Origin of the sequence: Gracilibacillus suaedae, assembly GCF_017599345.1 — a bacterium.
GTDB lineage: Bacteria > Bacillota > Bacilli > Bacillales > Amphibacillaceae > Gracilibacillus > Gracilibacillus suaedae.
Window position 1 is genome coordinate 1 of sequence record NZ_JAGFVL010000040.1, and the last position, 57,671, is coordinate 57,671.

Sequence of the window (57,671 nt, forward strand, 5' to 3'; positions counted from 1 at the left end):
TTACTCGTTATATGTGTCAGGTAAATCATTCTCCAATAAAATAATCGCATCTTGCCGGTTTAATGCTTGTATTTGTGATATCGCATGATTTAAGTCTTTTGCGATAAACAATTGCTCTTCCGGGTAACCTTTTTCACGAAGACCATCCTGAATAGGTTTTGTCTGTTTTTCACCTACTAAAATCACATAGTCACACGCATCACTCGCATATTCACCAAATGCTTTATTATATGAATATTCCTTATCACCTAATTCTACCATACCTGGTGTCACCAATACTTTAAATCCTTCCATTGAGGAGAGTACTTCTAAAGCCATTCGGGAACCGGTCGGATTTGAATTAAAACTGTCATCAATTACTGTTAAATTACCGAAGCCTTTCTTTATTTCCATTCTGTGTTTCACTGCCTGAATCTTCTTCACACCCATTTGCAGTTTGGCGAGAGGTACTCCCATTTCCCACGCCACACTAATCGCAGCCAAAATATTATATACATTATGCTTACCTAATATCTTTGTTTCAAAATCTGCATCTAATGTTCCTGCTTTATTCGTCACTCTAAAAGTCGTTCCTTTTTTGTGAAAACGAATAGCAGAAGCTAAGTAGTCTGCTTCTTGATCATCGATTCCAAAATAAACTTTACGGCACTGATTTTTCGGGGTATAAGACATAATGTTTGGATCATCACGATTGAGGAAAGCAATGCCGTCAGCAGGCAATGTTTCAACAATCTCATATTTGGTTTTTTTAATGTTGTCTAATGATTTAAACGTTTCTAAGTGCTGTTCCCCAATTGCTGTTAGAATCGCATATTTATGCCCTACTAACTCACAGATTTCTTGAATATTGCCAGGCTCTTTCGCCCCCATTTCAGCAATAAATACATCATGATATGGCTTTAAAGAGTTCCGAATAGTGATCGTTACACCGATTTTCGTGTTAAAACTGTTCGGTGTTTTTAACGTGTTAAAGTGTGATGACAATATCGTATCTAAAATAAACTTTGTACTTGTTTTACCGAAGCTCCCTGTAATACCAATTGTTTCGGTATTTTTCGCACTGTTGATAATACGTTTTGCATCTTGGTAATAATATGCTTTAATTCTATTTTCAATCGGTTTATTCATGAGATTCGCCAATAACACTACTCCGTATGTGAGAATAGAACCTAGTACAATCACTAACCCAGCATAGCTTAACGGGTAATCATTCCAAATAAAATGTAAGCTAGTTGCTAGGAAGAAAAGATAGATAATTGCAATAGTCGTAATCAGACGTTTGACACGTGCGGTCACAGCTAATTTTTTCTTTTCTTGTTTATTTCTAGGCACAAATAGACCTAGCAATACGATCACGAATATGAGCCAATTCCACGCCAAAAATAATAATAGTAGTGCGAAAAGAAGTGCTAACCACTCATGAACCGGTACAACTTTTGACCAATGCTCTGTCATCCAGCGCCATAATCGATTGTTAAAATAACTGTTTAATTGCAGCATGTGGATTGATTGTTTCACTCGGAAGAATACATATACCATCCATAATACACTGACAATTGAATATATAATCTGCATCATTTAACTGCCCCTTTATCCCCTTCTAAAAAGGTATCTACAATCACCGCAACAGGATGTTTTTGTTCTAATAACACGCTAATATAGTTTATCTACAATATGCTTCTTCCGAACTGTATATATATTTTATTGGTAACTCTTTTTTAATACTGGATTCCGCTTTTAGTTCGAAATATTTATACATCTCTTTACCTTAAATGTTTTTTTCAAAATCATTGAATAATTTAAATATCATCACTCGTTCACCAGTGCGAGAGCTTATATCAGTATGAAAACTTTTCACTTTCTCTCCAGTTATAGTCAGTATAATATCTTTAAGATCTTCTATACCTGATTCAACTAACTCTGAACGAGTTTTCTTTATCGTTAACATTCCTTCTTTGGTTTCACAAACGTTATATTCTGCTCGGGTTAAAATACCTTGTAGATTTACAATTACCATATCCCGTAATATATCTGTCTTTACCGATACAGATCCACGCCCAAGATAGTCCTTTTCCCATTGAGTAATTGCCTTACTTATCTCAGATTCATAAGAGCCTTTAGAAACTTTCACAAACTCATCTCCTAACGATCAAAAAAATTATCTATTCCATTTATATTTCTAATTTCTAAGACAACATTCATTCTTAGAAAATTGAATGTCCGTCTAAATTTAAAGAAGTTTCCAAATATATATTAATTGAAACGAATCTGCTTCTTCTAATTTAACAATGAATAACCTCTAATAACATCTCCTTCATTTATACCAACTGTTTTTGTTAGCTCTATTATTTTTGAATAAGGTGAGACTTCGGATTAGCCAGTTTTTACTAAAATCACTGTGAAGTTAACTCACCTCATCCCCCATTCAGCCTTTTTAGTGCTTAAAGCTTGGATTAGTCCTTGATAAAAGGACCCTAGCTTTGTATATAGTCAGTATTTTCTTTTAGGTGATTTTTTGTAAATTATTGTAAAGAAGCGCAATCTATTTTTTCTTGTCCATATCAAATAATACTTTCGTTGATTAAGCAAAGCAAATAATTTAAACCACTACCAATTTTTCCAACGTCCTTCTGGATCAATACTAGCAAGGCGAACCCATCCATTTTGAACTTTTTCGCGAAATACTGAATCATTTTTCAATAATCGTTCTACATATTCGCTAGGCGCTTGGATGACAATCAGCAAACGAAGAGGGGAATGATATGCTTCGTGATCTGATTGCATGACGGATTGCCAAGGTAGTCCAGTTAACAAGTCACTAGCATTTCCCTGCATAACACCAAGACCTGCTGTAACGGTTTGCGTTGCTTTATTTCCACTTCCATAATAATGTGGTGCTACCGTTGAAGCGTAATATTGAAGATTAATCCACTGGGACACTGTTCCTGGTCCAGCAATGATGTTTACTAGGAGGTCACCACTTTCATCTTGTTTCCAATCATAGTTATGAAGAAAGGCTCTACCTTCCAAATCACAATCCTGAGTTAATTCACGTTGACCAATTATAAAAGCAGCATTACGAGCTAATCCCCATTCAGGACGTATCTCACTCCAATCGTCTGCAAATCGGTGTGCCTCAGCCTTTGGATTTTTTAGTTTTGATTGGAAACTCGGTAATTGAGCTAAACGTTCTGCGTTTGCATTACGACTCACGGTCGGCATAATAGCTTCGATACGATCTAATGCTTCTTGTGCTGCTTTAGAGAGGTTAGGAACATAAATCCAGTGTAATTCATCCACCGTTGTTTTATGCTCTGCAGCTACAAAAACAGTGTCCTCAGGAATTTCAATTCCTCTAGAAGAAAGCCCTCTCCTTACCTCTGGAAGATTACATAAAGTAGCTAAAGCTCTTGCATTGAATCCACCTGCCGCACCACCACAGGCACCGCATTCGAGAGCAGCGGCATAAGGATTGTTTATACTTTGACTACCATGCCCACATATTACGACTAAAGGTGCGAACTTCTTCTCTGTTAGACCCATTAATTTTAGAGCCTGGTGAGCATAATTCAATTTCTCTTCTTCAGAGAAGCCAACAGGTAGATTCGCTTCTGTGTCATCTTCATGATCAAGCGAGAGCTTTGTATTAGGTTTACGTATCCAAGTCTCACGTAGATTACGTATGAATTGATTTGCTTTTCTTGGCACAAAGCTACGTGCTACCATTTGTAGACTAAGCCAAGGTCCACTTAATTCTGGTAAAAGTAAACTCGCTAGTACATTCTGTTTCATAGTTTTAAACGTATTGCTTAAGGAATTAACTGCTTGCTTACGTTGTTGGTATTTATCGAGTTCCCCTTCATCTACGTACTCTTTTATCTTATGCTGTGGGTTTAGTATAATTGGCAAGGATGCATGACTATGTTTACTACCTAATTCACTAGTTGCAATCGGTAACCCGAAAAAACCAGCAATTCCAATCGTTTCAAACGGACCTTCTTTTTCTAGTTGACGACGAAAAGGTTCTGAACGAACATCTATACAGAATGCTAATTGAGCTAATGTTGAATTATTCCGCTTAGTCTCACGTTGTTTATAGATTAACTTCTGACTTAATTGATCTGTGTGTGTTTGCTCCCAAGCTTCTAACCATATTTTTCGGCGCAGTTTCTCATCAAAGCTGTAAGCAAATAATAAATACTCATGCTGTTCAGCGGCTGACATCTGTAACCATTCCTCTATCGTAAGGCCGCCCCAATGAATCCAAGATGCTAACAAAGTAGTAAGCGAAACTTCACTCTCCGTTCGCTGATTACTCATAGGCAAATAGGGCTTTATAAGTGCCGACTCTAGGGAAATTCGAACTGCTAGATAGTCTGTTAAGAGAGCTTGTTCATGGCTCGATTGTTGGGAGCGCCAAAGCATCATGCCTGCCCACCCAGGTAACGAAAGTAAATGACCTTCAAGATAATTCTGTATCTCTGACTTAGGAATTTCCATTAGGGACAATGCTTCTTTTAATGCCAAAGGTGCCTCATGTGGCCAATCTTTTAGGTTTTTACGCTGATGTTTACTAAGTGCCGGATCGTGTTGAATGAGACGTCGCCACGCACGATAGAAACCTTCCTCCCGATGTGGCATTGTCCAACCCGCTTGAAATTCATCAAGATATACTTTGCACCACTTGATAACATGATTATCAAGCATTTTAATTAACTTCTCACCATCTTGATTTTTTATATATGAACACATTGGTTGTATGGAGAAATTCTTAATACTATCCAAATTCAGTCCACTAAATTCCTCTACCACTTTCTCCAATTTATGTGATGTTAAAAGGCTTGAAGGTAATCGATCTAATTTGAGTGCAGCCTGACAAAATCGCTCTGCTACATCCCTTGGGATATTAAAGGGATGGGTATCAAGCCAACGCTGTAGCCCCATTTTCACAAACGCTTCATCAATCTCACCTTTACTCTTTGCCGAAAGAATCATGGAAGCACTAGGATAGATATCAACATCTCGAGTATCTTTTAACCAATCTGCAACCTCTTCAAAAGATTGCTTTTCTAGTCCCATCCATGGATTACGTGCTGCAAACGTAGAAATAGGCCATAGTGGCGCAATCACCCGACTAGCTGATTCAATTATTGTACTGATGTCCATTTCTTTAAAATTATTATTTGTGTCTTTATTATTTTCATTTTCTTTTGTTAAAACGGATGATACGTCCATCACTTATTACCTCCTTGAGATAAAAATAGCTGCTTAAGGTAGTTTGGATGACTTTCTACTGATTTAGTTTTTGCTTCACCTAGTCGTATTAACCAAAGATAGAGTACTGAGTAGGTAATAGAAGAACGATTACGGGAAGCCCGTGCACCTATAGTACTACCAATTAATAAGAGGCCTACGACAATGATGACAACAAACATTGGAGGTTGAACACCTTGAAAAACGGTTGTATGCAACCACTCATAAAAGAGATTATGAATGATAAAATAAATGATGGCGGAGCCTCCTAAAAATGATAAGCCAGCAATACGACCAATTCTCCCCTCTCCAAAAGCCACGAGTTGTGTCCAAGAAACGGACAATGACCACGCTAGGATTAGCGCACTGATCAATTGATACCCATCTCCAGGAGCCATAAGCCAAAATGCAACACCTACTAATAAGGCTAATGTTCGACCAGCCAAGACCCATAAATAGGATGAACGTTCATTAATGCGAGATGATACTTCATAACGGCGTACTGCAGAACCAGCCAGTAAGAACAGTGTTGCTTTGAACAAACCATGTAAAACGAGATGAATAATAGCTGCTATATACGCACCTAGTGCACACTGAATGAGCATAAATCCCATTTGACCAATCGTGGATCCCACTAACTGACGTTTATAGTCAACCTGGACTAAACTAATTCCAGATCCAATCAAAACAGAGATACTTGCAAGAATAAGTAATACAATCGAAGCTATATCACCGTTAAATAGTGGTGAAAATCGAGTTAGCATAATCCCACCTGCATTTACTAAACCAGCGTGCATAATCGCAGAAACAGGAGTCGGAGCAATAACAGACTCAATTAACCACCTTTGGAAAGGCCATTGGGCTGCAGGAATTATTACTGCTAATACAATCAATAAATTAATCCCAGTTCTCTCCCATTGTCCAAGTTGTACTAAATTTTCATTGGTTAGAGCTAATGAAAACTGCCATTGACCTGTGGCTTCAAAAAGCCAAATCATCGCAAACAATAATGAAAACCAACTTAATGTAAATAAGCGAGCAGAAACCTTGGCAGCTTCATCAGCTACTTTCCAACTACGGTTTAACCTTATAAGGAAGGTTAAACCGACGAGAGTTGCTCCCCAAGATACAACCATTAAGCGAAGATCACCACTTAACCATGTAATAGAAGCAACACCTGTCGTGAATGTAAAAAGCATAAAATACTTACGATAAGAGCGATCTCCCATTAAGTAACGTACAGAAAAACGCTGAATGATTAAACCAATTGCAAGGACAAAGAAAACCATTAACCAAGCTAAGGAATCCACGTACCAAGGACCAACATTTCCATGCACACTAGTATTTGCAAGAGCAAATAAGGCAACTAAAGGAGGCAAAGACACGATACCAATGTGAATACGAACAAAACTCAATGGTACTCGTGGGTGTAAAAACAAGAGTCCGCTAAGCCCAGAGGCAATAAGCATAATAAAAAATAATGTTAAAAATGATGACATACTCAACGAATCTAACACAAAACATTCTCCCCTCAAAACAATATTAACGTATAAGAAATTTTTTTAAAAAGGACATTTCATATATCTTTCTAATAAGTCCTACATTTTATCTTGCTCCATTATGAATTTTTAAATAATTTGTGTTTATTCAAAAACAAAAGTGGAGAGACCCCGCATAAAACAAGAGCAACTTCAGAATAACCTAAGATAAAGAAATAATGGTCATTTTGCTGATGGTGACCTACCGTAAGAGAAGTCGTCTACTTTTTTGCACTAGGGGCTGATCGTTGCGATATTTATTCCGATATGGTAACCACGGCACAACATTTTAATTTCCTAGGAAATTAAAAAACCGACAATTTCAAAACTACAATGATAATCTAAAATCATTGAATCTTGAAAATTGTCGGTTTCACTTCAACTAACTTCACCGAAGTTTTTTGAAGAACTACCTTATTAAGGTGGAAATTAAGTTTAGTTATATTCCCACTTCTAATTAGAAAATCTGTTTAATCTAATACTTAAGCTATTATATATACCGATTTACTTTACCTTTACATTCTTATATTTAAAAGCTTTTTCATTCAATCAATATGGAAATATTAAAAGAATGCTAAAGCCCCAATTAATTAAGAAGTTAAAAATAAGCATCTGTCGATTATTAAGTTAAGTATAAATATATACTAAATTATAACATGTGTCAACAACAAGTCCTTCATCCTAGAAGTGTTTTCATGCTAAATTCCGTAATCAAACTCATCAGGATGAGCGCCAATTCGGTTATTGGCATCCATGCTTTTCATTTTCTCGATATCTTCATCTAATAATTCAAAATCAAAGATATCGACGTTTTCCTGTTGACGCTCCTTATTAACAGACTTTGGAATTGTAATAATTCCACTTTGATATTGCCAACGGACAATAATTTGGGAAGACTTTTTGTTATGCTTTGCAGCTAATTCCTGTAATATAGGATGATCAAAATAGCGAGCTTTACCTAATGGAGCCCATGCTTCTACTTTAATATCGTGTTTTTTACAAAAATCTCTGACTGCTTGTTGTTGTAGCTGGGGATGTAACTCAACTTGATTCACTACCGGAGTAACTTTTGCCTCTTTTAATAACTCCTCTAAGTGGTGTGGTTCAAAATTACTTACCCCAATTGCTTTCGCCTTACCATCATGATAAATTTCTTCCAGCGCTTTGTATGTCTCCGTAAATTTACCTGGTACCGGCCAGTGTACTAAGTATAAATCAACATAATCCATTTGCAGACGTTCTAAACTACGCTTAAATGCTGCTTTTGTTTCTTCATATCCTTGCTCATCATTCCAAACTTTTGTCGTCACAAAAATTTCTTCACGAGGAATACCACTATCTTTAATTGCCTGACCTACCCCTTCTTCATTTGCATAAAGAGAAGCAGTATCAATATGCCGATAGCCTAACTCTAATGCTGATTTTACAGCATGGTAAACCTCATCCCCTGGCTCCGCTTTGTAAACACCAAGTCCTACTGCAGGTATCTCTGTTCCATTGTTCAGCTTTAATGTAGTAGTTAAACTCATTCCTAGAAACGCCTCCTTTTTTTAATAAACCATTCGCTTCCTATTTTAATATGTTGTCGGCATTTCCTAAAGTAAACTGCTTAATTAGCCTGATTTTTAATAATGTCGATAACCTTTTCTTTCGCTTCACTGGACCGGTATTGATTCATTTTGTCTTTTATTTCAAATTTATCTTTTTTCAATTCTAAAAGTGAAGTAACCAATATATTAGTTGATAAATCTTCTTCCTCTAACACCTTCGCATAGCCTTGTTTTTCAAAAGATTGGGCATTGACGATCTGGTCTCCACGACTTGCTTGACGTGATAGCGGAATCAACAGCATTGGTTTATTTAGTGCCAAAAATTCAAAAATCGCATTAGCACCCGCACGCGAACAAACCATATCTGTAATCGCGAGTAAATCCTTCAATTCATCTTGGACATATTCATATTGAACATATCCTTCTTGCTCATACGTCTCATCGATATTGTCCTTACCACAAATATGGACAACTTGAAATTGCTTTAACAATTCTTCTAAGCCTTCACGTACTGCCTGATTAATCTTTTTCGATCCTGCACTACCTCCCATAATTAATAAAACATTTTTCTTGTTAGAAAAGCCGGTCATTTCAAAACCTTTTTCCCTGCTGCCAGTAAAAAGCTCTTCCCGAACAACAGCACCAATCCATTCTGCCTTTTGCTCTGGTAGATATTGTACGGTCTCCGGAAAAGTTGCCAACACTTTTTTTGCGAAAGGGATTGCTAATTTATTAGCAAGACCCGGGGTATAATCTGATTCATGAATCACTGCAGGTACACCTCTCATCCGTGCTGCTACTAAGACAGGAACAGAGACAAATCCACCTTTGGAAAAAATAACGGCAGGCTTCTTTTTGCCGATAATTCGATGTGCTTGCCATGTACCTTTTAGTACTTTAAATGGGTCCTTAAAATTCTCCTTGGAAAAATAACGACGCAGTTTCCCTGTGGAAATCGGGTGGTATGTCACCCCTTCTAACGGTTCAATTAAATCCTTCTCAATACCATTTTTCGAGCCAATATAATCTATTGTCCAACCTTCTTTTAAAAAGGCAGGGATAATCGCCAAATTCACCATAACATGCCCAGCAGTACCACCACCGGTAAAAATAATTTGTTTAGTGGTCATAAATAAAAACCGTCCTCTCTTTTAACAAAATATGTTATAATCCTTCTACGACTGTAAAAAGGAAGAATAGATATGTATCAAACAAAAACACTAAAAGAAAAAATAAGACTCTTTATGATTATACTGATACCGATTCTAATCACGCAAGTAAGTATGTATGCTATGAATTTTTTTGACACGATTATGTCCGGTAGAGCAGGGGCTGCAGATCTTGCTGGAGTAGCAATCGGCTCTAGTTTATGGGTGCCAGTACAAATGATGGTTGTAGGTATTTTAATGGCTATGTCTCCGATTGTTGCTCAGTTAACAGGTTCTAATGAAGAAGACAAAATACCTTTTACTGTACAACAGGGTATTTATTTATCAATTGGATTAGGTGTAGTTGTAACCTTGATCGGTGCCTTCTTGATCGATCCTATTTTATTATTGATGGATTTAGAAGATCGAGTACAGCATGTTGCGAAGTACTATATTATTTCGATCGGATTAGGGATGATTCCACTTTTTGTTTATAATTTATTACGCTCTTATATTGATGGACTGGGTCACACCAGGATTTCAATGGCAATCATTTTAATTTCCTTGCCTTTAAACATTTTATTTAATTATATATTTATCTTTGGTAAATTAGGTTTACCTGCTTTTGGTGGTATTGGTGCCGGGATCGCATCGGCATTAACATTTGGAGTCAATTTAATTTTATCAATTTTGATTGTCCATTATGTGCGACCTTTTCGCGGTCACAAAATTTTTCATCGTTTGATAAAACCATCTGTTAAAGAATGGTTCAGCCAATTAAGGCTTGGGATCCCGATTGGATTTTCTATCTTTTTTGAAGTCAGTATTTTCTCTGCGGTAACCTTTATGCTAAGTGTATATAATACCAATACGATCGCCGCACACCAAGCAGCGATTAATTTTGCATCATTTTTATACATGATTCCATTAAGTATAGCGATGTCCCTAACAATTGCCGTTGGTTTCGAAGTTGGTGCTAAACGAATTCAAGATGCAAAAACCTACTCTTATATGGGAATTATTTCTGGAGTAGTGATCGCTTTTCTAGCTGGTGGTATTATTTATCTAATGGACGATCAAGTTGCTCGTTTATATAGTGATCATCCCGAAGTAATTGAGCTTACTAAACATTTCTTGTATTATGCGATTTTCTTCCAATTTGCTGATGCCGTTGGTGCACCGGTGCAAGGAATTTTACGTGGGTATAAGGATGTCAACATTACCTTCTGGATGTCTCTCGTTTCTTATTGGTTAATTGGCTTACCTAGTGGTTGGATTTTCGCTAATTATACGAACCTGGATGCCTATGGATATTGGTTAGGACTAATCGTTGGACTTTCAGCAGGTGCGATAACGTTATTTGGCCGAATGTATTACCTGCAAAACAAGCTAGCAAAACAGGTGTAATTTTATCTGGACACTTTTCCCCATTATCTGGACACTCGTCAAAAAAGGTGTAGCTTGAGACAAGCTACACCTTCAAATTCATCACAATTAATCTCTCTTCGGTCATTTCTTCTATCGAATATTTCGGTCCTTCTTTACCATTGCCACTATCCTTTACACCACCATATGGCATGAGATCGACGCGATATTGCGAACCATCATTGATCATCAACCCGCCTACTTCCACATGTTTCGCTGCATAATAAGCTGTATCGATATTTTGTGTGAAAATGCCACCTTGTAAGCCATAATCGGATTGATTGATTTCCTGAATACACTGCTTAATGTCTGAAAAAGGTATGACACTTGCAATAGGTGCAAAAACCTCTTCACAAACTACGCGCATTTTTGGTTTGACATCAGTCAGAATAGTGGGTTGCAATAGTGCTCCTTCTCTTTCGCCACCAATAAAGATAGTAGCGCCTTTTTCCACTGCTTCCTGAATCCATTTTTCCGCCCGCTCAGCCTCATCTTCTGCAATCATTGGACCGACATCTGTTTCTGGATCAGTTGGATCTCCTATTTTCAAATCATACATATACCCTTTTAGTTTTTCTAAAAATAACTCCTGCACCTCTTCATGAACATAAATTCGTTGTACAGAAATACATACCTGTCCTGCAAAAGCAAAGGATTGTGCTGCTATTGTTTTTGCTGCTAACTCCACATCTGCTTCTTTATCAACAATCACTGGAGAGTTATTGCCCAATTCTAATATTAAACGATTCAAACCTGTTTCCTGTTTTAACTTCATGCCTACCTTAGCACTCCCAGTAAACGTGTAAAGAGCGATACGCTCATCTTTCATCATTTGACTGCCTACTGTTGAACCGGAACCAACGACTACTTGCAATAATCCTTTCGGTAAACCTGCTTTATCAAGGATTTCTGCTAATTTCAACGCTGAAATCGGGGTTTTACTCGCCGGCTTTAACACGACTGCATTACCGGCAGCAAGGGCAGGGGCTACTTTATGTGCAACAAGATTGAGTGGAAAGTTAAAAGGACTAATCGCTCCAACTACCCCTACCGGTACTTTGATCGTAAAAGCCATTCGATTTTCCGATCCGGGCGCTGCTTCAACTGGTACACCTTCCCCGTAAATTCGTTTTGCCTCTTCTGCTGCCACTAAAAAAGTTTGTGCAGAACGGTCAATTTCAGCTTTTGCCTGTTTTAACGGTTTCCCTGCTTCTTTCGTAATGATCATCGCCAACTCTTCTTTTTGGTCAACAATAAGTTGAGAAGCTTTATGTAAGATTTGATAGCGTTCGTATGGAGAAAGCTTCTCTTGTTCAAACGCTTTCGATGCACTCGTAATCGCTTTGTCTACTGCCTCTTCATCCGCTTTCGAAACACTTGCATATACTTCTTGAGAGTATTTATCTAATACATCTAATGTTTCGTTTGTACCTATCCATTTTCCATCAATAAAGAGTTGAAACTGTTGCATCTGTTTAACACCTCTGTTTTCAGATTTATGAATGTTATTCCACTTTCTTACTATTTTAAACGTTTGATGATAAAAAAAGAAGCCTCACTCATTATGAGACTTCTTTTAAATATTTATTCTACTGGATCATAGATAAAATAATCAAAATCAGCATGTTTGTTTTGACCTGATGTATCTTGACACTGCATACCTACAAACGCACCTGTAAAGAATCCACCGCCTTGGATATAATCATCTGATAGCTTGTAGGCTTCAAATTCAACCGGTACTGTATGCCAAGTTTCTCCGTCAAAGGAATAAGAATATGTGTAGATAGCTGTTTTTACATCCACGCGCAAATAAACATATTCAGCATCCTCAGGAATCTCCATTTCGTTTCCTTTGATCGGTTGTCCAAATGTAAAATTATCGCAAGTCATTAACTCTAAGATACGACCTTTTTCTTCATCCCATGAAATTTGGAACGATGTCCAATTCTCTGTATTATAGTAATTCACCAAACCAGCTGACTGTTGGAAATCCTCCGGCTGGAACGCAACTTTCGTTTCCGCTCTAAAATTAAAATGTTGCCAACGTCTTGCAATAAATGATTGAGTAAATAAAGAAGTAAGTGATTCTCTACCATATAAACGTAAATGGCCAGGATTATCTTTTAATGAAACGATATCTTCACCCAAAGGGATGCGTAAACTTTGGAAATGAAGGTTTAATTCTTCAGAATTGAAATCATCTTTTGTAGGATAATCAGGATCCCATTTTACTTCTTCGATATCTGGACCTTCAATTTCTAACGAAGGCTGGTTGCCACCGACAACATATGGCCAGTCATCTTTCCACTCTAGACGCTGAATTGCCGTTTCACGACCTAATGGACAATAGCCTCGAGGATCTAATAAAGGTTGTCCTTCTCTTGGTAAAACACGCCCCGTTAAATGGACAAGGATCCATTCATCTGTATGTGTTTGTACAATAGACGCATGTCCAGCTTTTTGCAACGGATTTCTTGGATACGGCCATGATGTAATAAGTGGATTTTCTGGATGTACTTCATATGGTCCAGTAAGCTCTTTAGAACGTGCTAACGTGGCACAATGGTCAAATTTTGTACCACCTTCAGCTGTTAATAAATAGTAGTAGCCATTCCACTTATATAAATGCGGTGCTTCAGTTAATTTAATATCAGTTCCTTTGAAAATAACTTGCGATTTACCAACAAGTTTCTGCTGCCTATGATCATATTCCTGTAAAACAATTCCGTAGAAATTATGATGTCCTACACGGTGGTCCCATTTCATGTTTACTAAGTATTTTTTACCATCATCATCATGGAAAAGAGACGGATCAAAACCTGAGCTGTTTAGGTAAATTGGATCTGACCATTCACCATCAATCGTGTTACAAGTTGCCAAATAGTTATGAGAATCTTTCCAGTTACCGTTTACAACTTTCACATCTGTGTAGATTAAATAGAATTGATCATCATGATACGATAACTGTGGTGCCCAAATACCACCTGAGTTAGGGTTACCTTTCATGTTTAATTGACTAAGTCTATTAAGTGGTCTTGACGCTAAACGCCAGTTTTTTAAATCTTTCGAATGAAAGATACCCACTCCCGGAAACCATTCAAATGTGGATACAGCGATATAATAATCTTCCCCTACTCTGCAAATACTTGGATCTGGATTAAAGCCTGTTAAAATTGGATTTTGAATTGTAGCCATTATTTCACCCCTACTTTGTTTTGTAAACGTTTAATTTTACAATCCATAGTATAGCATAAAATCAACACAAAGTATAATGGATAAACTAAGTTTTTGTGATTTTTTGTACAAGACTTATATACCCTGACGAAAACGAACATTTTTTCCTCATTGGGTCCATCTAATAAAGCACCCTTTTCTTTTGATAGATCAAGTGAAAAGAGGTCTAATTCAATATAATAATAAAAGAGTGGCATCTATCACCAGTCTTTGTGATGGATCCACTCTTTTTTATTTTATAATCTAATTTTTTCCAGACTTCATTATCCATCATAACAAATTATAAAAAAACAGTCTATATTTTTCGTTAGATATTTAATATAGTTTAGTTGCCGGCAAAAACTATGACAAGGAGTGTAATCCATTGAAATTCATTTGTCACCTCGATCAATCTGATTTGCAGGACTATGTAGAAGAAGTCTTCGGTACTAGTTATTTGGTTTCAAGTGTAACGAAAATGCATGGTGGTACACAAAAGGTAGTCTATAAAATCGAATGCAGTAATGGATTTTCTTGTGTTCTATATGTGTGGGATCTTACGATGAATTATTTCTCAGAAGAAAAAGCAGACGAAGATACAACGGAGCAATCCTATGGCAGTGATTTATTTGAATTAAACAATAAGTATTTAACACAACAAGGAATACGCACACCCACTCTTTATAATCTGAATAATGAAAAAAGCCGTTACTCTTTTGATTATGCCCTTGTTGAATATGTAGATGGACAAAAAGCAGAAGCTTATTTCCATCATCCTGATTCAGTGATTCAAGATAAATTGTTTCAGCGACTTGGGGATTTAGTGACTAGTATGCATGCCAACGAAAGATACACGTACGGTAAACTAAATCATAGTGGGGCCAACACGAAAAATTGTCATCTTTTAAAAATGGAAAATGCTAAAAGGCAGCTATCCTATGCCTCCCAATACATGGAGAGCATTCGAACCAATCACAGCAGGCTACTCAATACTTTACATCAGCTTGAATCAAGAATTGAACCTAGAAGTCGTTATGGATTTATACATGGGGAACTGGGGCCTGACCATGTATTAGTTAATGACCATTTAGAGCCATATTTGATCGATATAGAAGGGGCTTCATTCTTTGATATTGAGCATGAACATAGTTTTTTACAATTACGTTTTGGGGATTATTACCGTTATTTGAAGAATGATAACCTCGATCCTAACCGGATGTTATTCTATCAATTCCATCATCATATATCGTTAATTTCAGGTGGTTTAAAGCTGCTTCACAGGGGCTTTCCTGACCAAGAATTTGCGAAAGGGCTCACCAATCACCATTTCCGATGTGCATTGAAATTTATTGAAGGTTAAGAAAAACCGGCAAACTTCGCCGGTCCTTTATTAAATGCTAATTGGATTTCGATTACTTTGGTAGTAATGATGAAATATTGGAACAGCTTGACCACCACTTCTGCTGCCCACTTCCCTTTCCGTGAGGTTTGCCCTTCAGCTAACTTTTTCGAGCCAAAACCGCTCGGAAAAGTGGATCTTCAGGTCAAACAATTCCCACAGGAGTGAAAGTGGACGGCCTACGCTAAGTACTGCTCTACAACATATGTCAGAACTAACAACTTGGATTATTATTCCATAAAACGCTAAAATATAGTATTGAAATCTTTAAAAAAGTTATGATACCAATGTTTATATACTTTCCTTACAAGTAAAAAAGGGAATACATATTAGACATGTCTAATATGTATTCCCCCTCATTTTTATAATGGAACCGATCTTGATCCTCTTATAAGAATAGACCTGCAATTGTTGCAGATAGGATAGAACCTAATGTTGCACCAATTAATAATTTCATACCAAATTTAGAAACAGATGCACCTTTTTCACTATCAATTCCTTGTACTGTACCTGCAATGATACCGATAGAAGAGAAGTTAGCGAAACTAGTTAGGAATACCGTAACAATTCCAACCGTTTTTTCTGATAATTGACCAACTAATGGTTCTAATTCTAACATGGCTACAAATTCATTTGTAATAATCTTCGTACCCATAATACCACCAGCTTGGACCAGTTCTCCAGGAGCAATACCCATTAGGAAACCAATTGGATATAGTACATAACCTAAAATTTCCTGTAAGGTTATGCCAGCGAACACCGCTGCAATGACCCAGTTTACTAATTCTAAAGCCGCAATAAAGGCTATTAACATGGCTGCTACGATTAAAGCAATTTTACCTCCATCTAATGCACCATTCCCCATTGCTTCGAAAAAGCTTTTGGCTTCAGAAACATTTTTAACATCAACTTCATCATTTTCATCATCCACTTTCACTGGTGCAATAAGGGATGCAATAATAAGGGAACTGAACATATTCAAGGGAATAGCTACTAATACATACTGTGCCGGTAGCATTTGAATATAAGCACCGATAATGGAAGCTGAAACAGACCCCATCGCAGAGGCACTCACAATATATAAACGATTATTATTTAAATGATGGAACTGTGATTTAATTGCAATAAGTGCTTCAGATTGACCAAAGAACATACTGTTTACTGCATTGAAAGATTCTACTTTTGGTAATCCGGTAATTTTGGATATGAGCCAACCAAAATATTTAATAATTAATGGCAGGATTCTTAAATAAGTAAGTACGGATAATAAGGTTGAAAAGAAGATAATGATCAATAACACATTGAAGAAGAATACTGATGCGCCTTCTTCAATGGCAACTCCTCCAAGTACGAAGGCTACACCTTCACTTGCAAATTCGATTAGCTTATTAAATAAAGCAGAAATGCGATTGATGATAGCCTCACCAATTGTTGTCATAAACATAAACCATGTAGTTAGAATTTGTGCTAGTAGCATGAGTCCGATTCCAACAAAATTAACATTTTTACGGTCATTAGACATCGCGTATGCAATAGCTAGTACTATAATGACTGCTAAAATTCCTAATAAAATTCCCACAAAATTTCCTCCTTTAAAATAGACACTATTATTCCTACCTTACCCAATCACCTGTAGAATTACACCTTATTTTAGCATGAAAATGTTTTCTTGTGGGAGGGTAAATAAAAGTCTAAAAATTATGAAGATTGAAAAGATTTAGCTACTTGCACTAGTTCTTCTTCTGAAAGTGATTCTTCAGATGGTCGATAAATCAATTGATATGTAATACCATCTTTTTCCCAATATAATATTTGGGAATATGGTTGATCCTGATAATAGCCTTCCAAAGAATCACTTATGGAAATGGTTTTAAAATCACTTTCATCTTGATAGTTTTCTCCATTAATGAACTGTATGGTAAAAATATCGTTAGCTTCCGTAAACATGGTAATATCAAACGCTTCATTATCAAGCTCTTCCAAATAGAAACGATCCGTGACAAGTATCTCAGCAGCAATTGGAACATACGATGGTAATTCTGCGGTAAATTCGAGGTTTTCCATGGCTTTTTCTACTTCATCTTTCTCATATGAATAAAAGCCTTCAGGTATAGCAGATTGTGCATTACATCCTGCCAAAAATAAAATAGTTATGCTTGCTGTCACCACTTGCTGAAAAAACTTCATACTTGCCTGCCTCCATAAATTCATTAGTATACTATTAGACGATTAGTAAAAGCAATAAGTTTCACTGGAAGTAAACATCCAAATAATTTGTTAACTTTTAGCACTTATTATAGCATGTTTAGAAAATATTAATCATATCTGTCTAAAAACGTAAAAACGTCGACACTATTTAGCATCGACGTTACTTTTATGGAAGAAGTGCTTCATCGCGTAGAAAACATCTTCTCTATTTTTCAACACATATTGTTTGAACCGAGGATGATCAACATCTTTGAACGCTTGCATTAATGTGGAATACCGGTTATATTGATTAACTTCACCATAGCAAAACATACTCGCACTTTCTAATAACCGATAAACAGCTTCTAATGACCTTCGATTATCGGAAGTTAAGTTATCACCATCCGAAAAATGAAATGGATAAATGTTATAACGACTAGCAGGATACTTTTCATTGACGAGTTCTAATGCTTTTCGATAAGCAGAAGAACAAATCGTTCCACCACTTTCTCCTTTAGTAAAAAAGGATTCCTCATCTACCACCTTTGCTTCTGTATGATGGGCAATAAATTCCACATCTACTGTTTCGTATTTTTTCCGTAAAAAGCGAACCATCCAAAAGTAGAAACTGCGTGCCACATATTTTTCAAATTGCCCCATCGAGCCACTTGTATCCATCATGGCTAACACAACTGCTTTTGATTCTGGTTTTTCAATATTATCCCATGTTTTATAACGTAAATCATCTGGATAAATTGGAGCAAAAGATGGATTCCCTTCTAGAGCATTTCTTCGATAAGATGCTAACATTGTTCTTTTCTTATCAATGTTTCCTGTTAAACCTTTTTTACGTATATCACGAAACTCCACATCAGTTATCGTAATGTTATCTTGTTCTTTCTCCATTAAATTGGGCAATTCAAGTTGTGAAAAAAACGCTTCCTCTACTTCCTCAAAATCTACTTCTGCCTCATAATAGTCTACTCCAGGTTGATTTCCAGCTTTCTCACCTTTTTGTCCCTTTTTCGCTTTTTGTGGGTCTTGAGCAACGACATCTCCTACCTCGCTGTCTCCATCTCCTTGACCTACATGTTTGTTTTTAGATTGACTGTAGCGTATTTTATATTCGTCCAAGGAGCGAATTGGAATACGAATAATTTCTTTTCCTCGAGACATAATAATATTTTCTTCGCTAACAATATCTGGTAGCTTCTTTTTTAATACTTCCTTAATTTTGTCTTGATGTCGTTTTTGGTCATCAAACCCTTTTCGATGGAGGGACCAATCTTCCTCTGCAATCACAAAGTTACCATCAGCCATCGAATTCCCTCCTTCGCTTGTATTATTTTATTGTATGCAACGAAAAAGAGAATGATTAAGCATTTTTAACAGAAATTAAATGGATTATAATGTCATGATTTTAACAATGGTCCATAAAGAACTTAGTCTAGTATATACATACTGAGAACTAGTGAACGTTTGTAGAGCGGACATAGAGTGCGTTATTTGACGGAATAACTCCCGTTTTTCGGGTTCGGCGGACATTGAATCCCTTATTTGGTTCATTTCGACTTCCATTAGCTTTATTTTCAATGAATAGCGGAATAGATGTCCGCGACCACCCTAAAAACGGCACTTTTGTCACAAATAGCGGAACAAGTGTCCGCGATCAGCCCAGATTTACTTGAAAATCCACGTTACCTCGGAGTATATGTATTATGTGCTCTATCTTAAAAAGCACTCACCATTTAAAAATGATGAGTGCTGTTGATCTTAGCCTTCTAATAATAGATCATATGGATCTTCTAATAATTGTTTGACGCGTACAAGGAATTGTACTGCTTCTTTTCCATCTACGATACGGTGGTCGTACGATAATGCGATATACATCATTGGACGAACTTCAATGGAATCATCAGGCATTACAACTGGACGTTTTTGAATCGTATGCATTCCTAAAATACCAACTTGTGGCGAGTTTAGAATTGGTGTTGATAATAGCGATCCAAAAATTCCACCGTTTGTAATTGTGAAAGAACCGCCCTGTAAGTCACTAATTTGCAGTTCTTTATTTTTCGCTTTGGTACCTAAATCAGCGATTTGCGATTCTATACCTGCAAAATCTAAACGATCTGCATCACGTACTACTGGAACAACTAAACCATCGTCTGTTGATACAGCAATTCCGATATCATAGAATTTCTTCTTCACAATCTCGTTTTCTTGAATCTCTGCATTTAAGTATGGGAAATCTTTCAATGCACTAACTACCGCTTTAGTAAAGAACGACATAAAGCCTAGTTTAATACCATGCTTTTCTTGAAACTTATCTTTACGTTGGCTACGTAGTTTCATCACTGCAGTCATGTCTACTTCATTAAATGTTGTAAGCATTGCTGCTGTGTGTTGAGCTTCAACAAGACGATTAGCAATGGTTTGACGACGGCGAGTCATTTTCTCGCGCTCTACTGGTTTATCAAACTCTTCTTTGGAACTAGAAGCTTTTGCTTGATTATCTGCTTTAGACTTCTTATCTGCTTTTTTAGATTTCGCTGCGTTCTCGACATCTTCTGAACGAATACGTCCTAGTGGATCTGCCGGAGTAATATCATTCAGATCAATGCCTAACTCACGAGCACGTTTTCTCGTAGCTGGTGATGCGACAACTTTTTGTTGATCGCCTGCTTTTTTCGGTTCAGTTGCTTCCTTACTAGCTGGCTCTTCTTTCTTCGGTTCTGCTTTTTTCTCTTCCTCTTTTGCTTTTGGTTCTTCTTTTTCGTCAGAGCTTTCCGTTGAACCTCCGCTAGCTTCACCACTTTCATTTATCTTCGCAATGACTTCTCCTACTTCTACATCTTCACCTTCGTCTTTTACAAATTCAGCAATTACACCTGAATAATCAGCATTAACCTCTACATTAACTTTATCTGTTTCCAGCTCACAGATCGGATCACCTTTCTCGACGGAATCCCCCTCACTAACTAGCCACTCTGCTATCGTACCTTCCGTAATAGATTCTGCTAATTCTGGGACTTTAATTTCCTTCATTGGTTTCTCCTCCTTCAGACAGCTCTAATGCTTTTTGTACTATGCGTCTTTGTTCTGTTTTGTGTATGTGTGGATCACCTACGGATGGTGACGAACGTTCAGTACGTCCAACATAGTGTAATTCTAATTTTGTATCCTCAAGCATTCTGTAAAGCAATTCTTTTACAAAGTTCCATGCACCCATGTTACGTGGTTCTTCTTGTACCCAAACCACTTCTTTCAATTTAGGGCATCCATCAATAACCTCTTGAATCCTCTTGTCAGGGAATGGATAGATTTGTTCTAACCGAACGACATGAATATCTTCATATTTCTCCGGGCTTTCACTCATTTTGTCTTGAATATCTACCATAACTTTCCCTGTACCAATTAATAATCGCTTCGCTTTTTTGGATGTTAACTCTAAGCCGGGCTGAGGTATTAATGATTGGAACTTACCATTCGTAAACTCATCTATTGTTGACACTACTCGCGGACTGCGTAACAAGCTCTTGGGTGTTAGAACAACTAATGGACGAGCCGCTTCACTATCAACTAATGCCGCTTGGCGTCTTAACAGATGAAAGAATTGTGCACTGGTTGTTACATTAGCAACAATCCAGTTATTTTCAGCTGCCATCGTTAAGAACCTCTCTGCTCTTGCACTGGAGTGCTCTGGCCCTTGCCCTTCATAACCATGTGGTAATAACATCACCATATTAGAACGTTCATCCCACTTCGCACGACCAGACGAGATAAATTGATCAAAAATCACTTGGCCTGCATTGGCAAAGTCGCCGAATTGTGCTTCCCAAATAACTAATGTTTTTGGTGCTTTTACACTATAACCGTATTCAAAGCCTAGTACTGCAGCTTCAGATAATGGACTGTTGTGAATGTCGAATGTCGCTTTTGCTTCATCCAGTCCATGCATCGGGCAATACGTATCACTTGAATCCACATCATGTAACATTAAGTGACGGTGTGCAAATGTTCCACGTTCTGAATCCTGTCCTGTAATCCGAATTGGAATACCGTCTTGTAAAATCGAAGCATAGGCTAATGCTTCTGCTACTGCCCAGTCGGCTTTTTCATCTTTTTCAAATGTATGATGACGCTTAGATAATATTTTTTCGAGCTTCTTAAAGGATTGGAAACCTTCTGGTCTTTTTAATAGACCCTTATTAAGTGAAAGTAGTAAATCCTTTGGCACCGATGTTTCAATGTCACTCAATCCATTACGCAACGCCTGTGGTACTGGCAATGCTTCGGGATTTTCATTAACACTTTCCGTCATATCATCATAAATGCCTTGTAATTTATTAAAAACAGCTTCTTTCATTTCTTCAAAAGTATTTTCTGCTAAAATTCCTTCTTCTTGTAGTCGTTTAGCATAAACATTGGCACAAGTTGGATGTTGATCAATTGATTGATACAATTTCGGTTGTGTAGCACGTGGTTCGTCCATTTCATTGTGACCATAGCGTCTGTAACCGACTAAATCAATTAACACATCTTTTTGAAATTTTTTACGGTAATCATATGCTAATGTTGCTGCTGAAATACAAGCTTCCGGGTCATCTGCATTAACATGGATAATAGGTACTTCAAAGCCTTTCGCTAAGTCACTTGCATACCTAGTGGAACGGCCCTGGCGCTGACCAGTTGTAAAACCTACTAAGTTATTCGCAATGATATGCAATGTTCCACCTGTTCGATAGCCGTCTAACGCACTAAGGTTAAAGGTTTCTGCTACTACACCTTCGCCAATAAATGCCGCATCACCATGAATCAAAATACTAAATGCTTTATTGACATTTTGCTCTGGACTACCTTTTTGGAAACGAAAATCTTGTGCTGCTCTTGTAAAACCTTCTACAACTGGGTTAACAAACTCCAAATGTGAAGGGTTATGTGCTAATGTAATTTTCGTTGGAGATGGTTTCTCTTCCCCGACATCGCGTTTTGCACCAAAATGATATTTCACATCACCAGTCCATCCGTACGTAATCGCTCTCGAACCTGGTGAAGAAGGCACTAATTCCTTATCTGCTGACGGATGAAACTCAGAAAATAATTTATCAAATGGCTTACCTAAAATGTGTGTCAGTACACTTAATCTTCCACGGTGCGCCATTCCCATCAGTATTTCTTCTGTTTCATCATAGAAGGAATTTTGAACAATGCGGTCTAAAATAGGAACCATCATTTCCAAACCTTCAATAGAAAAACGTTTCTGCGCTACAAAAGTTTTTGCTAGAAAATTTTCAAAACCTTCTACATCTACGATCTTTCCAAGAAGTTCTTTTTTCTCCTTTTCTGAGAAAGGAAAACGATACTTACCAGACTCAATATTCTCTTGGAACCACAAGCGCTCTTCGTCATTGTTTACATGATCGTACTCAAATGAAATCGTTCCTGCATATTGAGCTAACAAATAATCAACAACGTCCTGCGCATTGTTCACCCCTTGAACAGTGGCATCCCAAACCCATTCAGACGGAATCGCTTCCAAAATGTCTTTACTAAGATTGTAATAGCTTGGATCAACAAGTGTAGTATCACTCATAATACCTGATCCTACAGAGTAAATATCAGCTTTCAAATGACCATAACGACGAATAGCCTCAACAAGCTTAATTGCTGAGGTTAATTGTTTCGCACTTATATCAGATGATAAGCCTTTACTGCTTGCTACCTCTGCTTGCTGTCCTTCCATTAATTCTTTTGGAGCTCCGTACTGATCAAACATTTCTTTCAGGGATGAATCGACAGAGTCTTTGTTTTCCAAATAAAGTTCATACTGCTCTTGTACATAGCCCATATTAGGACCGTAAAATTTTTTCCAGAATCTCTCACTGGATTCCTGCTGTGTCACGTCTTATACCCCCATTAGAAGTCACTTTCTCCTGCTAAACTAAACTCCCATCCAAATGTTGTAATGAGTAAAACATTACATCAATAAATATAACCTATTTTACCTAGGGAAACAACATATAAGTTACGATTTTTTGGAAAAGTTTATTAAGTATAAAAAAAGCTTAAAAAAGCTCGATTTTATGCGTTAAAAGGTACATTATGATCGTTCATGAGAATGCTTACAAAAAAGGGATATTACTTCACACTTTTTTACCATTCTAAACTTAATAATGTGCTATTGTTTATAGTTATTTTAGTGAATCTAAATCATTAATACGAGCCATGCATTTGTCACCGACTCTCTGATATGATTTACTTTTAAGATAGGACTATGGTAAGGAGGAAAATGTAAAATGAAAGAACAAGATAAAAATCCTATTAAAATAGCCAATCGTGAAGCACTCATTGGCGTCATTTTAGTAGTATTTCACTTTATCTGGTGGTTTGCTTTTGCTTATGGCTTAGGAAAAAAAGAACCTGCTGAGTATCAATATATTTTAGGATTTCCTGCTTGGTTTTTCTATAGCTGTATTGCTGGTATTATCATTATGTCCATTCTTGTATTTATTATCGTAAAATTCTTTTTCACTGATTTACCTTTTGATGATGAGGAGTTCGAACAATCATGAATTTAGTAGCATCTATCACATTATTCAGTTCCGTTGCCATTATTTTTTTTATTGGTTTATTGGCGAGCAGAACGACTAATACAAGTGCTTCCTTTATGGAAGATTATTATTTAGGCGGACGCAGCTTAGGCGGATTTGTCTTAGCGATGACAATGACTGCAACATACGGAAGTGCCAGTAGTTTTATCGGTGGGCCCGGGGTAGCCTACAATGAAGGGTTAGGTTGGGTATTATTATCTGTTATCCAGGTCTCCACAGGCTATTTCACCTTAATGATTCTCGGAAAAAGATTTGCAATCACCGCAAAAAAATATAAAGCGATCACGATGGTAGACTTTCTAAAAGAAAGATACCAATCCAAATGGGTTGTATTATTGTCTTCATTCAGTATTATAGTCTTTTTATTTTCAGCCATGGCCGCTCAATGGATTGGCGGAGGCCGATTAATCGAATCTATTACTGGCTTATCCTATCATTCTGCTTTGCTTATTTTTGTTTTAACTGTACTCATTTATGTTACATTCGGTGGGTTTCGCGCAGTAACTTTGACGGATTCCATTCAAGGAACGATTATGATTATCGGAACTGTCATCCTACTGGCATCGATCATTATAGCAGGGGGCGGTATTTCTTCGATCATGGCTAACCTTCGTGCTGAGAATCCTAATCTAATTACACCATACGGGGCAGATGGAAGCTTATCACCACAATACGTATCCTCTTTTTGGATATTGGTTGGTGTTGGTGTAGTGGCTTTACCGCAAATTGTGGTTCGGGCTATGTCCTATAAAAACACGAAATCATTTCATCGTGCTCTAATCATTGGTACTATTGTCGTCGGTGTTATTATGTTAAACATGCATTTAATCGGGGTATTTGCTCGTCCGATTTTGCCAGGTGTTGAAGTACCTGATACAGTAATCCCGTTAATTGCTTTAGAAGTATTACCAGCTTGGTTGGCAGGAATTGTGCTGGCAGCACCACTCGCAGCCATCATGTCGACAGTTGATTCCTTGCTATTATTAGTCAGCTCAACCATTGTTAAAGACGTCTATCTTAATTACATACAGCCAACAGCCTCTAAGAAAAAAGTTCGTACATTAAGCATGACCATAACCGCTATTTTAGGTTTGATTGTATACTTAATTGCAATTAATCCACCTGATTTAATCATTTGGCTGAATCTATATACTATTGGCGGGTTGGAAGCTGCATTTATTTGGCCGGTTGTAATGGGTATCTATTGGAAAAAAGGAAATAAATATGGAGCAATCGCGGCGATTATCACAGGCTTCAGCTCGTATATTTTATTTCAAGCCGTTTATCCAGAACCATTCGGCATGCATTCAGTTGTCTCTTCGATAGCGATTTCACTGATTGCCTATGTAGGGGCTAGTTTGAGCTTGAGAAACAAAGTGCTGTAAATTTATTGGACACTTTACAAAGAAGCTGGGACAAAAGGGTAATTAGATAGGAAAAATCCGAACATGAAAGTCTGAGTACACATACCGCTTCGGCAAAATACTTCGCTTTCCGTGGGCGATCTTGAGCTAACTGTGTGAAGAAAAACACTTCACACAGTGGATCTTCGGCTCGCGTGAATTCCCACAGGAGTCTGCGTATTTTGCCTACGCTTAGTTCAGATTGTTCGGATTCTTATTCTACCTATTTAGTTACGTCCTAGCCTCTTTCTTATTATCGATTCAACAAGCTACCAACATAACGCAACAGATCATTAGCAGATTGTGTATTATAGCCATACTCTTCTACTAAAGTTGCTACTACTTCATTCATTTTTTTCAACTGCTGCTCATCTGGTGTTTTCGTGGAAGTGGTAATTTTTACTACGTCCTTCAAGTCAGCAAATAATTTCTTTTGAATTGCTTCGCGTAGGCGTTCATGTGATTGATAATCAAACTTTTTGCCTTTGCGTGCATAAGCTGAAATTCGGATAAGAATCTCTTCGCGGAATGCTTTCTTGGCATTTTCAGAAATTCCTATCTGTTCCTCGATCGAACGCATTAATTTCTCATCAGGGTGCATTTCTTCACCTGTTAGTGGATCCTGTAATTTTGCTTTATTACAAAATGCTTCCACATTATCTAAATAATTGTCCATCAGCGTTTTGGCAGATTCTTCATAGGAATATACAAATGCTTTCTGTACTTCTTTTTTCGCCAGTTCATCATATTCTTTACGGGCAATCGAAATGAAGTCCAAATAATCTTCTTTTTGTTCTTTCGTAATCGAAGGATGATCATCCAAGCCATCTTTCAATGATCGCAATACATCAAGCGCATTGATTGCCTGCATTTCTTTACGGATAATCGTCGACGAGATACGATTGATGACATAACGAGGATCAATACCTGTCATCCCTTCATCTGAATATTCCTTTTTCATCGTATTTACATCTTGATCACTAAACCCTTCGACATCTTGATCGTTGTATAAATAAAGCTTTTTCAACAAAGTAACATTACTTTGTTTAGATTCTTTCAAACGCGTCAGGACTGTAAACATCGCTGCAATCTTCAATGTATGTGGTGCGATGTGAACGTCCTGGATATCACTTTCTTCAATCATTTTTTGATATATTCGCTCTTCCTGATCTAATTTTAAGTTATATGGAATCGGCATCACAATCATTCTCGAGTGTAATGCCTCGTTCTTTTTATTAGAAATAAAAGAACGATACTCAGATTCATTCGTGTGAGCTACTATCATTTCATCTGCTGAGATCAAGGCAAATCGACCTGCTTTAAAGTTACCTTCCTGTGTTAATGAAAGTAAATGCCAGAGAAATTTCTCATCACATTTGAGCATTTCCTGGAATTCCATCAGCCCGCGGTTGGCTTTATTCAACTCCCCGTCAAAACGGTATGCTCGAGGGTCTGACTCAGATCCATACGTCGCAATCGTAGAAAAATCAATTGAGCCGGTAAGGTCCGCAATATCCTGTGATTTCGGATCGGACGGGCTAAATGTACCGATACCAACTCGTTTATCTTCTGAGAAAAAAATCCGCTCTATTTTAACATCTTCAATTCTTCCGCCGTATTCCTCCTCAAGTCGTAGTCTGTTTAACGGAGATAAACTTCCTTCAATTTTAATGCCATACTCTTCTTCAAAATCTGATCTCAAATGCTGTGGTATCAGGTGCAGTGGGTTTTCATGCATAGGACAATCTTTAATGGCATACACCGCCCCTCTATCTGTCAACGTGTACTTCTCTAAACCTCTTTTTAATAATGTGACCAAAGTGGATTTCCCGCCACTTACCGGTCCCATTAATAATAAAATCCGCTTTTTAACATCTAGCCTTTTCGCAGCCGGATGAAAATATTCTTCAACCAATTTCTCTAATGCTTCTTCCAAACCAAATAATTCATGGCTGAAGAAGTTATATTTACGCACACCGTTTTCTTCTTCTACTCCTTCATCTTTTATCATCTGGTAGATACGGGAATGAGCAGATTGTGCAAGGTACGGTTTTTCTTTCAACAATTCAAGATACTCTGCAAATGTACCTTCCCATTTCAAGGCATCTTGTGTTTGACGATATTCTTGCACCCTTCTTAAGATATCCATAGAACAACCTCCCAATAATGTAAACCTTGCTTATGCTTCCAAGCATGATGTAATAGGTTCAGTAGTTGCCATATCTATATCTATGTGGGAGCAAGGCAAAAAATGAATCGAGTATCGATAAGAAAGCAGATTGATTTGTCAGGATAAGTAAGAGTCCAGAAACGTTTAATATTCACCAAAAGGCCTATAAGAAAAGCATGGAGAACTAATCTCCATGCTCAGTTACTTAATGTGGTTTTCGTATTTTTTTGATTTCATCTGCTACAAATTGCACTTGAGTTCCAACTATTACTTGGATGCTATTTTTACCTACAATATTAATTCCTGGTACACCAGTATTTTTTATTCTTTGTTGGTCAACGGCATCCATATCTTTAACGTCTAATCTTAATCGTGTCACACAATTATCTAACGTAACTACATTTTCATCTCCGCCTAATCCAGCATAAATTTCTTTGGCCATTGCGGCTATATCATCATTAGAAGAAGATTCCTGATTCACATTTTCGGACTGCAGCTCTACATCATCTTCCCGACCTGGTGTTTTGAAATTAAATTTCGTGATTAAGAAACGGAATAATGCGTAATAAATGACAGCGATAACTAATCCTTGAACAAGTAACATTAGTGGTTGATTAGCTAATGGTAATCGTGAGCTTAAAAAGAAGTCAACAAAGCCTGCACTAAATCCAAAACCTGCTGTCCAATTAAATGTAGCTGCCACAGCCAGGGAAATACCTGTTAACAATGCATGCACTACATATAATGCAGGAGCTAGGAACATAAAAGAAAATTCTAACGGTTCTGTTACACCAGTAAAAAAGGAGGCAAAGCCTGCTGCTAAAAGTAACGATGCCGCTGTTTTCTTTCTTGTAGTTTTAGCTGTATGATACATTGCTAATGCTGCTGCTGGTAAACCAAACATCATTACCGGGAAGAAGCCTGCCATGTACATACCAGTAACACCTTTTTCGCCTTCTCCGGACCAAAAATTCGCAATATCATTGATCCCTGCAACATCAAACCAGAAAACGGAGTTTAAGGCATGATGAAGGCCAGTCGGTATTAATAATCGATTGAAAAAGCCATATAAACCTGCACCGATTGCATCTAAATCTAAAATTGCCTTACCGAATGAAACTAATCCAGAATAGACAACCGGCCAAACAAAGAATAGAACGGCAGATACAATTAAACTAGATACCGCTGTCATGATTGGGACTAAACGCTTACCACTAAAAAACGCAAAAGCATCTGGCAATTTCACATGACTAAATCGATTATACATAATAGAAGCAACAATACCTGAGATAATTCCGATAAATTGATTTTCAATACCGCCAAATGCAGCATTCACATTTTCTGGATCAACACCTTGCAACAGTGCTACAGATTCCGTCGATAGCAAGGTCGTAATAACTAGATAAGCTACTAACCCACTCAATGCAGCAGAACCATCCTTGTCTTTGGACATCCCAAAGGCTATACCTACCGCAAATAGTATTGACATACTTTCACCGGAAACAATAGATTCACCAGCTTTAATTAAAAAGGCTGCTATTACATTTGCTTCCCCCCAACCTTCCGGGTCCATCCAATAGCCAATCCCCATTAATATCGCAGCGGCTGGCAATACGGCAACCGGTAACATTAACGATCTACCGATATTTTGAAGATATTTCATAACCATCATTAGTTCCTCCTATATTAAAAAAATTTAATTACTGTTTAATTCTATTAAGGTGAATCGTAATATAGCCGAGCTCTGATTCAGGAAAATAAATATCATACTTGTTTTGGATAATATTTGTTACTTCCTTGGTGCATTGATAAGCATCCGCAAACTTCTTTTGAATCATCGATAACATTTCATGATCTAATTCATGCATTTCATAGTGACTCACTCGAGATAAAGCAAAATGTAAATGGGTAACAAGCCTTTGATAAGATATATCATCTTCTCTATATGTCATCTCCATTTTCTGCATGATAAGTTGAATCATTTCTCTTACAATGGCAGTATGCTTAATCGTCTGACGGTAATCACCCCCTTGAAGCTTCATCGTATGAATATGCAGAGCAATATGAGCCGCTTCATCAATCGGAACATCTATATTATATTTTTCACGCATTCGCTGAACTGCCCATAAACCAATTTCATATTCATTTCGATACAATATCTTTATTTCATTTAAAAGCTTATTTTGGAGAAGAATACCATCCTGTATCCGTTCAATCGCGAATGAAATATGGTCTGTCAAAGCAATATGAATATGCTCACTTAACTTAGTGCCAAGATACTTTTCAGCATAGGAAATAATTTCTTCTGAAATAAGAAAATGTTCCTCTGGAATTCGATCCAACAGCTGCTGTAATTTTTCATTTTCCTTCATTACAAAAAGCTGTTCGACTTTCTGTAGGTTAATGACATCATTCTTTTTCTTACCGAATGCAATGCCAGTGCCAATCGCTACTTTTTCTACTTCTTGGTCCGTTACAAGTACAGCGTTATTATTCAAAATTTTTTTCAATTTCATTCCATCATCTCCATTCTTGGCAGAAGTCGTCATTCCTAACACTATCCACTAATCGTTAACACCGTTGTCTTCCCAGCTACACATTCCTTTTCTAAGGTTAGGTTATACTCGTTCTCATTTTGGTTACTATTAGTAATGACTATCGGAGTTATAATATGTTCTACTTTATTACGAATATAACCCAAATCCGCCTCCATTAACCGATCACCAACTGAAACATGATCTCCCTCTTTTACTAAGATACGAAATCCCTCGCCATCTAAGGAAACAGTTTCTAATCCAACATGGATAAGTATTTCCATGTCATTTGGCGTTTTTAATCCAATTGCATGCTTACTGGGTGCAATTTGAATAATCGTTCCTTCAATAGGTGCGACAATATTATCTTCTTTCGGTATGATCGCAACTCCTTCCCCCATCATTTTTTGACTAAAAACAGGATCCGGTACTTTTTCAAGGGGTACTATTTTTCCAGTAATAGGTGCTTTTAATTGTATAGGGGTAGAAGATTTTTTAAACAAGTTCTTAAACATTATTCAGTCTCCTTTTGCTATGATTTTCTTTCAAACAGAACAAAAAGCATGAAGAAATATTAAAGGGAGATATACCAACCTTTATAATTTCTCCATGCCTAATCTCATTAGTAACATGTGAGTCATGATTTAATTAGCCAATTCCAATTACATATAGATTACCACAAGTAGGTTTAGTTGTCTATACCTAAAATATATTAACTATATTTAGTTACTCTTGTTACAAAAAATATTATTCCACCGCCAGCTATTACAAGTAAGCCGATTAATATATAATGAAATTGGTTGGTCGCTGTATCTGGAAGACGTTGACTTTCCGTTTGCTCTTTTTGATTTTCGGTAGATGTAGTACTTCGCTTTTCTTTTTTCTCATCAGTTGTACTGTCTTTATCCGAGTTATTTGTTGACGTTCCTTCATCAGATGTTTTTTCATTCGAGTTTTGATCACTGTTATCTGTATTAGACTGATCATCTTCTTTTTCACTATCCTCTGTTTGTTCCTCATCAGGAGTGCTGTTCTCGAATACCCCGTATAAACTGAAATGAGGAACATCTGCCATAACGATTTGTTGTTCCTTATCGTACTCGACATCTATTTCTTGCTGTTTTTTACCATTCTCCCCCAATAAATAAACAGCTAATTGATCCCAATTTTCTATCTGGTCTTCATTCACTGTGAAAGTCAATGTAACTTGATGCTCACCAAAGTCAGCCATTACTTCTTCTCCAACTAATATCGTTAAATCATAAATAGAGCTAACCTGATTATCATGCTCACTGTTTATCTCCTTTGCAGCTTCGGCAAGATGGAACGTAATATTCTCTTCTGTCTGCAACAGTTCAACCGGTACTGCCATGGCAATATCTTTATAATAAATCACTAACTCATAGTCTTCTTGTAATTCTTCCAAAAGGGATGCATTGAAAACGATGCTTTCCTGATTACTTGAATTAGTATACATATACTGATTATCACTGATCTCTAGTTCAGCTATATCCTTAACCGTACCATCATCAGGAGGTGTAGGTTCAGGTGGTGTTGTGCCGTTTGTAAATTCATTAAAAATTACAGATAATAGTCTACTCTCACGATCTGCACTTAACTCCCAAATCATCGCTCCGCCAAGTTGACGGTTTTCCAGATAGGCGATTTTATCTGCTATCGAACGTTCATCATCATAGGTAATAAATTCGCCTGTTTCTTCATTAAATAAATATGGTACTTTGGAAATATCATTCCAATAAGCAGTATATTGCTCATCTGTTAATTTATTGGCCATAATATCATCATAATCATAGACCCCTTGTTCCCATGTTCCATCTCCTGCACCTTGACAGTTTTGATAATAACCACCATTAGGGCTATTCTCCGCATTATCACAGCCAGCCCATGAACGACCATAAAAAGGTAATCCCATCACTAATTTATTAGCAGGTACACCTGCATTTAAATGTCCTTCGATTGCTGTGTCTACATTAAATACATCTGTGTCTGGGACACCTGCGTCCATTGCAGTTGGATCAGCAAATAATGGAGCATTATGTGCACTGGTAGATTGCCAGCTTCCGTTAAAGTCGTAAGTCATAATGTCAATAAAATCAACTATTTCTGCAATTTTTTCCATTTCATTATTTTCTAGATAAGAAGGATTTGCACTAGAAGCAATCGCTAATTCATATTCCTTGCCGTCTTCTTCCTCTGCTTTGTCTAATTGATCACGTATGGTTTGTAATAACAAAGTGTGATTTTCTTTATCTTCCGGGCGGTGAACATTTCCTTCCTGTCCACCACTAACCGGGTATTCCCAATCGATATCTACACCATCCATTTCATACTTTCTCATAAAAGCAACTGCTGATTTTGCAAAAGTTTCCCTAGTATCTTCTGATGCTGCTATATGGGAGAAATTTTTCGAGAATGTCCATCCCCCAATAGATAATAAGGTACGTAGTCCCGGGTTTTCATCCTTTAATATAGCTAAACCACCTAAGTTTCCATAAAAATCTCGATCCCAATCTTCTAATTCCTCTTCAGTAAGTCCTAATACATTAGGATTTTGATAATCTGCCCACGGATCAGCGGATACTACTGTACCGTTTGTTACCCCTTCACAATCAGTTGTATCTGCATGACCTTCACCTTCCCAACAATAATCCGCAAATGCATAAACGATATGTGTTAATTTACTTGCATCAATATCTACCGCTTGATAATCTCTGCCATATGTTGACCATTGCGTATAATATCCGACAACACGATAATCATCTTCAGATTCTGATGCAGTCATTTCTTCTGTTGCTAGGAATAATAAACCAACAGCAACTATTACAATTGCGACACAACCTGATACTAACCACTTCACAACATGTTGACATTTCTCTTTCACTATCACTCTTTCCTCCACTCCTTTAATAGATTAATAGAATACATATTGATGTAAGCGCAATCTATTTTAGGAACAATAGATGAGATGACTATACCTCTATACAAGATTACAGAATTCATTATTTTATGTCAACATATTTTTAGGGTGATCACTAGCATTTTGATACGTAGCAATCACCCTTATTTAATCAGATATATTAAAGCCTATTTTTTACTAGATTTCTTTTCCTTTACCAAGAGCTTTCATCACATCAATTAGCCCTTTACCGAACCTGCTACCATTCCTTTCATGATTTGCTCTTGAAAAAAAACATACATAATAACTGTCGGTATAACAGCTATAGCCATTGCGGCCATCGTTAAAGAATAATCTGTACTGTAACCATCAGAAAAAATCGATAAACTAAGTGGTAAAGTTTTCAATGAAGCATCATTGATAAATACAAGCGCAAAAATGTACTCATTCCAATACCGTAAAAATGCTAATATAGCTACGGTTGCCATTGCAGGAACCGCAATGGGAAGCATGATTCGAAAGAAAATCCCCCAATAGCCGGCCCCGTCAATGACAGCAGCTTCTTCGATTTCCTTTGGTATGCTTGACATATAAGCAGTTATTAAAAAGATAGCTATCGGTAGTTCAAAGGCAGTATATGGCAATATTAATGCCCAATATGTGTTTAGCATTCCTATCTCATTCATAATCGAAAACAATGGTACAAGTGTACTATGAATAGGGATTAACATACCTAATAGAAAAAATAACATGATAAAACCTTTCCACTTAAAGGAGAACCGCGAAAGTACATACGCCGTTAATGCACCTAGAAATACAGTAAAAATCGTTCCGACAACTGTAACAACAGTTGAATTTATCATAGCCCCACCCAAATCGGCTAAATTCCAAGCTCTAACGAAATTATCGAATGTCCATTCACTCGGTAATGCATAAGGAAACTGAAAGAACTCATCTGTCGATTTAAAAGCACTAATAAACAGCCAGTACAGCGGATAGATCATGCAAAAAGAGAAAGTGATTAAAAAAACAGTTTTCATTACTTTTAATATTGATTTTTTCTGTTTAAAAACCGGGTTAAAGGATCTATTTGCTTCATAAACCACATCTTTTCTCATCTTAAATGCTCATCCCCTTCTCTTCTTTTCGTCTCATTAAAATTTGACTAATTAGGATTAGGATAAGACTAACAATAATAATCATAGTAGATACAGCTGAGCCATATCCATATCGATAAGTCATAAAGGTGTTGTTATACATGTAAGTTGCTAATAGTTCGGTTGATTGGGCAGGGCCTCCACCGGTCATTACAAATACTTGATCAAAAGCTTTTAAACTGCCTGAAATACATAATACAACTGCAACTTTTATTGTTGTCCACATCATGGGTAAAGTAATATAAAATAATTTACGAAACCCGTTCGCTCCATCCATTTTTGCTGCATCTTCTATTTCAGTAGGAATGTTTTGAATAGCCGCGATAAAGATAATTAAATAAGGACCAATGTAGTTCCATATAATAGGGACGGACACTGCATACATATTTACAGCTGGATCGGATAACCACGCTCTGGTCCATGATTCTAAGCCAAGCATTTCAAGTAACGCATTGACAATACCGAATTCTGGATTGTAAATATATCCCCAAATTAAACCAACTACAACCGTTGATATTACCATTGGTAAGAATACAGCAGAACGTACAAAGCGCTGAAATAATGTAGTTTTACGTAACAGAAGCGCTAATAATAATGCGATAGGTACTTGGCCAAAGACAGAAGCGACCACAATGATCATATTATTTTTTAAGGCTCGCCAGAAAATTGGGTCATTTACTACTTCTAAATAATTAGCCCATCCTATAAAACTAGGTTCATTCATGCCTGACCATTTAAAGAAACCATAATACGAAGACCAAAAAATTGGCACGATAACAATAAATGTATATAATAATAATGCTGGCAGTAACGATATGATAATCCAGTGCTTTGCTTTTAGTATGTCTTGCACTTTATCCCCCCTTTGTCAAATCTAACTAAACTCTTCTTATCTTTACTACTAACGCAAGAGCATTAAAGAGCGTGCAATCACATAACATGTAGCAGCCTCTATATATTTTGAGGTAATTAGCGTATGATTTACTCTTCTTCTAATGATTGAACCTGAGCTTGTTGCACCTTTTCAGCAACTGTTTCCAGATCTCCACCTAGCATAATTTCTTGCAGACCATTATTTATTGCTTCACCTGCTGCTGCTGACAAATACAAATCATAAACTGGTGCAAATTCTACACTTCTAGCCAAATTAAATGCCTCATAATATAAGGGTGATACATTTTCTGGTTCAATATCTACGTCATACATAACCATAGAATCACTTTCAGCAATGGCTTTTTGTGCCTCTTCATTACTCAAAGCATAAATAAGCTCTAACCCTGCTTCTTTCACGTTACCTTCTGCCTCACTATTCAACACAAATCCACCACCTGGTCCACCGGTTATCGTATTGGCTCTTCCTTCACCATCTTCTATCCTGGGTACTACTGTTACTCCAATGTTTTCAATCACGTCTTCTGATGCAGATGCTGCTAAGCTACTTACTGTCCATGATCCATTGATCATCATCGCTGCTTTTCCTTGTGCGAAATATTGCTCTGCTTGTGTATTATCTATACTATTGGCTCCTTCTTGATAAGCATCAGCATCTACTAACTGTTTAAAATAACCTAAGGCTTCAATAAATACAGGATCTGTGAATGAAGCTCCATCTTGTTCAACTGCATTCATGAACCACTCCGTTCCAGTTACTCTGTCAGCAATCGCTCCAAAGGTCGTGGATTGAGCAACCCAAGGTGCTTGATTCCCCATAGCAATGGGTGTAATATCCTGGTCATTAAAAGTATGAATCACATCTAAAAATTGATCCCATGTTTCTGGAACTTCTACTTCATTCGCCTCAAATAATTGCTTATTATAAAATAAATAAGAAGTGGATGACATACCGACTGGAGCTGAATAAGTATCGCCATTGTCTCCATATTCATACGCTTCTAAACCGGTTGGCAAAAATGAATCAGCCCAATCACTATGTTCCTCCATTAACGGAGTGATCGGTTGAATTAATCCACCATTATAAAATTGGTCTGTAAAACTACCGGCATAAGTAAAAAACACATCTGGTAGTTCCTGTGCTGCAGCTACCGTACTAATTCGCTGACGGTAACCATCCACTGGAATTGCCTCAGCTTCAACACTTATGTTTGGATTCTCCTCATCAAATTGGTCTATTAAATCACGAACTGTCCTAGCTCTCAGATCATCTCCAGCAAAGTTGTGCCAAATGGTCACCGTTGCTTCTGCCGATTCTCCGGTACTTTCTGTATTTTCCGTTTGGTCACTGTTGCATGCGGTTAACCAAATACTTATCAACACCATTAGAAATAAAAATAGATTTATGTTCCTCATTTTTCAAGCCTCCTTTTGGAATTAAGGTTATTTTATTGTAAGCGCTTAAAATTTTTGAGGGGGTAAATCAAAGTGAATAGGTGGAAAAAAACAAACTTACTTAAAACTGCTTGAACTCTTCTCATCTGGCATCTTTTTTTGCTCTATATTGTGAAGGGGTTTGCCCTGTCTCCTTTTTGAATTGGCTAGTAAAATACTTCCAATCAGAATAACCAACTTGTTCCGATATAGATTTAATTTTAGCGGGTGTATTCACCAGTAGCTCCTTTGCTTTTTTCAAACGTAATTCCGTAATTAATTCCATATAAGATTTTCCTATTCGCTTTCGTAGCATGTCGCTTAAATAGTTGGGATGTACATTGACAAATTGAGCAACTTCTCTTAATGAAATCGCATTGCCTAGATTCATTTCCATATATTGAATAGATATTTCAACGAATCCTCCTTCACTACTTACTAATTGGCGGTATAATTCTAGCATTCTAGTGAAAGTTGGGATCAGAAATTCTTTTGGCAAAGTCAGCCATTGATGAACAGGTAGAAGTGAAGGTAATTCATCCACTTCAACACCGACCGAAAAAGCAACCCGATGTATAAGCCTGATCATGGTAATATATAATGATTGGATCACTAACTGAATAGATTCCGGGGTAGCATGCGGATCTTTTATCATTTTTTCCACTAATTGTTTCATCCATTTTTCTAAATCTGTTGCATTACCACTGTTGATTTTTTTCATAAAGTCGTTTTCGTTTTTTTGGATAAATTCTGCTTTTGAAATCCCTTTACGGTCTTGCACGTCTTGACTAGTAATCATACGCCTATCTTTTAATATATTCTGATAACCTAAAAGAACTTGAGCTTTTTCATAAGACAGCGGTAAATCACTTATTTTTTCAACTACTATTCCCATTAAAAATATATAATCTAAGACAGGATATAGTTTTTGAATAGCCATATTTATAATATAGTCATCTTGGTAAACATCAGATCTAAAGGTAAGAATAAATGTTTGACCATTTAATTGAAACCACCATCCTTTTAAATAACGATTCCATATTTGCTCACATTCTATTAATACAGAATTGTCTATTAATGTATCGATTATAATAATTTGATAGAATGTACGATCTGTCGGTGATAGTAAATCATGGAGATGATGCAATTCTACTTTCGTGACTTCCCCATTTAATAACTTGTTAACAGTATAGGACAGGGTTAACTGCGATTCAGTTCTGTCTTGACGAAGCTTTCTTCCATTTGCTTCTAATCGCTTTTTTACTTTTTGAACCGCTTCTAATATTTCTTCTGGACTACTATTTTTTAATAAATAATCACTTACACCTTCACGGATAGCCTTCTGTGCATAGGAAAATTCATCATAACCTGTTAAGACTATTACTTCTATTGGTAATTGTAGCTGCTGAATTTCTGATGCTAGCTCAAGTCCGCTTTTTCCTGCCATTTTAATATCTGTTAAAACAATTTCCGGTGCATATTGATGAATCTTATGGATGGCTTCTTCAGCAGAGGCAGCTGGCTCTAATATTTGATAACCATACTTTTCCCACGGTACTACTTGAGAAATAGCTTCGCGAATGATGACCTCATCATCTACAATTAATACTTTCATTTTATGAACCTCTTTTCTAACGAAACAACAAATGAAATAGTTGTTCCGTTATTTTTCTCACTATTAATTGTCAGCCTTGATGTTGAGCCATAATGCATAGATAATCTTAAATTAACATTACGAAGACCATAACTTGTTCCAACCACTTCTTCTAATTTTTCATCTATTAAGAACCATTCGTTTAATTCTTTTAGTTTTTCCTTTGATATACCGATTCCATTATCCTGAACATGTATACACAAACTATCCTGCTCCCAATACCCTGTTATACCGATCTTTCCTTGCTTGTTTTCGTTAGGCAATAAACCATGAATAATGCTATTTTCTATTAAAGGTTGTAATACTAATTTCAGCATATAATATTCCTCCACTTCTTCTGGAATATTTATGTTCAATTGAAATAGATTAGGATATCGTAATTGTTGGATTCTCACATAGTTATTAAGATGCTCAAGCTCTTGTTTTATCGTGCAATATTCATCACCTTTATTAAGACTGTATCTTAAAAAATTACTTAAAGCAGAAACCATTCTGGAAATCTTCATATCATGATTCACAAGTGCCATCCAGTGAATCGAAGCTAATGTATTGTATAAGAAATGCGGGTTTATTTGCGCTTGTAAGGCTTGTAAATCTATTTCTCTCTTACGTGCCTCATTTCTTTTTACTTGATCCAGCAAACGATAAATTCGCTTATTCAACTTATTATAGCTATCCAATAATAAGCCAATCTCATCACTTGAATGTAAGGACACCAACTTCAAACCAGCTGTTGGATCAGAAGTTTGTATAACTTCTGTTAACTTCGACAAAGGTCCAATCACTTTACGAACGAAAAACAACACTAATGCCGTGACTAGAAGAATTGCGATAATAATTGCCAACAAGGTTAGTTGTAAAAACTTTCGGTTCTCAGCGGTAAATTTCTTTGTAGGGATGATACTAATTAATGTCCAATCAACTTCTGGCACTTCACTAGATATAATTGTGTTTTCCATTCCCTCCATATTTGTTGTAAATGGGGTTTGATTTGCTTTTAACCATTGAGATAAATCTTTCAGATGAACATCAGAATTGGAACGATTACCAGCAGCTAATAAGATATCATCCTTTAATAAATATGTTGTTCCTCCCCACTCCAAATCTACAGCTTGTAGATATTTTTCCATAACTTGTTGGTCCAGAAAAATGCTCAAATAGCCAATTAGTTGGTAGTCATCCGTACTTCTTATCGGACGATGCAAAGTAATGACATCATTTTTATATCGAAAACTTTTTATAACGTTCTGTTTATGATTCACACTATATTCAGCTTTAGAAGATAAAGTTGAAAGGGTAGAAATATTCCGGTTTTTATTGAGCGGTTCAATTAAGATATTTGCAATATAGGATTTAGAATAAGTCAAATTAGATAAAAAACCATAGACATTCCACCTTTGTTGCACCGTGTTTTTTTTTGTTATTAAATATTGTTGCACATCGTCATTTCCAATTAAAAAAACTGACATATTATCAACATCATTCACAATAAATTCAAGAGATTTTTCTAGCTGGTCCAAAGAAGATTGGGCAGATTCCGTTGCTCGTTGTTTCGCAAGATGGTTTGCTGTGAAATAAGAAATAGTACCTAACAAACTAATTGGAATGAGTACAGCTAACAACACAAATACAATTAATTGATGCTGAACCGACTTTTTAAACCATCTATACAAGCTACACACCTCCGATACAGTCATCTATACCATTAATAGAATTTTAGTTGGATTATATCACCAATCGATTATCAAGTAAATAACTATATCAATTGCGTCATACATGCAGATAATATTTATAAATTTATCGTTTTATGTATAGACATCTATACTTAAAATTGATATTCTTTTGTCATAAGGGGTGAAATATATGACATATTCGTATGTATTACAGAATGTGAAATTCGCTACCGGGCGGAAAGTGGATATGGTGATTAGAAATGGTCGAATTGCTGAAATTACCAAGGCTGGAAAAGGAATAGCGCAGGAAAAATTCAATTATTCTGGCTGTTATGTGTCGAGCGGGTGGATTGACCTACATGTACATGCAAATAAAGCATTACATCCATACGGAGACGAAATAGATGAAATTGGTGTTAAACAAGGTGTAACAACCATTGTGGACGCTGGAAGTTGTGGTGCAAACAATGTAAGCGATATCCTTGATGCTGAGAAGGTGCATAAGACAAATTTATATGTGTTTTTAAATATTTCAGCTATCGGCCTTACGAGAATGGATGAACTATCTAATCTGAAATGGATAGATGAACAGAAAGTAGTGGATACCATTGCTAAATATCGCGAGAAAATCATTGGACTTAAAGCTAGAATAAGTAACAGTGTTGTGAAGGACAACGACATTATGCCATTACAAATCGCCAAAAAATTTTCTCGTCTTACCTCCCTACCATTAATGGTACATATTGGTTCAGCTCCACCAGCTATTAACGATATTTTAAGATTACTAGATCGAAAGGATATTGTGACACATTTTCTAAACGGGAAAAGCAATAATTTATTTGATCAGAATGGTAATCCACTAAAAGAGCTGCAACAGGCAATCCACCGTGGGGTGTTGTTAGATGTGGGCCACGGCAGTGCAAGCTTTTCCTTTCAAGTTGCGGAGTATGCCAAAAAGCATCAAATCTATCCTTTTTCGATCAGTACTGATATTTACCGGGAGAATCGGCAGAATGGTCCAGTGTACAGCTTAGCTCATGTAGCCAGTAAATTTCTCTATCTTGGCTACTCTTTGGAACAAGTCATCAATGCCATAACCATATACCCTGCCCAAGCTATAGGAATGCCTGAGTTAGCTACCATTGCAGCAGGTGAAAATGCTAACTTGACAATATTTAAGATGGCAAATAAAAAAACGGTTTTAGTTGATTCAGTTGGAGAAGAGAGAATTACCAATCAAATGATCGTACCTAAAGGAGTGGTAAAGGATGGCGAACTTATTACATGCTAAATACGGGCTAAAGCGAGTGATTAATGCAAGTGGCAGAATGAGTATTTTAGGGGTTTCGGCACCAAATGACAGTGTTATGGACGCAATGAAAATAGGAGCAAAAAACTATATCGAAATAGCTGATTTAGTAGATAAAGCAGGGAGCTATATAGCGGATAAATTAGACAGTGAAGATGCGGTCGTCGTTAATTCTGCTTCGAGTGGAATCGCGATGTCAATTGCAGCTCTGGTAACAAAGGGAAATAAGTTTGATAGTTTAAAACTACACCAAAAAGACATTCCAGAAAATGAAGTGATCTTATTTAAAGGACACAATGTTCAATACGGAGCTCCAATAGAAACCATGATTCATTTAGGAGGTGGAAGACTAGTAGAAGCCGGCTATGCCAATGAAGGTAGGAAGGAACATTTAGAAGAAACAATAAGCGACAATACGTGTGCTATTTTATATGTCCAATCCCATCATGCCGTTCAAAAAAACATGATAACGGTGGAGGATGCATGGGAAGTTGCCAAAAAATATGGCATTCCCTTTATTATTGATGCTGCCGCTGAAGAAGATCTGCAAAAATATATATCCTGTTCCGATCTTGTTATCTTCAGTGGTTCGAAAGCTATTGAAGGACCAACCTCGGGCATTGTAGCAGGAAAAAAACAATACATTGATTGGGTAAAAGTCCAATTATATGGAATCGGCAGAAGTATGAAAGTAGGAAAAGAAGCTATTTTCGGGTTACTTCAGGCAATTGATAATTTCTTTAACAAAGAAGATCATAGTCGAGAAGAACGAGACAGCCTTCAAGCCTTACATGTATTAAATGAATTGGATGGTGTTACCGTTGATATTGTCCAAGATGAAGCGGGAAGAGAGATTTATCGAGGGAGAATCAAGGTTAATCCAATCCAAGCAAGCATGAGTGCAGAAGAATTAGCTACTGCTTTAAGAATCGGAAAGATCGCTATCTACACTAGAGATTATGGAGTAAAGCAAGGCTTTTTCGATATTGATTCCCGCCCATTACAGGGAAATGATATCGAGATTATTGTTCAAAGAATCCAGGAGGTTTTAGGAGGTAGTTCATAATGGCTTCTATTTTTAATCACTTTTATCAAAATCGGGTTGCTTTAAATGTATTAGCCAACAGTATCGATAACGCGAAAGACATCTATCAAGCTGCTGAAAAACATGTACTAGTTGGTGTTTTATCTAAGGATTACCGAACAACAGATGAAGCTATACTGGCTATGAAAGCATATGGTGCAGCAATAGAGGATGCAGTCTCGATCGGACTCGGAGCAGGAGATAGTAGGCAAGCACCAGTAGTTGCTGAGATAGCAAAACAATATCCGGGCAAGCATATAAATCAAGTATTTCCATATGTCGGACAAACGAAAGCAAATACGGATAAGCAAGATTGTTGGATTAATAGCTTAGTAACACCTACTGGGAAGATTGGTTACGTCAATATTTCAACAGGTCCTATTAGTGAACATGCAGAAAAAGCGATTGTTCCTGTCAAATCTGCTATTTCATTAGTTCGTGATATGGGAGGAAAGGCACTTAAATATTTTCCGATGCAAGGTTTAGCGACAATAGATGAGTACAAAGCCGTCGCCAAAGCGTGTGGTGAAGAAAACTTTGCACTAGAGCCTACTGGCAGTATAGATAAAACAAACTTCACTGAAATATTGGATATTGCCTTATCAGCCAATGTACCGCAGATCATTCCCCATGTTTATTCATCGATTATTGATAAAGAAACTGGGAAGACCAATGTTGATGATGTAACCTTTTTACTACAACAAGTGAAAAAGCTGGTTGATCAATATGACTAAGAAAATCGCAGCCTTTGGTGAAGTAATGATGCGTATGCAAGTACCTGAGAATCTACTGCTGACACAAGCCAATTCTTTACAATATTCGTTTTCAGGTACAGGGGTAAATATTACTGGCAGTATCGAAAAATTAGGATATAAAAGTGCACTCATTTCAACACTACCAGCTAATCCAATTGGTGATGCTGCTATTTCTCATTTACAAAAGCTCGGCATTTCGACCGATTATATCGCCCGATCAGGTAATTATATCGGAATGTATTTTTTAGAGAATGGAATTGGTGCTCGGCCAAGTCGTGTAACTTACTCCAATCGTATGGAAAGTAGCTTTAATACCGCAAGTAAATCCAACTATTCATTTCATAAAATCGCTGAAGAGATCGACTTATTACATGTATGTGGGATAACACTAGCTATGAATGAAAATGTTCGACAGCAATTGATACTGTTAGCTAATTTAGTCAAGGAGCAGGGTGGTATTGTTCTCTTTGATTGCAATTACCGTCCTTCCCTATGGGGAGAAAACGGCCATATAAAAGCAAAACCATACTATGAACAACTACTGAACATTGCTGATATAGTGATGATGAATGAGAAAGATGCACTTTACACATTAGAATACCACTGTCAGCATCAAGAACGTGAAAAACAGTTAGAGGAACTGATTCCAAAAGTGGCAGAGGAGTACAACATAGCTATACTAGCAGGTACCCATCGAACGATTCATCATGATGACTCCCATTCTATTAAAGGCTATTTATATCAGTTAGGGAGATTTCATTATGCAAAGAAGGAACAATTTCGTGTTTTGGACCGTATAGGAGCTGGCGATGCTTTTGCAACAGGCATTATTCATGGAAAGCTCCAAGACTATCAACCGCAACAAACGATTCAGTTTGCGACCGCTTCATGTATGCTAGCACATACCATTGTAGGTGACACACCACTATCGACCAAGCAAGAGATTTTACAAGCAAGCAACCACCAAATCCGTGATGTAATTAGGTGATAACAACTGTCGGCAACAGCAATGAAATGTTGCCGACAGTTGCAGTTGGTGAAGTTGATGTAATTGATGATATCTTCTGCTTCTTTCTTCAATTCAATCACAAAAGATATAGTTTGTTAATGAACTAAGGATTTTAGGTAATAAGAAAAACCGGGAAAACCCACCCGGTCCTGTTCAAAGTAGTTATTTTGACATGATTAATAGTCGTAACAACCGCTTCGGCTTGCCCACTTCGCTTTCCAGGGGGCGTGTCTTCAGCTAACTTTGCAAAGAAGATCGCTTTGCAAAGTGGATCTTCAGATCACGCTGATCCCCCAGGAGTTGAAGTGGGCGGCCTTCGCTATTATCAGGCTCTACAACGCTAGCATGAAGTAACACAGCTGCTTTTATACTCACGGATAGCGGTCCATTGTAAAAAAAGTCAACCTATTCCTTCTGACAAGAATTGTTGCACCTTCTCATAGCGGAGACTAATTACGGAGACTCCTGTGGGAATAGCACGAGCCGAAAATCCACTTTGCAAAGTGTTTTTCTTTGCAAAGTTAGTTGAGGCTGTGCCCACGGAAAGCGAAGTAATTAGTCGAAGCGTTGGCAAACACACATAAAATATGTCAAAATAACTACTTCGTTAAACACGGTCATTACGCTGATTATATACTTTCTTACCTTTTAAGAAAAGCGCAGAGCGCCCGCTTAGCTTCCTTGTGTTACTTAAAGTGGGGATCTTACAGACGTTTAGCACTGTGACAAATACGGATTCAAAGATAATATTAAAAAGCATAATCGACCAATGATCTGGCCGCTTATGCTTTTTGGGGGTTCCATTGTTTTTTACTTTCATTCTTTTCCTTTATTCTTTTTGCTCTTAGGTAGATGAAATAATAACCTAGAAAACAGATGATTGCAGGCAAAATCCCACCATACAACACAAAAAATATGGGGTGTAGCCAGTATAAAATATAGAGACAAACACCTGAAACACCAATTACAGAAATGGTATAATGTGGAAAACCAATACTCATTATGATAGATTTTTTGATGGATGCAATAAATGTAAGATGATAATGTACACTATCCGCAAAGAAATAACTCGTAAATGCTAATAAAAACATAGTAAGAGCGAGGTAAATATAAGACAATCCGGAACCTAACTCAATCCCTGATAATTGATAATTATAAATCCAAACCAACCAAATAACAGTAATCGTTATCCCACCTACAAGACTGCGAGCATAATTTTGTTTATAAGTCTTCCAGAAATAAGATAGTAATCTATCATCCTTCTTATATAACACCCCTCTTCTTACTACCGCAAACATTGCATTAGTGGCAGGAAAGGAAATAAAGGGGAGTAAGAGTATGATAATGATAAGAAGCAAATACAGTTTATCCATACTGTTTACTGTTAATGTAGCCAGTACCATATACACGATTGGAAAATTAAAAATGACCCAAATCATATTTACCAGTAGTAATTTCATCATCCAATACGATATTTGATAAAACCTACCGATCATTCCCATCGATTCCATGATGATTTACTCCCCTTCCATTCAATCATTTATTCCCCAGCCATAATCGCTAGATTCTCTTGCCATTTTTCAGTTTGAAATTCAAGGAGTTGTTGATAACCTACATCTCGAGCCGCTGTTTCAGCTTCTGCCATAATCTGCTCGACTTCTTCATCGCTTTGTGCATAAACTGCTTTGGCACGAGCCTCCTCAAAAATTTCTCCTACACGTTGCTGGATAATCCCCTCCTCACTTTCGGGGATCGGACTTATATTTAAATATTGTGTTGCGTCATATTGTGTATCCCAAGTAATCGTATTTTGCCAATGTGTTGTCCAGTTACGATGTTCTTCAGGTAAGGTTTCTTCAAATTTAGCTTTCGCTGTATCTAAGAAATTTGAATTCCCATTCCATTGAAAATTAGCTGTATCTTCTTCCACTTTCGCTAAACCTTCAGGGTCTTCATAGTATTTTTCCGTAAATTGCGGGAATCCTTCTTCATCAAATCCATCCCAATATTCCCCCTCAGGACCAAATATGAGTGAAGCCTGCCCTTCAGGTCCTGTTAACCAATCTAAGAAAGCAAAAACTTTCTCTGGATCTTCTGCGCCTTTGGTAATAACGCTCACATTCCATCCCATCATGTTATAAGAACCTGGATAGATTTCATTTGGATCTAATCCTTTTTTATGAATCGGATGAATCATGAAATATCCTCCATCAGAATCTTCTTCCAACAGATTATAATGACCTGTTCTGGCATGGTCTGTCGGACTTGCAGAAGCGAAAACGGCTATGTTACCTGATGTGACTTTCTCAATAACCATATCCTGATCTTGCGTCAATGCATCCTGTGTAATTAATCCATCACGGAACAATTTACTAACATATTGTAAAGATTCGATATAATTCTCATCCGTAAAAATGGACGTTAACTGATCTCCGCTCTGGACCGCTACATTGTTAATGTTAGCCGGAGATTCTCCCTCGGCAAAAGCAGAATATAACACATTAATCCCTTGACCATCTATACCTGTTTCAAACGGAATAACATTTGGATAATTCTCTTTTACTAATTGTAAGTATTCATATAGATCTTCTGTAGTCTCTAATGGAGGAGATCCTAGATCTTCGTAAATTCCTTTATTTATGACATACCCTGCATTACCAAATGGGCTGGAATTATACCAGTTTGGAAATTGGTATAACTTGCCGTCATCTGAACGAAGCATATTAATACCTTCTTCACCAAACCAGTCTCTTAAATTCGTATATTTATCAAGATAAGGATCCAATGGTACAAGTGCTCCACCTTCTCGTAATCTTTCGACAGATGCTCCACGATCTGTCCAAATAAAATCAGGCAGCTCATCACCTGCAATCATCGTGGTTAATTTTTGTTCAGCATTCCCGCCGCCGTCAATCGCAGTTATATCTACTTTTTTATTCTCTTTGATCCAAGCAGTTGCTACATCATCCCCCCATCCAGGCATGGTGTACCAGTCATAATTGCCAAACATTGAAATTTCCAGTGGCTCCTCGCCTAATACAAATAAGTCATCCTCTTCACCTGCTTCGTCTGATTCGGAATCATTTGTCTCTTCTTCTACACTTTCAGTGGTGTCACTATCAGAACATCCAATAACAATTCCAACAGTTAATAATACAAGTAACAGATACCAATGAAATCTCCTTTTCCTCATACCCTTCAACCCCTTTTTAAAATTTTTATTTAAAGCACTAGCCTTAAACCAATTTCTTTGCACTACTCTTTCAATGATCCGATTAGTACCCCTTTCACAAAGTGTTTTTGAACAAACGGATAAACTAATATAATCGGAATTGTCGCTACCATCATCGTGGCCATTGATAAAGATTTCCCGGTAACTTTCGCTACATTGGACATGTGTGCTAAAGCTCCCGCATCGAGCTGACTCATTTGTGATGTTACAGTATTGGAATTCAATACTTGTCGAAGTAAAGTCTGGATTGGTATCAAGTTTTCTGAAGAAATATAAATACTAGGAAAAAACCAATCATTCCAATGGAATACAGCGGTAAACAAGGATAACGTTGCGATCACAGGTCCTGACAAAGGTAGCACAATCCGAAAGAAAATTTGCCAATTCCCACATCCATCTATCTTGGCTGATTCCTCCAGCCCTTTAGGCAGTTGTTGAAAGAAGGTACGGAAAATAATCATATTCCAAACTAACACAAGTGTTGGGATAATCATCGCCCAAAAAGAATCCATCAATCCTATCCCCCTAACAAGTAGAAAAGTGGGAATTAGACCACCACTAAAAAACATCGTTAACAAACAGAAAATCATAAAAAATTTTCTACCAATCAGTTCTTTTTTGGACAAGCCATACGCCAGAAGTGCGGTGACAAGAACAGATAGAAAAGTACCTATTACCGTCCTTAACACAGAGATCAAAAAAGCATTCAGTAATCTTTTATCCTGAAAGACGATTTGATAATTTTCCAATGTGAAATCTCGTGGCCAAAAAGTTACACCGCCTAGCATGGTGTCCTGCCCACTATTAAAGGAAATCACTAACGAATTCCAAAATGGATAGAACGTTACAAAGCCTAATAAAATTAGGAAAATATATATGCTGACTATCATGATCCGGTCACCAAATGTCGGTTTTATCATTTGTTCTTCACCTCTTCTCATTCTTTACCAAAGACTGTTGCCATTCCTACGAGCAATATAATTTGCTAAAGTTAACAAACCTACACTTATGATCGCTTTAAATAATCCAATTGCCGTCGCATAGGAATACCTTCCGCTTCCGATCCCTACCCGGTAAACATAGGTATCAATGACATCGGAAACAGACCGTAATATTGCCGAATCTCCTAAAATTAATAAATCTTCGAAACCAGCATTTAATAAATTTCCTACTTCTAAAATAAAGAAGATAATAATGATAGGCATAATAGAGGGTATTGTTATTAAAAAGATTTGCTTGAATCGACTAGCACCATCTAACGCTGCAGCTTCATAAAGTTGAGGATCCACTCCTGCAATTGCTGCAATATAAACTATCGAAGCAAAACCAATCGATTTCCATAGATTTGTAGAAACGATAATCGTCCAAAAGTATTCAGGGATTGCCAGAAAATTAATCGATTCATCAATCAACCCCGTTTTTTCTAATGCAATATTTAAACTGCCATTGTCTGTCGATAATATCGACATCGCAAATCCTGCAACAATAACCCAAGACAAAAAATGTGGCAAATAAGTGATAGTTTGCACTGTTCTTTTGAAGGCCATGTTTTTTACTTCATTTAACATAAGAGCAAGCATGATTGGTGCAGGAAAACATATCAAAATCTTCAATCCACTGATAACAAAGGTATTACGCAATATTTCCAGAAACCTTGGATCAGAAAAAAACATTTTAAAATGCTCTAGTCCAACCCATTCACTCCCCATCATTCCCTCAAATATGTCATAATTCTGAAAAGCCATTAACACACCATACATCGGTATATAGTTAAAAATAAAAATAAAGATCAGACCAGGTATTACCATCATTTGCAAGTCAAACTGACCAAAGTATCTCTTGAAAAAGCTTTTCTTCTTATTAACCTTTATACCTTTTGTGATAACCTCCGATTTCACACCCATTTGCCTCCTTATCCCATTTTTTTAAATCAAGAACGACTGTACTTACACACTCCTGGCAAAGTCATCGCATTTCTTACACATAAAAAAAAGAGAACATAAACTCCCAGACATTTCTAAGATGATTATGTTCTCGTTGATAAAATTTATTGGATAAGATAACTATACCAATTTACAGTGTGGAATGCAATCCTTTTTTGTGTTTTAGTTAAGAACGGATAAATTTATTGATTAGTTTTTCTTTTATAGGATTTTTTTACTAAATTTCTTCGTTACTATTGAATTAAACACTTGCATCCTCTATGATATAAAATGTAAGGGTTTTCTTTTCATGGTAGAAAAAGGAGGTGGAATCCGAAATTATTGAGGCTCTTACCCAATATTTTTCGCTTATATAGGTATAGACTTCTAGTATTATAATCAAGGAGGAGAAAAGATGAGTATAAAAATTAGTAATCTTAGTTTTCTAAAAGTCGCATTGATGGTTGTTGGATTATTTGGTGTGTCTTTAGCTTTCACCACGATGGTTTCTGCTCATGGATATGTTAGTAATCCCGAAAGTAGGGCTCTACTATGTGCAGATGGGGTTAATGTTGATTGTGGGGCTGTAGTTTATGAACCACAGAGCCTTGAGGGACCTGGTAACTTTCCTGAAGCAGGGGTAGCAGATGGACAGATTGCCAGTGCTGGAGGCGTCTTTCCTAAATTAGACGAACAATCTGAAAATCGTTGGGCGAAAGTTCCGATGTCAAGTGGCGCCTTTACCTTTGAATGGACATTAACTGCTGCACATGCATCATACAATTGGGATTACTATATTACAAAAGAAGGATGGGATCCTAATTCTCCGTTAGAACGATCAGATTTTGAATTATTCTGTACACATAATGATAATGGACAACGCCCTGATTTCACGACAACACATGATTGTGAAATTCCTCAAAGGTCAGGATATCATGTTATACTTGCGTATTGGGAAGTAGCTGATACAGCAAATGGTTTTTATCAAGTAATTGATGCTAACTTTGACGGGGAATTTGAGCCTGGAGATCCTGGGGAACCAGGTGAACCTGATCCGGAAAAACCTGGTGACACACCGGAATGGGATCCAAATGCTGTTTATTTAAATGGTGATCAAGTTTCTTATAATGGAAACGTTTATCAAGCAAAGTGGTGGACACAAGGAGATACTCCCGGTGAATCAGACGTATGGGAATTGGTAAGCGGGGACGCACCTGAAACGCCTGAACAGCCTGAAGTTCCAGAATGGTCCAGTACCACTGCATATAATGGTGGAGATCGTGTTTCATATCAAGGTGTCATATATGAAGCACTCTGGTGGACACAAGGTGAAACACCTAACACAAGTGACGTATGGATTGTCGTGAGTTGAGATTCAAAATACATTAAAAAATAACAAAACCTCCGAGGTATAATAAAGAATTACCCCTGTTTCAAAATATATGATACAGGGGCTTTTACACATCATAATTACCTGTTAATATAATAAATTACTTTTCTCTTATCCAAACTAACATTTCATTCTCACCTCTATTACTCCATGCGTAGTAAGGAATTGCTATTAATTCTTTTTCTATAAAGGATGGTAGAGCTGTTGTATAGAGTTGGTCTTGAATTTTTTCAGTATCTGTTTGGAAGCCTGTTCCTTTTACAATCATCAGACCATTTAAGAGGGAAGCATTAAAGTCTACTGAAAATGTTTGATTCGAATCTAGTTGGATATCTTGTAAATTTGCTCCATTATCAATTTCTTCCAGGCAATAGACGATTGGCCCACGTTGAAGTGCCACTTTACCTGCATTTTCACGTACAGCTGGATGTGATCTAACGGTTTCTACTGGCATATCTAGAAGTAATGTTACTTCATCATCTGGATGCCATTCTTTGTTAACTTTTGCATATCCTTTCACTTTTTCTACTGGATATTCCGTGCCATTAATGAACAGTTGGCTTTTTTTACACCAACTTGGAATTCTTAATGCCAATGTAAAGGATGTTGGCTTTTTCAAATCTAAACGAAAGTTAATATTTCCATCCCAAGGATAATTAGATTGTTGTTCTACGTTAACAAGCTCACCATCCATTATAAATTCAGTTTCACCACTAATATATAAATGGACATACAGTTCTTTCTGATTAGCAGAATAAATATATTGACCGAGGGAAGCTAATAATCTAGCAATGTTCGGTGGACAGCAAGCACAACCGAACCAAGGTTGTCTTGTTGTTTTAACTGAATTCATATCATGTCTACAGTTTGTTGTGTGTGGCCAAACTTCTAATGGATTCACATAGAAATAGCTTTTACCATCTAATGCAATACCACTTAACGCCCCATTATATAATACTCGTTCTAACACATCCGTATACTTAGAATCGGCCGCTATTTGCACCATACGTTGAGCCCACATGATTAGTGCAACCGAAGCACATGTTTCGGTATATGCTCTATCATTTGGTAAATCATAATCGACCGTAAATCTTTCTTGATGTGCAGATGAACCAATCCCACCAGTTACATACATTCTCTTATTAACGGTATTCTCCCAAAGGGCGTGACAAACCTCCAATAGTTCTTCGTCTTCTAATTCGCTTGCCAAATCGACCATACCACTATATAAATAGGTGGCACGAACCGAATGCCCTTCAGCTGTTCGTTGCTCTCTAATTGGTAAATGAGCTTGATAATAACTATAATCATTTTCAGGCTTTTCGCCACGATTTTTAGTTTCTTCATCAAAGAAATGATGTGGAGTTCTTCTGCCTCTTTCCTCGATAAAAAACTTACACAAATTGATATACGCCTCTTTGCCAGTTATCCTATATAATTTCATCAAAGCAAGCTCAATTTCAGGATGTCCTGGATATCCAGCAAGCTTTCCATCATCTTCTCCAATTACCTCTGTAATATGCTCAATTGCTTTATTGACGATCTGTATAATTTGGTCTTTTCCTGTTGCTTCATAATAGGCTACTGCCGCCTCAATTAAATGACCAATACAATACAATTCATGATCATCTTTTAAATTCGTCCATTTTTTATCTGGATGATTAACACTAAAATAGGTGTTGAGGTAACCATTTTCTTCTTGTGCTTCTTCAATTAATTGGATAACTTCATCCATAATCTCCTCCCATTTGTTACTTTTCTCCATATGAAGGGTGTATGCTACTGTTTCCATCCATTTGTACAAATCACTATCTTGAAAAACCATGCCATAATGCTTACCATTTGATCTACCAGCTGCTATTTCAAAATTTTTGACCGTTCGGCTCGGTTCAGCTCCAGGTATCCGGTCATTTAAAGCATTCCACTGATATGGAATGATGGAATCTTTTACAAGGTTTTGCCATGGACTCCAAAATGCATCCTTAATCTTCACTTGCGAAAGCTGAATTGGTGTCATCTTATTCATCGTTTATTCCTCCTCGTGTATGTTATAGATTAATAATTTTCCACCCCTGATCATGCTCTCTTTCGATAACGATCCGTGAAAAATCTTGATTATCTTGTTTGTATACATCCGCTATTCCCATTCGGTAAAACTTATATTCTTTTGGGTATGCTGCATGACTTTCAATAATCAATTGACCGTTCTTTTCGATAATAATTCCATTTACACAATGCACCGTGCCATTTTCTTGATAGACATATGTTGTTGTACCAAATCCTTTTAAATACGCTACTAACTCTTCTCCCATATCCCAATCGTCACCTGTTGCATTTCCAGCAAACAGTTCCGGATCATCTTCAAGAAATACAGATTGTCCAAAACGATTATGGGATAAGGATGGCTTATTAATATTGGGGTAGGCAACACTATAAGTCGAAGCTGCTTCCCCCTCTTTTAGCTCATTTAAAGTGGCACTTGCATTCCAGTCATAACAATAGAGGACAGCCATCATCGATCGGTAAGCTGCATGCAGATAAGCTGTTTTTTTACTTTTTTCAAAGAGGACGAGAGCTGAATGGGATACAAGCCCTCCCCATAAGGAATGAATCATATAAGATAATGCTTCCCACCAACGATCTGGATTTTGATTTCGAAAATCGTTACTTATACCAATATTCGCCAATATTAATTCACCATACTTCTCCGCAGCTTCTATCTCCCCATATATTGCTAATGATTCACTGGTTGGACCAAATCCCGCATTATCGAAGTGATGCTCTGTTATTGCTGATTGATAGGAGCCCACATTATTTACCAACCTCAAACAGAAACTTTGCCATAGTTCTTGTAGCCGATTCCAGTATTTCACCTTTTTTTGTTTTGCTAGTTCCGCTAATAAATCTTTTATAAATAGGTTAAAGACACCATTCATTTCTGTCTCATTTTTTTCTCGTTCACTTTGATGTAAATTCTTATCAAAACGAAGTATCATTACCTCGGCCGCCCACTCCAAATAAACATTGGGTTGATGAATTTTTAAAAATGTTGGATTGACTTTTGACAATAAGAAGAAAACATGTGCAATATAGTCAAAATCTAATGTACGATAAAAATCACCATGTATTTTCAATGGACTAGTTAAGTCACCATTTTTAAACCATTTATTTTTTATATAAAATACTGCACTTTTTTCCACTTTTTCTATTTGCTTCGGCTTAACTTCCGCTATCAAATTTTTTTGTAACAAAAAACATAACTTACCAAGTGACTCTCCTTGATTGGATATAGGTTTAAACCCAAAAGCGTTTTCATCAGTCTCTTCTTCAATAAAAGCATTTCGCTCTAAATAATTCGCTCGTGCTTCGATAAGACGATGTATGGGATTCATTACATTAAAAACAACGAAATCTATTTTTTCATTATCTAAAATTACCTCTAATTTATGCTCTCCCAAATCTTGCATCAAATATTGTATTTGATACTTATTTTCCGATAATTTCTTTAAATAATTAGTGATATCGATCGTCTTATCATAAAGCTTTAATACAAGCTGATGAATTGTAGTATTGCTAGGTAGCACCACTTCACCAATAAAATGTCTATCCTTCAATACAACCGGTGGATATTGAATAAGCGGTCGATCGCAATCTAAAAGGGTTTGCTGATATTCTTCAGCATGATCAAAAGCCGCAAATCGATATAACCAAGACTGCTTATTTGCAGCTGGAACGATAATACTTTGACCTAAACTGTCATAAATCCAATCACCTTGTTCTTTAGTTTCACTCGATTCTGCTAATATAAGCTGGTGAAACAAGGCTCCATCTAATGAAGGCGATACTTGCTCACGAAATCTATTCGTATATCGACAGAAAGTTCCGATATTTATCGTCTTGCCTTCTAAATTCAAAATAGCTAAATCGGGTCCATTGTTATCTCTCTTTTTGGCAATCAATCTAGTATAATCGTTTGAAATATGCGGGAATATCGCACAAGACTGCTGCATATTCCGATGTACATCTGTATCTCGAAACATAATATAAGAAAGAGCACACCACACTTTAAAATGATCAATCACTAATTCCTTTTCATTATGGTTGATAACTTGTATATGCCAATCAAAATAACTATTATCAGTTGCTGTATAAATATATTCTATAGTGAATCCAGCTTCTAAAAAGTCAAAATCCACCTTTAGTTGTTGCTTTGTCACATCTACTCTTGGTTCTATCCCCTGATTATCAAAAGTTTGGTTATTTATCTCAATCGAAAAATTCCCAAACAATTTCTGATAGTCCGGGTAATTATGCTCTTTTAAATAACTTTGATTGATAACCCAATTCATATGTGACTTGTCTTGATTAACAGAAAGAGAATCAACCAATCCTTTGTCGTTTACTAATGCTGTGAACACTTGGTTCGTTAACTTATACATATATTATCCCCCAACGTACATTTATATTGTTGTCTTTATTCTTTGATCGCCCCTGCCGTTAGTCCACTTATAATATACTTTTGCAGGATAACGGAAATTAACACAATAGGAATCGTTGCAACAATCGCGGCTGCTGTCATCTGACCCCAGTTTAATGAGTGCACACCTTGAAATTGAGAGATTGCAACCGGAACCGTTCGAGCACTATCTGAAGATGTAAATATTAACGCAAATAAAAATTCATTCCAGGATAATGTGAAGGCGATAATCCCAACGGTGATAATCCCTGGAATAGATAATGGTAAAACAATTTTCCAAATTAGCTTTGGAATACTGCAACCATCCATAATCGCCACTTCTTCTATAGCACTTGGTATCGTTCGGAAAAATCCAGTTAAAATCCAAACAACTAATGGTGTGAAGTAAGCAATGTAAGGTAAAATTAAAGCAAAGTACGTATCTATCGCACCAATACTTCGCAAAAAGCTAAACAGTGGACTGATAATAAAAATACCTGGAAAAATAGTCATAAACAATACAAGCATGAACAATCCGTTTTTCATTCGAAACTGTAGCCTTGCAAAAGCATAGGCGGCGGGTACACCAATAACTATACACATTATCGCTGTCACACTTGAAATCACTACACTATTCCATATATTTTTCAAAAAACCACTTTCTAATAATACTTGCAGATAATTTTCCAAAAAAAGTGTTTCAGGGAAAATCTTTACGTTATAGATTTCATTTTGTTGTTTTAAAGAGGTTAGGATCGTCCATAGGTAAGGAATTGTATTGATCAATATAATAGTCACTAATCCAATCCAAAACCAAACTTTTAACTTTTTATTCATCAGGAGTACCTCCTATTAGTTATACTGCTTATTCATGCTTCTTGTATAGAAGTAGATTAATATACCTACTAAAATTACCCCAATAACTGCCATAGCACCACCAAGACCGAAGTCTAGATATTGGAAAAATACTTTGTAATTGTAAAGGGTAAAGATTTCTGTCGATTCTCCAGGTCCTCCACCAGTCATGACATAGATAATATCGATAACATTGATCGTCTGTAGGGTAGTAAAGATAAGTCCCATGGCAATAAAAGGTCTTATCAATGGTAATGTAATATGATAATACTTTTTCCAAGCACCTGCTCCATCTATATCTGCACTCTCATATAATTCTCTAGATATTGTCTGTAACCCAGATACAATGATTAGAGTTAACAAAGGTGTTGTCTTCCACACATTTGTAATTACTACACTTATCATGGCATGGTCCGATGAAACGAGCCACGGAATATTTCGTTCGATGATCCCAATCCCTTCCAAGACATAGTTGATAATCCCGAAATCTGTTTCAAACATAAATTTCCAAGACTGTGCTGCAACGACTGGAGCAACGGCCCACGGTAATAAGATGGAAGCGCGGAATAATGAACGACCCTTAAACGCTTGGTTGGCAATTTGTGCGGTAATTAAACCTAGTATTAACATCCCTATAACACTACCAATAATATAGATTAAACTGGTTAGTAAAGAAGATACAAAACGGTCATCCTGCAAAATTTCAAAATAGTTACTTAAACCAACAAAAGTTGCCTGTGCATCAGGATCTGTTAATCTATATGATTGAAAGCTGTATATGATAGTCGTAATAAGCGGAATAAACACAATAATAATAATCATGGTAAATACAGGTAATAACAACATATAAGGTAAGAATCTATATCTCATGATTTACACTCCTTATAACAGGTACCGAGTGACACCCGATACCTGTTATTCTTATTATTCAAGCTCCTCAAGCTCCGTTGCTAATTGGTTTAGAGCTTCTTCCGGTGTTAAATCTCCTGATAACGCCTGATGAATATAGGACTGCGCAATATCAGATATTTTAGAGTATTGTGGATGTGATGGCCTTACTGAAGCATGTTCAAATACATCTAAATACTCTTCTAATTGAGGATTTGCTTCTAATACTTCTGGATCCTCATATAGTTTTACTCGAGTTCCTACTTGACCACCGCCAAGCAACATTTCTTTCTGATTTTCAAAGGATGTGAACCATTTGATGACTTCCCATGCTGTTTCTTTATCACTAGCATTTTTGGATATAGCGAAGTTCCAACCTCCGACAGAATTGGCTTTTTGCCCACCTTCAAATGCAAAATTACTAGCTACCCACGTTTTATCTTTTACCGGGGAGTCATCAGATTGGTTCTCAGAATACACATAACCCCAGTTTGGATGAAATAATACTTGTCCTTGAGTAAATGGAATTCTGGCATCCTCTGGTGTTGAATTACCAATTGCTGAAGGGGATACCACTTCATATTCCTCTATCATATCGACCATAAACTGAA

Annotated in this window: 41 protein-coding genes (1 of these 41 running past the window's edge); 9 read left to right on the forward strand and 32 right to left on the reverse strand. The window is 36.9% G+C overall.

Annotated elements, in window-relative coordinates:
* The 6 genes from J5J03_RS11700 to J5J03_RS11725 all read right to left on the reverse strand — a co-directional run bounded on the left by J5J03_RS11700 (position 1) and on the right by J5J03_RS11725 (position 9,471).
* Positions 1–1,578 (reverse strand): UDP-N-acetylmuramoyl-tripeptide--D-alanyl-D-alanine ligase, encoded by a 1,578-nt coding sequence (locus J5J03_RS11700; RefSeq protein WP_208589727.1) that lies wholly within the window; start codon positions 1,576–1,578, stop codon positions 1–3.
* A 190-nt stretch (positions 1,579–1,768) separates the two neighbouring features.
* Positions 1,769–2,131 carry a DUF2294 domain-containing protein gene (locus J5J03_RS11705; protein WP_208589729.1) on the reverse strand — a complete coding sequence of 121 codons (363 nt, stop codon included), beginning with the start codon at positions 2,129–2,131 and terminating at the stop codon, positions 1,769–1,771.
* A 476-nt stretch (positions 2,132–2,607) separates the two neighbouring features.
* On the reverse strand, positions 2,608–5,235 hold the full coding sequence (locus tag J5J03_RS11710; RefSeq protein ID WP_208589874.1) for a DUF2309 domain-containing protein: 2,628 nt from the start codon (positions 5,233–5,235) through the stop codon (positions 2,608–2,610).
* Positions 5,235–6,770: an NADH dehydrogenase subunit 5 gene (locus tag J5J03_RS11715; RefSeq protein ID WP_208589731.1), complete on the reverse strand. Its 1,536-nt coding sequence runs from the start codon at positions 6,768–6,770 to the stop codon at positions 5,235–5,237. Before J5J03_RS11715 ends, J5J03_RS11710 begins: the two co-directional genes overlap by 1 nt.
* A gap of 719 nt (positions 6,771–7,489) precedes the next feature.
* Positions 7,490–8,320, reverse strand: coding sequence for an aldo/keto reductase (locus J5J03_RS11720; protein WP_208589732.1), 831 nt, complete (start codon positions 8,318–8,320; stop codon positions 7,490–7,492).
* A gap of 80 nt (positions 8,321–8,400) precedes the next feature.
* Positions 8,401–9,471 (reverse strand): undecaprenyldiphospho-muramoylpentapeptide beta-N-acetylglucosaminyltransferase, encoded by a 1,071-nt coding sequence (locus J5J03_RS11725; RefSeq protein ID WP_208589733.1) that lies wholly within the window; start codon positions 9,469–9,471, stop codon positions 8,401–8,403.
* A gap of 72 nt (positions 9,472–9,543) precedes the next feature.
* Here J5J03_RS11725 and J5J03_RS11730 point away from each other — a divergent pair, with 72 nt between their 5' ends.
* A complete protein-coding gene (locus J5J03_RS11730) occupies positions 9,544–10,896 on the forward strand; it encodes an MATE family efflux transporter (protein WP_208589734.1) in 1,353 nt (450 codons plus the stop codon).
* 64 nt (positions 10,897–10,960) lie between these two features.
* Here the strand turns inward: J5J03_RS11730 and J5J03_RS11735 are convergent, their stop codons facing one another.
* Together J5J03_RS11735 and J5J03_RS11740 are read right to left on the reverse strand one after the other, a co-directional pair.
* Positions 10,961–12,385, reverse strand: coding sequence for an aldehyde dehydrogenase family protein (locus J5J03_RS11735; RefSeq protein ID WP_208589735.1), 1,425 nt, complete (start codon positions 12,383–12,385; stop codon positions 10,961–10,963).
* A 113-nt stretch (positions 12,386–12,498) separates the two neighbouring features.
* Positions 12,499–14,109: a glycoside hydrolase family 43 protein gene (locus J5J03_RS11740; protein ID WP_208589736.1), complete on the reverse strand. Its 1,611-nt coding sequence runs from the start codon at positions 14,107–14,109 to the stop codon at positions 12,499–12,501.
* A gap of 496 nt (positions 14,110–14,605) precedes the next feature.
* Between J5J03_RS11740 and J5J03_RS11745 the strand changes: the two genes are divergently transcribed.
* Complete coding sequence (locus tag J5J03_RS11745; RefSeq protein ID WP_208589875.1) at positions 14,606–15,487, forward strand: phosphotransferase; 882 nt, start codon at positions 14,606–14,608, stop codon at positions 15,485–15,487.
* 427 nt (positions 15,488–15,914) lie between these two features.
* Here J5J03_RS11745 and J5J03_RS11750 read toward each other — a convergent pair whose 3' ends face one another.
* The 5 genes from J5J03_RS11750 to J5J03_RS11770 form a co-directional block, all read right to left on the reverse strand.
* On the reverse strand, positions 15,915–17,105 hold the full coding sequence (locus J5J03_RS11750; protein WP_208589737.1) for a NupC/NupG family nucleoside CNT transporter: 1,191 nt from the start codon (positions 17,103–17,105) through the stop codon (positions 15,915–15,917).
* A 119-nt stretch (positions 17,106–17,224) separates the two neighbouring features.
* The gene (locus tag J5J03_RS11755) at positions 17,225–17,713 is read right to left on the reverse strand and encodes a DUF4367 domain-containing protein (RefSeq protein WP_208589739.1); all 489 of its coding nucleotides are present in this window, start codon (positions 17,711–17,713) and stop codon (positions 17,225–17,227) included.
* 165 nt (positions 17,714–17,878) lie between these two features.
* Positions 17,879–19,033, reverse strand: coding sequence for a sporulation protein YhbH (gene yhbH / locus J5J03_RS11760; protein WP_208589741.1), 1,155 nt, complete (start codon positions 19,031–19,033; stop codon positions 17,879–17,881).
* A gap of 453 nt (positions 19,034–19,486) precedes the next feature.
* Positions 19,487–20,761, reverse strand: coding sequence for a 2-oxoglutarate dehydrogenase complex dihydrolipoyllysine-residue succinyltransferase (gene odhB, locus J5J03_RS11765; protein WP_208589743.1), 1,275 nt, complete (start codon positions 20,759–20,761; stop codon positions 19,487–19,489).
* Entirely contained in the window at positions 20,748–23,618 is a 2,871-nt protein-coding gene (locus J5J03_RS11770) for a 2-oxoglutarate dehydrogenase E1 component (RefSeq protein ID WP_208589745.1), read from the reverse strand. Before J5J03_RS11770 ends, odhB begins: the two co-directional genes overlap by 14 nt.
* Before the next feature lie 394 nt (positions 23,619–24,012).
* Between J5J03_RS11770 and J5J03_RS11775 the strand changes: the two genes are divergently transcribed.
* Both J5J03_RS11775 and panF read left to right on the forward strand, forming a co-directional pair.
* Positions 24,013–24,288, forward strand: a complete 276-nt coding sequence (locus J5J03_RS11775) for a YhdT family protein (protein ID WP_208589746.1) — start codon at positions 24,013–24,015, stop codon at positions 24,286–24,288.
* Positions 24,285–25,712, forward strand: coding sequence for a sodium/pantothenate symporter (gene panF / locus J5J03_RS11780; protein ID WP_208589747.1), 1,428 nt, complete (start codon positions 24,285–24,287; stop codon positions 25,710–25,712). The genes J5J03_RS11775 and panF overlap by 4 nt, the downstream gene beginning before the upstream one ends.
* Before the next feature lie 271 nt (positions 25,713–25,983).
* On the opposite strand, the gene J5J03_RS11785 is transcribed toward panF, so the two are convergent.
* The 10 genes from J5J03_RS11785 to J5J03_RS11830 form a co-directional block, all read right to left on the reverse strand.
* Positions 25,984–27,879, reverse strand: coding sequence for a PrkA family serine protein kinase (locus tag J5J03_RS11785; RefSeq protein ID WP_208589748.1), 1,896 nt, complete (start codon positions 27,877–27,879; stop codon positions 25,984–25,986).
* 226 nt (positions 27,880–28,105) lie between these two features.
* A complete protein-coding gene (gene nagE / locus J5J03_RS11790; RefSeq protein WP_208589749.1) occupies positions 28,106–29,569 on the reverse strand; it encodes an N-acetylglucosamine-specific PTS transporter subunit IIBC in 1,464 nt (487 codons plus the stop codon).
* A 31-nt stretch (positions 29,570–29,600) separates the two neighbouring features.
* Complete coding sequence (locus J5J03_RS11795) at positions 29,601–30,416, reverse strand: PRD domain-containing protein (RefSeq protein ID WP_208589751.1); 816 nt, start codon at positions 30,414–30,416, stop codon at positions 29,601–29,603.
* Between the two features lie 41 nt (positions 30,417–30,457).
* A complete protein-coding gene (locus J5J03_RS11800; RefSeq protein WP_208589752.1) occupies positions 30,458–30,949 on the reverse strand; it encodes a PTS sugar transporter subunit IIA in 492 nt (163 codons plus the stop codon).
* A gap of 197 nt (positions 30,950–31,146) precedes the next feature.
* Entirely contained in the window at positions 31,147–33,336 is a 2,190-nt protein-coding gene (locus J5J03_RS11805; protein WP_208589753.1) for a glycoside hydrolase family 18 protein, read from the reverse strand.
* 254 nt (positions 33,337–33,590) lie between these two features.
* The gene (locus J5J03_RS11810; protein WP_208589754.1) at positions 33,591–34,469 is read right to left on the reverse strand and encodes a carbohydrate ABC transporter permease; all 879 of its coding nucleotides are present in this window, start codon (positions 34,467–34,469) and stop codon (positions 33,591–33,593) included.
* A 1-nt stretch (position 34,470) separates the two neighbouring features.
* Positions 34,471–35,361: a carbohydrate ABC transporter permease gene (locus tag J5J03_RS11815; RefSeq protein WP_208589755.1), complete on the reverse strand. Its 891-nt coding sequence runs from the start codon at positions 35,359–35,361 to the stop codon at positions 34,471–34,473.
* A 128-nt stretch (positions 35,362–35,489) separates the two neighbouring features.
* The gene (locus tag J5J03_RS11820) at positions 35,490–36,815 is read right to left on the reverse strand and encodes an extracellular solute-binding protein (RefSeq protein ID WP_208589756.1); all 1,326 of its coding nucleotides are present in this window, start codon (positions 36,813–36,815) and stop codon (positions 35,490–35,492) included.
* 121 nt (positions 36,816–36,936) lie between these two features.
* Complete coding sequence (locus tag J5J03_RS11825; protein WP_208589758.1) at positions 36,937–38,448, reverse strand: response regulator transcription factor; 1,512 nt, start codon at positions 38,446–38,448, stop codon at positions 36,937–36,939.
* Positions 38,445–40,160 (reverse strand): sensor histidine kinase, encoded by a 1,716-nt coding sequence (locus tag J5J03_RS11830; protein WP_208589761.1) that lies wholly within the window; start codon positions 40,158–40,160, stop codon positions 38,445–38,447. Before J5J03_RS11830 ends, J5J03_RS11825 begins: the two co-directional genes overlap by 4 nt.
* 190 nt (positions 40,161–40,350) lie before the next feature.
* Between J5J03_RS11830 and J5J03_RS11835 the strand changes: the two genes are divergently transcribed.
* Genes J5J03_RS11835 through J5J03_RS11850 form a run of 4 tightly spaced genes read left to right on the forward strand, consistent with a single transcriptional unit; the run spans position 40,351 to position 44,296 of the window.
* Positions 40,351–41,451 (forward strand): amidohydrolase/deacetylase family metallohydrolase, encoded by a 1,101-nt coding sequence (locus tag J5J03_RS11835; protein ID WP_208589762.1) that lies wholly within the window; start codon positions 40,351–40,353, stop codon positions 41,449–41,451.
* On the forward strand, positions 41,429–42,535 hold the full coding sequence (locus J5J03_RS11840; protein WP_208589763.1) for a DgaE family pyridoxal phosphate-dependent ammonia lyase: 1,107 nt from the start codon (positions 41,429–41,431) through the stop codon (positions 42,533–42,535). The genes J5J03_RS11835 and J5J03_RS11840 overlap by 23 nt, the downstream gene beginning before the upstream one ends.
* On the forward strand, positions 42,535–43,287 hold the full coding sequence (gene dagF, locus J5J03_RS11845) for a 2-dehydro-3-deoxy-phosphogluconate aldolase (RefSeq protein ID WP_208589764.1): 753 nt from the start codon (positions 42,535–42,537) through the stop codon (positions 43,285–43,287). Before J5J03_RS11840 ends, dagF begins: the two co-directional genes overlap by 1 nt.
* Entirely contained in the window at positions 43,280–44,296 is a 1,017-nt protein-coding gene (locus J5J03_RS11850) for a sugar kinase (RefSeq protein ID WP_208589765.1), read from the forward strand. The genes dagF and J5J03_RS11850 overlap by 8 nt, the downstream gene beginning before the upstream one ends.
* A gap of 803 nt (positions 44,297–45,099) precedes the next feature.
* On the opposite strand, the gene J5J03_RS11855 is transcribed toward J5J03_RS11850, so the two are convergent.
* The 4 genes from J5J03_RS11855 to J5J03_RS11870 form a co-directional block, all read right to left on the reverse strand.
* Positions 45,100–45,828: a YesL family protein gene (locus tag J5J03_RS11855; protein WP_208589766.1), complete on the reverse strand. Its 729-nt coding sequence runs from the start codon at positions 45,826–45,828 to the stop codon at positions 45,100–45,102.
* Between the two features lie 29 nt (positions 45,829–45,857).
* Positions 45,858–47,510 carry an extracellular solute-binding protein gene (locus J5J03_RS11860; protein ID WP_208589768.1) on the reverse strand — a complete coding sequence of 551 codons (1,653 nt, stop codon included), beginning with the start codon at positions 47,508–47,510 and terminating at the stop codon, positions 45,858–45,860.
* A gap of 62 nt (positions 47,511–47,572) precedes the next feature.
* Positions 47,573–48,469 (reverse strand): carbohydrate ABC transporter permease, encoded by an 897-nt coding sequence (locus J5J03_RS11865; RefSeq protein WP_018933928.1) that lies wholly within the window; start codon positions 48,467–48,469, stop codon positions 47,573–47,575.
* Positions 48,470–48,493: 24 nt separating this feature from the next.
* Entirely contained in the window at positions 48,494–49,453 is a 960-nt protein-coding gene (locus J5J03_RS11870; RefSeq protein ID WP_208589770.1) for an ABC transporter permease, read from the reverse strand.
* Between the two features lie 433 nt (positions 49,454–49,886).
* Between J5J03_RS11870 and J5J03_RS11875 the strand changes: the two genes are divergently transcribed.
* Positions 49,887–50,843 (forward strand): lytic polysaccharide monooxygenase, encoded by a 957-nt coding sequence (locus tag J5J03_RS11875; RefSeq protein ID WP_208589772.1) that lies wholly within the window; start codon positions 49,887–49,889, stop codon positions 50,841–50,843.
* A 118-nt stretch (positions 50,844–50,961) separates the two neighbouring features.
* On the opposite strand, the gene J5J03_RS11880 is transcribed toward J5J03_RS11875, so the two are convergent.
* The 5 genes in view from J5J03_RS11880 to J5J03_RS11900 are tightly spaced (at most 54 nt apart) and all read right to left on the reverse strand, a layout consistent with a single transcriptional unit that may run on beyond the window.
* Entirely contained in the window at positions 50,962–52,887 is a 1,926-nt protein-coding gene (locus J5J03_RS11880; RefSeq protein WP_208589775.1) for a glycoside hydrolase family 127 protein, read from the reverse strand.
* A gap of 22 nt (positions 52,888–52,909) precedes the next feature.
* Positions 52,910–55,300: a hypothetical protein gene (locus tag J5J03_RS11885; protein ID WP_208589776.1), complete on the reverse strand. Its 2,391-nt coding sequence runs from the start codon at positions 55,298–55,300 to the stop codon at positions 52,910–52,912.
* A gap of 35 nt (positions 55,301–55,335) precedes the next feature.
* Entirely contained in the window at positions 55,336–56,154 is an 819-nt protein-coding gene (locus tag J5J03_RS11890) for a carbohydrate ABC transporter permease (protein WP_208589777.1), read from the reverse strand.
* A gap of 15 nt (positions 56,155–56,169) precedes the next feature.
* Positions 56,170–57,042 (reverse strand): carbohydrate ABC transporter permease, encoded by an 873-nt coding sequence (locus J5J03_RS11895; protein WP_208589778.1) that lies wholly within the window; start codon positions 57,040–57,042, stop codon positions 56,170–56,172.
* 54 nt (positions 57,043–57,096) lie between these two features.
* Positions 57,097–57,671, reverse strand: the end of a protein-coding gene (locus J5J03_RS11900) for an ABC transporter substrate-binding protein (protein ID WP_208589779.1). It continues 727 nt past the right edge of the window; the window shows 575 of its 1,302 coding nt (coding positions 728–1,302); its start codon lies off the right edge, out of view — the gene reads right to left on this strand; its stop codon occupies positions 57,097–57,099.

Excerpts from the sequence above, each read along its gene's own strand:
- J5J03_RS11700 (WP_208589727.1), bottom strand. The coding sequence starts at position 1,578 with ATGATGCAGATTATATATTCAATTGTCAGTGTATTATGGATGGTATAT.
- J5J03_RS11710 (WP_208589874.1), bottom strand. The coding sequence starts at position 5,235 with ATGGACGTATCATCCGTTTTAACAAAAGAAAATGAAAATAATAAAGAC.
- J5J03_RS11720 (WP_208589732.1), bottom strand. The coding sequence starts at position 8,320 with ATGAGTTTAACTACTACATTAAAGCTGAACAATGGAACAGAGATACCT.
- J5J03_RS11725 (WP_208589733.1), bottom strand. The coding sequence starts at position 9,471 with ATGACCACTAAACAAATTATTTTTACCGGTGGTGGTACTGCTGGGCAT.
- J5J03_RS11730 (WP_208589734.1), top strand. The coding sequence starts at position 9,544 with ATGTATCAAACAAAAACACTAAAAGAAAAAATAAGACTCTTTATGATT.
- J5J03_RS11735 (WP_208589735.1), bottom strand. The coding sequence starts at position 12,385 with ATGCAACAGTTTCAACTCTTTATTGATGGAAAATGGATAGGTACAAAC.
- J5J03_RS11740 (WP_208589736.1), bottom strand. The coding sequence starts at position 14,109 with ATGGCTACAATTCAAAATCCAATTTTAACAGGCTTTAATCCAGATCCA.
- J5J03_RS11745 (WP_208589875.1), top strand. The coding sequence starts at position 14,606 with ATGCATGGTGGTACACAAAAGGTAGTCTATAAAATCGAATGCAGTAAT.
- J5J03_RS11755 (WP_208589739.1), bottom strand. The coding sequence starts at position 17,713 with ATGAAGTTTTTTCAGCAAGTGGTGACAGCAAGCATAACTATTTTATTT.
- yhbH (WP_208589741.1), bottom strand. The coding sequence starts at position 19,033 with ATGGCTGATGGTAACTTTGTGATTGCAGAGGAAGATTGGTCCCTCCAT.
- odhB (WP_208589743.1), bottom strand. The coding sequence starts at position 20,761 with ATGAAGGAAATTAAAGTCCCAGAATTAGCAGAATCTATTACGGAAGGT.
- J5J03_RS11775 (WP_208589746.1), top strand. The coding sequence starts at position 24,013 with ATGAAAGAACAAGATAAAAATCCTATTAAAATAGCCAATCGTGAAGCA.
- panF (WP_208589747.1), top strand. The coding sequence starts at position 24,285 with ATGAATTTAGTAGCATCTATCACATTATTCAGTTCCGTTGCCATTATT.
- J5J03_RS11785 (WP_208589748.1), bottom strand. The coding sequence starts at position 27,879 with ATGGATATCTTAAGAAGGGTGCAAGAATATCGTCAAACACAAGATGCC.
- nagE (WP_208589749.1), bottom strand. The coding sequence starts at position 29,569 with ATGGTTATGAAATATCTTCAAAATATCGGTAGATCGTTAATGTTACCG.
- J5J03_RS11795 (WP_208589751.1), bottom strand. The coding sequence starts at position 30,416 with ATGAAATTGAAAAAAATTTTGAATAATAACGCTGTACTTGTAACGGAC.
- J5J03_RS11800 (WP_208589752.1), bottom strand. The coding sequence starts at position 30,949 with ATGTTTAAGAACTTGTTTAAAAAATCTTCTACCCCTATACAATTAAAA.
- J5J03_RS11810 (WP_208589754.1), bottom strand. The coding sequence starts at position 34,469 with ATGAGAAAAGATGTGGTTTATGAAGCAAATAGATCCTTTAACCCGGTT.
- J5J03_RS11820 (WP_208589756.1), bottom strand. The coding sequence starts at position 36,815 with ATGAGGAACATAAATCTATTTTTATTTCTAATGGTGTTGATAAGTATT.
- J5J03_RS11825 (WP_208589758.1), bottom strand. The coding sequence starts at position 38,448 with ATGAAAGTATTAATTGTAGATGATGAGGTCATCATTCGCGAAGCTATT.
- J5J03_RS11835 (WP_208589762.1), top strand. The coding sequence starts at position 40,351 with ATGACATATTCGTATGTATTACAGAATGTGAAATTCGCTACCGGGCGG.
- J5J03_RS11840 (WP_208589763.1), top strand. The coding sequence starts at position 41,429 with ATGGCGAACTTATTACATGCTAAATACGGGCTAAAGCGAGTGATTAAT.
- dagF (WP_208589764.1), top strand. The coding sequence starts at position 42,535 with ATGGCTTCTATTTTTAATCACTTTTATCAAAATCGGGTTGCTTTAAAT.
- J5J03_RS11850 (WP_208589765.1), top strand. The coding sequence starts at position 43,280 with ATGACTAAGAAAATCGCAGCCTTTGGTGAAGTAATGATGCGTATGCAA.
- J5J03_RS11855 (WP_208589766.1), bottom strand. The coding sequence starts at position 45,828 with ATGGAATCGATGGGAATGATCGGTAGGTTTTATCAAATATCGTATTGG.
- J5J03_RS11860 (WP_208589768.1), bottom strand. The coding sequence starts at position 47,510 with ATGAGGAAAAGGAGATTTCATTGGTATCTGTTACTTGTATTATTAACT.
- J5J03_RS11865 (WP_018933928.1), bottom strand. The coding sequence starts at position 48,469 with ATGATAAAACCGACATTTGGTGACCGGATCATGATAGTCAGCATATAT.
- J5J03_RS11870 (WP_208589770.1), bottom strand. The coding sequence starts at position 49,453 with ATGGGTGTGAAATCGGAGGTTATCACAAAAGGTATAAAGGTTAATAAG.
- J5J03_RS11875 (WP_208589772.1), top strand. The coding sequence starts at position 49,887 with ATGAGTATAAAAATTAGTAATCTTAGTTTTCTAAAAGTCGCATTGATG.
- J5J03_RS11880 (WP_208589775.1), bottom strand. The coding sequence starts at position 52,887 with ATGAATAAGATGACACCAATTCAGCTTTCGCAAGTGAAGATTAAGGAT.
- J5J03_RS11885 (WP_208589776.1), bottom strand. The coding sequence starts at position 55,300 with ATGTATAAGTTAACGAACCAAGTGTTCACAGCATTAGTAAACGACAAA.
- J5J03_RS11890 (WP_208589777.1), bottom strand. The coding sequence starts at position 56,154 with ATGAATAAAAAGTTAAAAGTTTGGTTTTGGATTGGATTAGTGACTATT.
- J5J03_RS11895 (WP_208589778.1), bottom strand. The coding sequence starts at position 57,042 with ATGAGATATAGATTCTTACCTTATATGTTGTTATTACCTGTATTTACC.